55 protein-coding genes (1 of these 55 only partly in view) are annotated in these 57,453 nt (G+C 58.0%); 21 read left to right on the top strand and 34 right to left on the bottom strand.

Annotated elements, in window-relative coordinates:
• Positions 1-444: the 5' portion of a DNA/RNA nuclease SfsA gene (gene sfsA, locus LA304_RS02175; protein ID WP_224501488.1), read on the bottom strand. Its footprint begins 249 nt before the window's first position; the window shows 444 of its 693 coding nt (coding positions 1-444); the start codon lies at positions 442-444; its stop codon lies off the left edge, out of view.
• A gap of 48 nt (positions 445-492) precedes the next feature.
• Here sfsA and LA304_RS02170 point away from each other — a divergent pair, with 48 nt between their 5' ends.
• The 3 genes from LA304_RS02170 to LA304_RS17875 all read left to right on the top strand — a co-directional run bounded on the left by LA304_RS02170 (position 493) and on the right by LA304_RS17875 (position 2,871).
• The gene (locus LA304_RS02170; RefSeq protein WP_224501487.1) at positions 493-1,236 is read left to right on the top strand and encodes a competence/damage-inducible protein A; all 744 of its coding nucleotides are present in this window, start codon (positions 493-495) and stop codon (positions 1,234-1,236) included.
• Positions 1,223-1,954 carry a GNAT family N-acetyltransferase gene (locus LA304_RS02165; RefSeq protein ID WP_224501486.1) on the top strand — a complete coding sequence of 244 codons (732 nt, stop codon included), beginning with the start codon at positions 1,223-1,225 and terminating at the stop codon, positions 1,952-1,954. The genes LA304_RS02170 and LA304_RS02165 overlap by 14 nt, the downstream gene beginning before the upstream one ends.
• A gap of 155 nt (positions 1,955-2,109) precedes the next feature.
• On the top strand, positions 2,110-2,871 hold the full coding sequence (locus LA304_RS17875; RefSeq protein WP_224501485.1) for an OmpA family protein: 762 nt from the start codon (positions 2,110-2,112) through the stop codon (positions 2,869-2,871).
• Positions 2,872-2,904: 33 nt separating this feature from the next.
• On the opposite strand, the gene LA304_RS02155 is transcribed toward LA304_RS17875, so the two are convergent.
• From LA304_RS02155 to LA304_RS02135, 5 genes are all read right to left on the bottom strand, one after another.
• Positions 2,905-3,810, bottom strand: a complete 906-nt coding sequence (locus tag LA304_RS02155) for a LysR family transcriptional regulator (RefSeq protein WP_224501484.1) — start codon at positions 3,808-3,810, stop codon at positions 2,905-2,907.
• A 194-nt stretch (positions 3,811-4,004) separates the two neighbouring features.
• Positions 4,005-6,023, bottom strand: coding sequence for an NADPH-dependent 2,4-dienoyl-CoA reductase (locus LA304_RS02150; protein WP_224501483.1), 2,019 nt, complete (start codon positions 6,021-6,023; stop codon positions 4,005-4,007).
• Between the two features lie 80 nt (positions 6,024-6,103).
• Entirely contained in the window at positions 6,104-6,487 is a 384-nt protein-coding gene (locus LA304_RS02145; protein WP_224501482.1) for a hypothetical protein, read from the bottom strand.
• Between the two features lie 13 nt (positions 6,488-6,500).
• Positions 6,501-7,274 carry a DUF6478 family protein gene (locus LA304_RS02140; RefSeq protein ID WP_224501481.1) on the bottom strand — a complete coding sequence of 258 codons (774 nt, stop codon included), beginning with the start codon at positions 7,272-7,274 and terminating at the stop codon, positions 6,501-6,503.
• Positions 7,275-7,390: 116 nt separating this feature from the next.
• Positions 7,391-7,999, bottom strand: a complete 609-nt coding sequence (locus tag LA304_RS02135; protein WP_224501480.1) for a hypothetical protein — start codon at positions 7,997-7,999, stop codon at positions 7,391-7,393.
• Positions 8,000-8,204: 205 nt separating this feature from the next.
• Between LA304_RS02135 and LA304_RS02130 the strand changes: the two genes are divergently transcribed.
• From LA304_RS02130 to LA304_RS02115, 4 genes are all read left to right on the top strand, one after another.
• Entirely contained in the window at positions 8,205-9,110 is a 906-nt protein-coding gene (locus LA304_RS02130) for a CPBP family intramembrane glutamic endopeptidase (protein ID WP_224501479.1), read from the top strand.
• Between the two features lie 63 nt (positions 9,111-9,173).
• Positions 9,174-10,106, top strand: a complete 933-nt coding sequence (accD, locus tag LA304_RS02125; RefSeq protein ID WP_224501478.1) for an acetyl-CoA carboxylase, carboxyltransferase subunit beta — start codon at positions 9,174-9,176, stop codon at positions 10,104-10,106.
• The gene (locus LA304_RS02120; RefSeq protein WP_224501477.1) at positions 10,103-11,377 is read left to right on the top strand and encodes a bifunctional folylpolyglutamate synthase/dihydrofolate synthase; all 1,275 of its coding nucleotides are present in this window, start codon (positions 10,103-10,105) and stop codon (positions 11,375-11,377) included. Before accD ends, LA304_RS02120 begins: the two co-directional genes overlap by 4 nt.
• A gap of 90 nt (positions 11,378-11,467) precedes the next feature.
• Positions 11,468-12,496, top strand: a complete 1,029-nt coding sequence (locus LA304_RS02115) for an LLM class flavin-dependent oxidoreductase (RefSeq protein ID WP_224501476.1) — start codon at positions 11,468-11,470, stop codon at positions 12,494-12,496.
• 10 nt (positions 12,497-12,506) lie between these two features.
• Here LA304_RS02115 and zapE read toward each other — a convergent pair whose 3' ends face one another.
• Complete coding sequence (zapE, locus tag LA304_RS02110; RefSeq protein ID WP_224501475.1) at positions 12,507-13,586, bottom strand: cell division protein ZapE; 1,080 nt, start codon at positions 13,584-13,586, stop codon at positions 12,507-12,509.
• A 111-nt stretch (positions 13,587-13,697) separates the two neighbouring features.
• On the opposite strand from zapE, the gene LA304_RS02105 reads away from it, so the two are divergent.
• Positions 13,698-14,951 (top strand): MFS transporter, encoded by a 1,254-nt coding sequence (locus tag LA304_RS02105; protein ID WP_224501474.1) that lies wholly within the window; start codon positions 13,698-13,700, stop codon positions 14,949-14,951.
• On the opposite strand, the gene LA304_RS02100 is transcribed toward LA304_RS02105, so the two are convergent.
• From LA304_RS02100 to mbfA, 3 genes are read right to left on the bottom strand one after another with little or no spacing between them, the layout of a single operon-like run.
• Positions 14,948-15,568 (bottom strand): HAD family hydrolase, encoded by a 621-nt coding sequence (locus LA304_RS02100; protein ID WP_224501473.1) that lies wholly within the window; start codon positions 15,566-15,568, stop codon positions 14,948-14,950. The genes LA304_RS02105 and LA304_RS02100 overlap by 4 nt on opposite strands.
• A complete protein-coding gene (locus tag LA304_RS02095) occupies positions 15,565-16,023 on the bottom strand; it encodes a YaiI/YqxD family protein (RefSeq protein ID WP_224501472.1) in 459 nt (152 codons plus the stop codon). Before LA304_RS02095 ends, LA304_RS02100 begins: the two co-directional genes overlap by 4 nt.
• Positions 16,024-16,055: 32 nt before the next feature.
• Complete coding sequence (mbfA, locus tag LA304_RS02090; RefSeq protein ID WP_224501471.1) at positions 16,056-17,033, bottom strand: iron exporter MbfA; 978 nt, start codon at positions 17,031-17,033, stop codon at positions 16,056-16,058.
• Between the two features lie 256 nt (positions 17,034-17,289).
• On the opposite strand from mbfA, the gene LA304_RS02085 reads away from it, so the two are divergent.
• From LA304_RS02085 to LA304_RS02075, 3 genes are all read left to right on the top strand, one after another.
• Positions 17,290-17,913 (top strand): TetR/AcrR family transcriptional regulator, encoded by a 624-nt coding sequence (locus LA304_RS02085; protein ID WP_224501470.1) that lies wholly within the window; start codon positions 17,290-17,292, stop codon positions 17,911-17,913.
• Complete coding sequence (locus LA304_RS02080; protein ID WP_224501469.1) at positions 17,910-18,191, top strand: I78 family peptidase inhibitor; 282 nt, start codon at positions 17,910-17,912, stop codon at positions 18,189-18,191. The genes LA304_RS02085 and LA304_RS02080 overlap by 4 nt, the downstream gene beginning before the upstream one ends.
• Before the next feature lie 268 nt (positions 18,192-18,459).
• A complete protein-coding gene (locus LA304_RS02075) occupies positions 18,460-18,819 on the top strand; it encodes a DUF2794 domain-containing protein (protein ID WP_224501468.1) in 360 nt (119 codons plus the stop codon).
• 5 nt (positions 18,820-18,824) lie between these two features.
• Here LA304_RS02075 and LA304_RS02070 read toward each other — a convergent pair whose 3' ends face one another.
• From LA304_RS02070 to LA304_RS02060, 3 genes are all read right to left on the bottom strand, one after another.
• Positions 18,825-19,637, bottom strand: a complete 813-nt coding sequence (locus LA304_RS02070) for a C40 family peptidase (RefSeq protein ID WP_224501467.1) — start codon at positions 19,635-19,637, stop codon at positions 18,825-18,827.
• Positions 19,634-21,016 (bottom strand): leucyl aminopeptidase family protein, encoded by a 1,383-nt coding sequence (locus LA304_RS02065; RefSeq protein WP_224501466.1) that lies wholly within the window; start codon positions 21,014-21,016, stop codon positions 19,634-19,636. The genes LA304_RS02070 and LA304_RS02065 overlap by 4 nt, the downstream gene beginning before the upstream one ends.
• Positions 21,017-21,121: 105 nt before the next feature.
• Positions 21,122-21,511 carry a hypothetical protein gene (locus LA304_RS02060; RefSeq protein WP_224501465.1) on the bottom strand — a complete coding sequence of 130 codons (390 nt, stop codon included), beginning with the start codon at positions 21,509-21,511 and terminating at the stop codon, positions 21,122-21,124.
• A 150-nt stretch (positions 21,512-21,661) separates the two neighbouring features.
• On the opposite strand from LA304_RS02060, the gene LA304_RS02055 reads away from it, so the two are divergent.
• The gene (locus LA304_RS02055; protein WP_224501464.1) at positions 21,662-22,309 is read left to right on the top strand and encodes a carbonic anhydrase; all 648 of its coding nucleotides are present in this window, start codon (positions 21,662-21,664) and stop codon (positions 22,307-22,309) included.
• A gap of 2 nt (positions 22,310-22,311) precedes the next feature.
• On the opposite strand, the gene LA304_RS02050 is transcribed toward LA304_RS02055, so the two are convergent.
• The 10 genes from LA304_RS02050 to LA304_RS02005 all read right to left on the bottom strand — a co-directional run bounded on the left by LA304_RS02050 (position 22,312) and on the right by LA304_RS02005 (position 34,658).
• Positions 22,312-22,584 carry a hypothetical protein gene (locus tag LA304_RS02050; RefSeq protein ID WP_224501463.1) on the bottom strand — a complete coding sequence of 91 codons (273 nt, stop codon included), beginning with the start codon at positions 22,582-22,584 and terminating at the stop codon, positions 22,312-22,314.
• Positions 22,585-22,826: 242 nt separating this feature from the next.
• A complete protein-coding gene (locus LA304_RS02045) occupies positions 22,827-24,470 on the bottom strand; it encodes a DUF4139 domain-containing protein (RefSeq protein WP_224501462.1) in 1,644 nt (547 codons plus the stop codon).
• 164 nt (positions 24,471-24,634) lie between these two features.
• Positions 24,635-25,657 (bottom strand): aspartate-semialdehyde dehydrogenase, encoded by a 1,023-nt coding sequence (locus tag LA304_RS02040; RefSeq protein WP_224501461.1) that lies wholly within the window; start codon positions 25,655-25,657, stop codon positions 24,635-24,637.
• A 72-nt stretch (positions 25,658-25,729) separates the two neighbouring features.
• Entirely contained in the window at positions 25,730-26,869 is a 1,140-nt protein-coding gene (locus LA304_RS02035) for a capsular polysaccharide export protein, LipB/KpsS family (protein WP_224501460.1), read from the bottom strand.
• A gap of 51 nt (positions 26,870-26,920) precedes the next feature.
• Entirely contained in the window at positions 26,921-28,093 is a 1,173-nt protein-coding gene (locus LA304_RS02030) for an MFS transporter (RefSeq protein ID WP_224501459.1), read from the bottom strand.
• 63 nt (positions 28,094-28,156) lie between these two features.
• Entirely contained in the window at positions 28,157-29,770 is a 1,614-nt protein-coding gene (locus LA304_RS02025; RefSeq protein ID WP_224501458.1) for a polysaccharide biosynthesis protein, read from the bottom strand.
• A 343-nt stretch (positions 29,771-30,113) separates the two neighbouring features.
• Positions 30,114-30,725, bottom strand: a complete 612-nt coding sequence (locus tag LA304_RS02020) for a sugar transferase (RefSeq protein ID WP_224501457.1) — start codon at positions 30,723-30,725, stop codon at positions 30,114-30,116.
• Entirely contained in the window at positions 30,722-31,621 is a 900-nt protein-coding gene (locus LA304_RS17930) for an NAD-dependent epimerase/dehydratase family protein (RefSeq protein WP_224501456.1), read from the bottom strand. Before LA304_RS17930 ends, LA304_RS02020 begins: the two co-directional genes overlap by 4 nt.
• Before the next feature lie 110 nt (positions 31,622-31,731).
• Positions 31,732-33,645, bottom strand: a complete 1,914-nt coding sequence (locus tag LA304_RS02010) for an elongation factor G (protein WP_224501455.1) — start codon at positions 33,643-33,645, stop codon at positions 31,732-31,734.
• Between the two features lie 113 nt (positions 33,646-33,758).
• Positions 33,759-34,658 carry a LysR family transcriptional regulator gene (locus tag LA304_RS02005; protein ID WP_224501454.1) on the bottom strand — a complete coding sequence of 300 codons (900 nt, stop codon included), beginning with the start codon at positions 34,656-34,658 and terminating at the stop codon, positions 33,759-33,761.
• On the opposite strand from LA304_RS02005, the gene LA304_RS02000 reads away from it, so the two are divergent.
• The 4 genes from LA304_RS02000 to LA304_RS01985 all read left to right on the top strand — a co-directional run bounded on the left by LA304_RS02000 (position 34,576) and on the right by LA304_RS01985 (position 37,728).
• On the top strand, positions 34,576-35,436 hold the full coding sequence (locus LA304_RS02000; protein ID WP_318010674.1) for an NADPH-dependent F420 reductase: 861 nt from the start codon (positions 34,576-34,578) through the stop codon (positions 35,434-35,436). The two genes, LA304_RS02005 and LA304_RS02000, sit on opposite strands and share 83 nt — an antisense overlap.
• A 21-nt stretch (positions 35,437-35,457) precedes the next feature.
• Positions 35,458-35,862 (top strand): DoxX family protein, encoded by a 405-nt coding sequence (locus LA304_RS01995; RefSeq protein WP_224501452.1) that lies wholly within the window; start codon positions 35,458-35,460, stop codon positions 35,860-35,862.
• A gap of 74 nt (positions 35,863-35,936) precedes the next feature.
• A complete protein-coding gene (gene ygiD / locus LA304_RS01990; RefSeq protein WP_224501451.1) occupies positions 35,937-36,755 on the top strand; it encodes a 4,5-DOPA-extradiol-dioxygenase in 819 nt (272 codons plus the stop codon).
• A gap of 10 nt (positions 36,756-36,765) precedes the next feature.
• A complete protein-coding gene (locus tag LA304_RS01985) occupies positions 36,766-37,728 on the top strand; it encodes a glutathione S-transferase family protein (RefSeq protein WP_224501450.1) in 963 nt (320 codons plus the stop codon).
• Here the strand turns inward: LA304_RS01985 and LA304_RS01980 are convergent.
• The 6 genes from LA304_RS01980 to LA304_RS01955 form a co-directional block, all read right to left on the bottom strand.
• Complete coding sequence (locus LA304_RS01980; protein ID WP_224501449.1) at positions 37,720-38,616, bottom strand: transglutaminase family protein; 897 nt, start codon at positions 38,614-38,616, stop codon at positions 37,720-37,722. The two genes, LA304_RS01985 and LA304_RS01980, sit on opposite strands and share 9 nt — an antisense overlap.
• A 3-nt stretch (positions 38,617-38,619) precedes the next feature.
• Positions 38,620-41,031, bottom strand: coding sequence for a circularly permuted type 2 ATP-grasp protein (locus tag LA304_RS01975; protein WP_224501448.1), 2,412 nt, complete (start codon positions 41,029-41,031; stop codon positions 38,620-38,622).
• 41 nt (positions 41,032-41,072) lie between these two features.
• Complete coding sequence (locus tag LA304_RS01970; protein WP_224501447.1) at positions 41,073-44,516, bottom strand: transglutaminase family protein; 3,444 nt, start codon at positions 44,514-44,516, stop codon at positions 41,073-41,075.
• Between the two features lie 146 nt (positions 44,517-44,662).
• The gene (locus LA304_RS01965) at positions 44,663-46,399 is read right to left on the bottom strand and encodes a sensor histidine kinase (protein ID WP_224501446.1); all 1,737 of its coding nucleotides are present in this window, start codon (positions 46,397-46,399) and stop codon (positions 44,663-44,665) included.
• A gap of 12 nt (positions 46,400-46,411) precedes the next feature.
• Positions 46,412-46,993 (bottom strand): RNA polymerase sigma factor, encoded by a 582-nt coding sequence (locus LA304_RS01960; protein WP_224501445.1) that lies wholly within the window; start codon positions 46,991-46,993, stop codon positions 46,412-46,414.
• Positions 46,990-47,133, bottom strand: a complete 144-nt coding sequence (locus LA304_RS01955) for a NepR family anti-sigma factor (protein ID WP_224501444.1) — start codon at positions 47,131-47,133, stop codon at positions 46,990-46,992. Before LA304_RS01955 ends, LA304_RS01960 begins: the two co-directional genes overlap by 4 nt.
• A gap of 103 nt (positions 47,134-47,236) precedes the next feature.
• Between LA304_RS01955 and LA304_RS01950 the strand changes: the two genes are divergently transcribed.
• Positions 47,237-48,043, top strand: a complete 807-nt coding sequence (locus tag LA304_RS01950; RefSeq protein ID WP_224501443.1) for a response regulator — start codon at positions 47,237-47,239, stop codon at positions 48,041-48,043.
• A gap of 70 nt (positions 48,044-48,113) precedes the next feature.
• On the opposite strand, the gene LA304_RS01945 is transcribed toward LA304_RS01950, so the two are convergent.
• Together LA304_RS01945 and LA304_RS01940 are read right to left on the bottom strand one after the other, a co-directional pair.
• On the bottom strand, positions 48,114-48,611 hold the full coding sequence (locus LA304_RS01945; protein ID WP_224501442.1) for a Dps family protein: 498 nt from the start codon (positions 48,609-48,611) through the stop codon (positions 48,114-48,116).
• Between the two features lie 52 nt (positions 48,612-48,663).
• A complete protein-coding gene (locus LA304_RS01940) occupies positions 48,664-48,837 on the bottom strand; it encodes a DUF1328 domain-containing protein (RefSeq protein ID WP_224501441.1) in 174 nt (57 codons plus the stop codon).
• 155 nt (positions 48,838-48,992) lie between these two features.
• Here LA304_RS01940 and LA304_RS01935 point away from each other — a divergent pair, with 155 nt between their 5' ends.
• The 4 genes from LA304_RS01935 to LA304_RS01920 all read left to right on the top strand — a co-directional run bounded on the left by LA304_RS01935 (position 48,993) and on the right by LA304_RS01920 (position 54,080).
• Positions 48,993-49,313, top strand: a complete 321-nt coding sequence (locus tag LA304_RS01935) for a DUF883 family protein (protein WP_224501440.1) — start codon at positions 48,993-48,995, stop codon at positions 49,311-49,313.
• Between the two features lie 2 nt (positions 49,314-49,315).
• The gene (locus tag LA304_RS01930) at positions 49,316-49,642 is read left to right on the top strand and encodes a phage holin family protein (RefSeq protein ID WP_224501439.1); all 327 of its coding nucleotides are present in this window, start codon (positions 49,316-49,318) and stop codon (positions 49,640-49,642) included.
• Between the two features lie 171 nt (positions 49,643-49,813).
• The gene (locus LA304_RS01925; protein ID WP_224501438.1) at positions 49,814-50,971 is read left to right on the top strand and encodes an efflux RND transporter periplasmic adaptor subunit; all 1,158 of its coding nucleotides are present in this window, start codon (positions 49,814-49,816) and stop codon (positions 50,969-50,971) included.
• A 4-nt stretch (positions 50,972-50,975) separates the two neighbouring features.
• Positions 50,976-54,080 carry an efflux RND transporter permease subunit gene (locus tag LA304_RS01920; RefSeq protein WP_224501437.1) on the top strand — a complete coding sequence of 1,035 codons (3,105 nt, stop codon included), beginning with the start codon at positions 50,976-50,978 and terminating at the stop codon, positions 54,078-54,080.
• 62 nt (positions 54,081-54,142) lie between these two features.
• Here the strand turns inward: LA304_RS01920 and cynS are convergent, their stop codons facing one another.
• From cynS to LA304_RS01905, 3 genes are all read right to left on the bottom strand, one after another.
• Complete coding sequence (gene cynS, locus LA304_RS01915) at positions 54,143-54,610, bottom strand: cyanase (RefSeq protein ID WP_224501436.1); 468 nt, start codon at positions 54,608-54,610, stop codon at positions 54,143-54,145.
• A 17-nt stretch (positions 54,611-54,627) separates the two neighbouring features.
• Positions 54,628-56,349, bottom strand: coding sequence for a bifunctional protein-serine/threonine kinase/phosphatase (locus LA304_RS01910; RefSeq protein ID WP_224501435.1), 1,722 nt, complete (start codon positions 56,347-56,349; stop codon positions 54,628-54,630).
• A 61-nt stretch (positions 56,350-56,410) separates the two neighbouring features.
• Positions 56,411-57,250, bottom strand: a complete 840-nt coding sequence (locus tag LA304_RS01905; RefSeq protein ID WP_224501434.1) for a formate/nitrite transporter family protein — start codon at positions 57,248-57,250, stop codon at positions 56,411-56,413.
• Positions 57,251-57,453: the final 203 nt, after the last annotated feature.

The raw sequence follows: 57,453 nt of genomic DNA, 5'->3' as shown, positions 1-57,453 counted from the left end.
GGAGTCCGGAAACTCCGCCAGCCCAGACTCGCGCGAGAGCGTCACGGACTTCACCTCGACCCAGATGTTCCGACCGCCCTGAACCACCAGAAAATCCGCCCGAGAATTGTTCCCGTATTTCACCTCGGAGCGAACATCCCCATCCAAGCCAGGAACATGGCCCGCGAGCAATGCCTCTTTGACAACCCTGTTCGCAATGCCGGTATCAACAACGACCATCGCGTGAGGCAATTCCACAAGGCGAAGGCCGAATTTCAGCTTCTTTTTTGGGTCATCGTTCGGCTCGACCCAAACCCGGGTGCCTTCCTCCGCCAGCCCGAGCATGGAGCCGGGATTGGGGCAATGCGCCGTCACCTCCCGCCCGTCTTCGAGACGAATGTCAGCGAGAAAGCGTTTATAACGCCGAATGAGGGTCGCGGCGAGCAGTTCAGTTTGAAAGCGCATGCACCGAGGACTATACCGATGGGTAGAAGCGCTCAAGGAGCATCAGCCATGCCAAACACAGACAATCCCACCGCCGCCATCCTCATCATCGGGGACGAGATCCTGTCCGGTCGCACCCGCGACGCGAACATGCACCATCTCGCCGGAGAACTGACACGGGTCGGGATTGATCTGAAAGAAGCCCGCATGATCGCCGATGATGCGACAGAGATCGTCGCCACAGTGAAAGAGTTGTCTGTCAAATACACGCATCTCTTCACGTCTGGCGGCATCGGGCCGACCCATGACGACATTACCGCCGACTGCATTGCGGAGGCGTTCGGGGTGTCGATCGGGGTGCGTGACGATGCAAAGGCCCTGCTCGCCGCCCATTACGAAGGGCGCGGCGTAGAATTCAATGAACCGCGGATGCGCATGGCCCGAATTCCTGACGGTGCGACCCTGATTGAGAACCCGATCTCGATTGCCCCCGGTTTTTCCATAGAAAACGTGCATGTTATGGCGGGCGTTCCGAACATCTTCAGCGCGATGGTCGCAGGCCTCTTGCCGCAACTGACCGGCGGCAAGCCGTTGCTCTCGCAGACCTATCGCATTGATCGTCCGGAAAGCACGGTGGCGGGGCCGCTCGGCGATTTGGCAGAGCGCTATCCGGACCTATCGATGGGCTCTTACCCGTTTACTCGCGATGGCGCGTTCGGCACGAACATCGTCATCCGGGGGCAAGACGGCGCCCAAATCGAGGCTGCTCTTCTGGAGCTCGCGGCGATTTTCCCGGCCAATGAAACCGCCTGACCGCGCCGAAATTTATCAAGCATTCGAAGCGACATGGCCTGCCGCGCGGCTCACCACGATCGGCCCGTTCAAATATCGCGATGGTGCAGGCGGAGGGAGTCGCGTGTCCTCCGCAACTCTCGACGGTGAGCTTGCGCAGGACGCGCTTGAAAGTATTGAAGCGCGTTTCGTGCAAGACGACAGACCTGCGCTCTTTCAGGTGCGCAGTGGTGAAGAAAGCTTTGACGCGCTTCTGGCGACAAAAGGCTATCGCCGGTTCGACCCGGTCGCCTGTCTTTGCGCCCCCGCGGATGTTTTTGCGACGTCGAATCGAGAAGACGGCTATCCCTCTTGGCCCCCCCTCGCGATCCAGAAGGAGATTTGGGCCGCCGGTGGTGTCGGGGACGAACGGCTCGCGGTGATGGATCGTGTGAGCGTTCCGAAGACCACTTTACTCGGCCGCCTGCATGAAGCTCCGGCAGGCACAGCCTTTCTTGCGCAGCATGGTGAGATTGCGGCACTGCATGCGCTGGAGATCGCCGAGCCCTTCCGACGCGCCGGCTTGGCGCGCGCGATGATGGCGATGGCGGCGGATTGGGCGCGCGCACACGGGGCAAAATATCTCGCTCTACAGGTCACGCGTTCCAACAGCCCTGCCCTGTCTCTTTATTCCGCGCTTGGCATGAACGAAGTCGCTCAGTACCACTATAGAACAAAAGCTCTTTCGGAGATCGCATGAGCCGCCTTCTAACGATCCTCGCCTTTATCTGCGCCAGCACGCCACTGCTTGCGTTGGATCTGCCAGCGTCTGCGGTGCAGAGCGGCGCGCGATCTATCGAAGGCGTTTCCCAATCCTTCCCCACCCGCGCATTCAGTCCCGAGGGAACCCAATCGGTGACCGCCAAAGGCGCTTTGAACCACGTGGCCTACCGCGTTGTGGGAACTTCACGCACCACGTTTCAGCTGATTGAACCGCTCTGGGCACAATTGGAAGCAGATGGTTTCAACATTCTGTTCACGTGCGCTGATACAAGCTGCGGAGGCTTTGACTTCCGCTATCTGCTTCCTGTCCTCCCCGAACCAGCGATGCACGTCGATCTTGGAAATTTCGAGTATCTGCTCGCTGAGGGAGATGACAGCACGCTCAAAATGATTTTGACAAGTAGGTCGCCAAGCGCGGGCTTCATTCAGATAACGACGCTCACGCCCGTCAACACGCCTATGGACAACGAGAGAGTCGTGCCTGAGCAAAGCACGTCCACCATTCAAACCGGAGGGTACAGCGTCATTGAGAGGCTGGAGAGCAGAGGGCACGTTGTCCTCGATGATTTGCTTTTCGCGACCGGATCCTCCCGACTGGATGAAGAGAGATTTGTGTCACTAGGAGTTCTCGCTGAATATCTCGCCGTGCATCCCGAGAGGCAGATCATTCTCGTTGGCCACACGGATGCGATCGGGAGCCTTGCGGACAATCAAAACCTCTCTCGCGCACGTGCTGAGGCCGTGCGGGAAAATCTCATTCAAAAATACGGGGTAACTCCCGCTCAACTGAGCGCCGAGGGGATTGGGTTTCTCGCCCCGCTCGCTTCCAACGCGACTGATGAGGGGCGCAAGAAAAACAGAAGGGTCGAAGCGGTTCTCGCCTCGACCCCTTAACCAAATTCCTTCACGTCTCGCGACCCGAAGAAATCACCACTTATCCGGCCCCTTTTCCGCGAACGAGTCCACGAGAAAATCAATGAAAGCGCGCACCTTGGGCTGGGTAAACCGGCCCGGTGGATAGACTGCGTAAATGCCCTGCGTCTCAGGCGGCAGATCGGGAATTGCCTCTTCGATCAGTCCCTGCTCCATCGCATCCGCGTAAAGAAAAGACGGCAGATACGCGATCCCTAGACCCGAGATGCACGCGTTAAGCAGCGACTGACCGTCGTTCACCGTCAGCCACCCGGCTGTGCGCACCTGACGCTTTTCCCCTGAAGGGGCCGTCAGCTTCCAAACAGCACCATTTGACTGATTGGAGTAGTGCAGGAGTTTATGCTCGTTCAGGTCGTCAATCTTCTGCGGGCGCCCGAATTTCTGAAAGTAGGACGGAGATCCGACCATGCGCTTCGTCGTTTCCGTCAGCTTTCGGGCCCGAAGGGAACTGTCCTCAAGCTCACCGATCCGCACGGCCATGTCGAAGCCTTCAGAGATGAGCTCCACATAGCGATTGTTCAGAACCATGTTCACCTGAATATCCGGGAACTCAGACAGGAATTCCCCGAGGATTGGCGACAGGTGATTGACGCCGAAATCCGTAGCGACTGAAATACGCAAGAGACCAGACGGAGCGCTCTGCATTGAGGTCACGAGTGCATCTGCCTCGCCCGCGTCATTCAAAACTCGGCGCGCACGATCATAGTAAGCAAGACCAATTTCCGTTGGAGACACCCGTCGCGTCGTCCGGTTCAGCAGACGCGCGCCCAAACGCGCCTCAAGCGCGGAAACATGCTTGGACACTGCGGATTTCGAGATCCCCATCTTCTTCGCTGCATCCGTGAAACCACCTTGGTCCACAACCGTGGCGAAGGCCTCCATTTCGGTCAGTCGATCCATCAATAATTACCCACATTCGCGCTTCTTATGGGTCATTTATCTCCGAAAATTCAGGCAAGAATGGGGAGGTCGGGGGACAATAGCATGATCCCAAACGTGATCGTTTGGCCTATGGAAACATAAAAAATCCAGTCTCTCCGTTGAATTCGGACAAAATCATGTCCTGAACGCGGTCTATGTGTTGCAAAGGTGGCCTAAATGGTCGCCGCGACCCGTGCACCCTGATCAATCGCCCGTTTTGCGTCCAGTTCAGCAGCCACATCGGCACCACCGATGATCTGATAAGGTGTGCCTTGGACCTGCAAAGCGTCTGCGAGACTGCGTTCCGACAGCTGCCCTGCGCACATAACAATCGTATCTGCAGGGAGCAGCACTTCTTTTTCGGCTTTGGTAATACGGAGTCCCTCCGGCGTGATTTCATCGTAGGTCACACCCCCCATCATTTTCACGCCCTTCATTGCAAGCGCGGTTCGGTGGATCCATCCTGTCGTTTTGCCTAGACGTTTGCCCGGCTTCTCTGCCTTCCGCTGCAAAAGCGTCACTGACCGGGCTGGGGGCTCGGGGTGAGGGCCGTTGGGCGACAGACCGCCACGATCCTGTATCGGATCGGTGATCCCCCATTCCTCCTTCCACGCGGAGACATCGAGCGTGGGGCTGGCTTCTGTGACCAGATATTCGGAGATATCAAAGCCGATCCCGCCTGCCCCGATCACAACAACCCGCGGGCCTGCGATTTCTTTTCGGTTGAGAATATCGATGTAGGACACCACATGCGGGTGCGTGTCCTGTCCCCGAATGACCGGATCGCGCGGGACCACGCCGGTCGCGATGATAACTTCATCGAAGTCGGCCAGCATCTCTGCCGTGACGTTGACTCCGAGTCGGAGATCGACATCGTGAATGCCGATCTGGGTCTTGAACCAGTCCACCAAACCAAAGAATTCTTCTTTGCCCGGCACCTGCTTGGCCATGTTCAACTGCCCGCCAATCATGTCGGACTTGTCATAGAGCGTGACCTGATGCCCCCGTTGCTGCGCGACAATCGCGGCCATCGCACCAGCCGGGCCTGCCCCGACCACAGCGACACGCTTTGGCGACGTCGTGTCAACGTATGTTAGGTCCGTTTCGTGGCAAGCCTGCGGGTTGACCAAGCAAGACGTCAGCTTGCCTGAGAAGGTATGATCGAGACAGGCCTGATTGCAGGCGATGCAAGGCGCGATACGGTCTGCCTGCCCAGCCTGGGCCTTTGCTACGAAATCCGGGTCAGCAAGGAACGGACGCGCCATCGACACCATATCGGCACAGCCATCAGCCAGAACATCCTCCGCGACCTGCGGGTGGTTGATGCGGTTCGAGGTGATAACAGGGATCGAGACCTCGCCCATCATACGCTTTGTCACATCCACAAACGCCGCACGCGGCACCGAGGTCGCAATCGTCGGCACCCGAGCCTCGTGCCAGCCTATCCCCGTGTTTAGAATCGTCGCTCCGGCGGCTTCGATTTCTTTCGCGAGTTGAACGACCTCTTCCCACGTGGAGCCGTTCGGGATCAGGTCGATCATCGAGATGCGATAGATGATGACAAACTCGTCGCCCACCACAGCACGGACCCGCTTGACCACCTCAATGGGGAACCGCATCCGGTTTTCATAGCTCCCGCCCCAGCGGTCCTCGCGCCGGTTGGTGTGGGTGACGAGAAATTGGTTAATGAGATACCCCTCGGACCCCATAATCTCGACACCATCATACCCAGCGGCTTTCGCGCGCTCTGCCGCGGTCGCATAGTCCGCAATCTGTTTTTCAATGCCGTCCTCATCCAGAGCGGTGGGCTTGAACGGGGAAATCGGCGACTTAATGGCAGACGGAGCAACGCAATTCGGTCCGTAGGCGTAGCGCCCCGCGTTTAGAATTTGCATCGCGATGAGGCCACCTTCCGCGTGAACACGGTCTGTGACCCTGCGATGATTGGCAATATCCTCGTCTGTGTAGAGCCCCGCCGCCCCCGGAAACACCCCGCCCTCCGGATTGGGTGCCATGCCTCCGGTCACGATGAGCCCCACACCGCCACGAGCCCGCCTCGCATAAAACTCGGCGACAGCGGCCCAGTCTCCGCGCTCTTCGAGGCCCGTGTGCATCGACCCCATAAGGGTGCGATTGCGCAAGGTGACGAACCCGAGATCAAGCGGAGCCAGAAGATGAGGGTAGTTAGTCATAAAAATGTGCCTCCCGTTTGCGCGTCAAAATGCGCGCCCTGAAGGCCAAATGTCACCCGAAACGCAGCGTCAATCCGAGATCAATTTGCGCCAGTTTCGAGACAGTGACGGCGAAACGCCCGTTTGAGCAAATCAAGTTCATCCCGCAGGAGGTCGATTTCGGCCCTTAGGTCCTCTGCGAGCGCATCTCCAGCCATAATGCTCAGAGAGCTAAGGCGCGCGCCGCTCTTACGATCGGAAAACAGAAAGGTTTGGACACCGTCGTGAATGCTGTCGCTCGGCACGTCGAAGCGGAACAACCAAACATGGGGACGATCCGGGTCCTGGTTGAGTGAATGCCCTTCGACGGTTTCCCCGAAACAGGTCACATCAATTTCCGGCGCAGACGTTGCGCCATGCACGTGAAGCTCTCCTTCCCACACACCGGCATGCAATCGCGTCTTGATCAGCTTCACATCTTCCATCACGCGTCTCCGATCATAGCTCTGCCCGCAGGCGCCGCGACAACGTCGCATCCCGCAGGATAATCTGGTTCATTCCGGGGTCCTCGAAAATCAAATCGACCCAGAGCTTTTCAGTCCGTTTTTCATTCAAGTTAGAATAGGCCAGATCGAATTCGACCGCACCCTCGGCACCATCCACAGACATTTCGCGAACAATTTGTTCGAGGTTCGGACCGTGTTGAACGTTGAGCCGCGCAAAAACCTTGAGAGGTCTTTCCACATCCACCGAGTAGTCCAGCCGGACAAGGTGGCGCTTTGTGAGGCCCGTAAAAGATTCTGGCGGCATTTCGACTGACAGCGACAGAAAACTCCCGTCGAAACGGAAGATTTCAAGCCGCAGCCCAAAAGGCGCGAGGTCGCCTTCGGATCGGTTGCGAATTTGCCGGAATGTCAGTTCAGAGACTTCACAATCATGAAAAAACGTCGCCTCGGACCCGATCATGGTCTTCTTCGGCATCGCAGAGGCGCCTTTTTCAGGCAGCGGGCCACGCCAAAGCTCCGGACGATAGGCCCATTCCGTGTAAAGCGGTAGCTGCATCGCGTTCGACCCCATCAAAGGCAACGCTAAACGCCCATCCGCAACATAGAGAAAACGGTCGAGTTCCCAGCGAAGCACACGCGCCTGACCACGCAAGCGCCGCAACGCTGGCAAAGCCATGCGTTCCGCACTGTTTGCACGGCGTGCCCAGCGCGACGTCGCCAACTGATTGAAACGATGGCCAAGATATCGTCTGAGGCGAGTGCGCATCAGCGGGAAAACCCTTTTCTTCTTTCCGAACCGAAAAACCTTCTACAGCTGTTTCATCTCAACAATCGGCCAAAAAATCCAGAACGAGTTTTCCTTTTCTCTTCTGTTTTGCGCCTTTAGAGCGCTGCCGCTGGATTTCTCGCCTTCAGGTCGGAAATCACATCGTTCAAAAGGCGTTTTGCAGATGCATCCCCCATGGGCGTGTCTGCGAAGGGGGTAACTGTCACAGTTGCCAATCGCCCTTCCAGTTCAAAGAACCCACGCCAATAGGTGTCATCCAGACCCTCTTGGGTGGCTGCAGAGCGATCAACTGCGTGGAGAATAACTGCATCGTCTTTCACAGAGCTTTCCAGCACCGTCACGGTCTCCGCACGCCCCGAACGTGAGAGCGCCGCACGACCGGCAACGGTCGAAAAGACACGGGAGAGCTCATCCGCCTCAAAAACCGCCGTTTGATCAAGCGGATCTGACAGTGAGAGCGTTATGACAGCTGTTCGTCCCTTGAGCCGCGGATTATGCTGTCCATTCAACCCCGAACAATGCCCCATCAAGACAAAGCCGCTCCGAAGCGAGGCCGGGTCTACGCAAAACCCGCCCGGAGCCATAACATCAACAACTCCGCCTCCTAAAGACGCAGTTTTAATGCCGCCCGCTTCATTCGGCAGAGCCATCTGGCACGCGCTGAGAACAGCGCTGATCACGAATAGCGTGGATAGCCGCTTCATTTGTGTCCCTCCGGTACCGATTGGCGCTCTCACCTCGCAGTTGAGGCCTAAACGTGCGATCCGCCACGGTGGCGGGGGCATACAGGTGTTCCCGCTCTGTCTGCAAGCAAAGGACCAGCCGGATCGGCGGTTTCTCGCGCTTTCCGACAGTCGGCCCGCGTGATACGCAAAGGGCGAAACCATCTTCTACGAGGAAACGCACAGGTTGGCCGAACGAGTGCAGAACACACATCCCTATGCTCCGATCATCGCGTCTGCGATGCGTCGGCCTGAACTCTGGCGCGTTGGTGTCTCACTTTTGGTCGCATTGGGAATCGGCGCCCTTTTGACACCGCTGTTTTTTATTATTGTCGCTCAAATCGCCCCGAACCTGAATCCTTTGCAGTTTGGCCCGCGCGGCATCGCGATCGGCACCACACCGGGCGGTTTGTTCACTCTACTCGCGAGTTTCTTTCTCCTGCTGTTCGGGACCGTGCTGATGGCGCGCCGCCTGCACGATCGCAATCTGCGGGAATTGACAGGCGACAGTCGGGTCATGCGCGCACAGTTTCTCACCACTCTGAAATGGGTCGCCGCATTTACTTTTTTGAGCCTCCTTCTACCCTGGGAGGCCGAAGTTGATATGGTTCGGAACCTGTCGCTGCCTCTTTGGCTCATGTGGCTCCCGATCGCCCTTTTGGCGCTCCTGATCCAAGTTTTGGCCGAAGAACTCTTTTTTCGCGGTTACTTACAGAGCCAAATCGCGGCAAGTACCGGATCATATAGCCTCGGGCTGGTTGCCTCTTCCGTGCTATTCGGCCTCGCTCACCTGGACGGCGCCGCAGAGGGAATGGCAGGCCTCTTTCCGGTCCTCTGGGCAATGGGATTCGGCCTTCTTTCGGGCGATTTGACCATGCGTTCCGGGACAATAGGCCCCGCAATTGCACTTCATCTCGTCAACAACGCCTCCGCCATTCTCTTGGCTGCGCAATTGGATCGCATGTCGGGATTTGCGCTCTATGTGCAGACGTCTGACCCCTCGGCACTCTACTCTGACCCACTGGTTATCATCATGCAGTCGCTTCTTCTCTTCGTGAGTTGGCTCGTAGCGCGTCTTGCGATCAGGCGTTGATTGCAATTTCCGATCACTCCCCTTATCTGGAAGCGAAGTAACGTCACGTCCAAAGGTCCGCGCATGAACTGGATTTCCAACTACGTCCGTCCGAAGATCAACTCGCTCTTTTCCAAGCGCGATACGCCGGACAATTTGTGGACGAAATGCCCGGAGTGCGGCACCATGTTGTTCCACCGCGAATTGGCGGACAACCAGAACGTCTGCACCAACTGCGACCACCATATGCACATCACACCGCGTGAGCGTTTCTCCGCGTTGTTTGATGGCGGCATCTTTGTCGAGGTCGCAGTCCCGGAACCCATCGAAGACCCGCTGAAATTCCGCGATCAGAAGAAATATCCGGATCGCATGAAATCCGCACAGAAGAACACCGGCGAAAAAGAAGCCATGCTCGTGGCTGAAGGCGAGATCTCTCGCACTCCCGTCGTTTGTGCGGCACAGGACTTCTCCTTCATGGGCGGTTCCATGGGGATGTATGTCGGCAACGCTTTCATCGCGGGTGTTGAGCGTGCGATTGCGCTGAAACGCCCCTTCATCATGTTCTCCGCAGCCGGTGGCGCCCGTATGCAGGAGGGCATCCTGTCCTTGATGCAGATGCCGCGCACGACCGTCGCCATTGAGATGCTAAAAGAAGCAGGTCTTCCCTATATCGTGGTGCTCACCCACCCGACGACAGGTGGCGTGACTGCCTCCTACGCGATGCTGGGCGATGTGCAGATCTCCGAGCCGAACGCGCTCATCTGTTTTGCAGGTCCGCGCGTGATCGAGCAAACGATCCGCGAGAAGCTCCCAGAGGGCTTCCAGCGTGCTGAATACCTGCTTGATCACGGGATGCTCGACCGCGTCACTCACCGGAACAAGCTCAAGGAAGAGCTTGCGACGATTCTCCGTATGCTTGGCGGATTGCCTCCTGTGGTCGCAGGCGATCTGCCTCCGCCATCCGCTGAAGAGGCGCCTAAAGCCCTCGAGAAGCCCGAAGGCGACGCAAAGTGACGCCCCAAACGTCCGACGTCATCCTCGACCGGCTGATGTCACTGCACCCGAAGATCATTGATCTTGTCCTGGATCGTGTCTGGCGCCTTCTTGACGCGTTGGATCATCCGGAGCGAAAACTGCCGCCTGTGATCCATATCGCCGGAACAAACGGCAAAGGCTCGACCCAGGCGATGATCCGCGCAGGTCTCGAAGCCGGTGGCAAAACTGTGCATGCGTACACGTCGCCTCACCTCGCGCGCTTCCATGAACGTATCCGTCTCGCAGGAGAGCTGATCTCCGAAGCTGATCTGATGGAAGTTCTCGAAGAGTGCGAGCGCGCCAACGGCGGTGAACCGATCACCTACTTCGAGATCACGACGGTCGCGGGTCTCCTCGCGATGTCCCGCACGCCTGCGGATTACACGCTGCTGGAGGTTGGCCTCGGCGGACGCCTCGATGCGACCAACGTCATCGAAGATCCCGCTTTGACCATCATCACGCCGATCTCGGTGGACCACACGCAATTCCTCGGCGAAACGCTACGTGAGATTGCGTCTGAGAAAGCCGGCATCATCAAGCGTGGCGTCCCCTGCATTGTTGGCCCACAGCCGGACGAAGCCCTCGAAGTTATCGAAGCAACCGCAGCACGTCTTGGTGCGCCGCTCATGGTCTATGGACAGCACTGGCATGTCTGGGAAGAACGCGGCCGCCTGATCTATCAGGACGAGAACGGACTTCGTGATCTTCCTCTGCCCACGCTGCTCGGTCATCACCAAGTTCTGAACGCAGGCGCGGCCATTGCAGCCTTGCGTCAGCTTGGATTCGACGACGTGTCTTTTGAGGCTGCGCTCACCGATGCCTATTGGCCCGCCCGGATGCAACGCCTGAAAACCGGTCCGCTGATCGAAGCGGCGCCGAAGGCAGAACTCTGGCTCGACGGTGGCCACAACCCCGCCGCAGGTGATGCGCTGGCAGAGGCTCTCGACCGCCTGCCGAAGCGCCCGACTTACATGGTCTGCGGCATGCTCGGCACGAAAGACGTCGGCGGTTACCTCCAGCCGCTCGCACGTCACACCGAACGCCTCATCGCAGTGTCTATCCCGGATGCCCCCGCAACGCTTTCTTCTGACGAGACAGCTACAATAGCGCGCGCAGAAGGGTTTGACGCGACCGAAGCAGACAGTGTCATGGCGGCTGTGAAATCCATTGTGGAGCACACGCCGGACGCCCGCATCCTGATCTGTGGCTCACTCTACCTTGCAGGAAACATCCTTCAGACCAACGGCTGATGGCGTTTCCTGAACAGAGTCTGTGCGCGCGCGCGTCTTTGATATGGATGTCTGCGCGCGTATCTCTGTCCGTAACACAGGAGATACCACATGACTTTGGAATTCGGCGTAGACACGTTTGGCGACGTCACATGGGACGAGAATGGGAATGATCTGCCGCACGGTCAGGTCATCCGAAACGTCATCGCTGAGGGCGTCCTGTCCGACAAAGTCGGTCTGGATGTCTTCGGCCTCGGCGAACACCACCGCCCCGACTTCGCGGTCTCCGCGATTGAGCCGGTGCTCGCAGCAATTGCGGCGCAGACCTCACGCATCAAACTCACCTCGGCCGTGACAGTGCTGTCTTCCGACGATCCGATCCGCGTCTTCCAACGCTTCTCGACGATTCAGGCAATCTCGAACGGTCGTGCGGAAATTACGCTCGGGCGCGGTTCCTTTACTGAATCCTTCCCGCTGTTCGGTTTTGACCTGTCCGATTACGAAATGCTCTTCGAAGAGAAATTCGATCTCTTCAAGCGCCTTGCGACCGAAGAAAAGGTAAGCTGGCAAGGCCGTCACCGCACCGCCCTGAAGCAGCAGGTCGTCTATCCGCGTCCAGAAAAGCCCATTCCGGTCTGGATTGGGGTCGGCGGCACGCCGGAGTCCGTGGTCCGCGCAGCGACGAACGACATTTCGATGGCACTCGCCATCATTGGCGGCAATCCGGCCCGCTTCAAACCCTATGCAGACCTCTATCGGGATGTCCGGAAAAAGATGGGCGCCCCGATGCTCCCGCTTGGCGCGCACTCTCCGGGACACATCGCCAAAACTGATAAGGAAGCGCGCGATCGGTATTTTGAAGGCTACCGGATCATGCATGCACGTATCGGCCGCACCCGTGGCTGGCCCCCGCTGACCCGCGACGCCTTCGATCATGAGGTGGAACAGGGCGCGCTCTACGTCGGTTCGCCGGACACCGTGGCGCAAAAAATCGCGGCAACCGTGTCCGTGCTCGGGCTTGATCGGTTTGACCTGAAATACTCCGCAGGTCCTGTGAGCCATGATGCCATCATGGACACGATCAAGCTCTTCGGTGAGGAAGTCGCTCCGCGCGTTCGGGAAATTCTGGCGATAGGCTAAGCGATTAGCCTTACGCCTCTTCGCCCCAATCCTTGTCTTGCATTTCGCGCAGACGTGAAGCGGTGCGTTCAAACTCGAACGCGCCGGCGCCCTCGATATAGAGGCGCTCCGGCTCGTCAACGGCGGTGCAAACGGTGCGCACCTTCGCCTCATAGAGCGCGTCGATGAGCGTCACAAAACGCTTCGCTTCATTAAAGTTCCCGCGCGTCAGGCGTGGGATATCTTCAAGGATGAGCAATTTCACAGCGTCGGCAATCACGAGATAGTCGCCCGGCCCGAACATCTGCCCGCACAGATCCCAGAAGGTCGCGCGCGCGATCCCGTTATGGAAACGGGGCAAAACCACGTCACGACCTTTGACCTTGAGCGTCAGGCTCTCTGTGGCATTTCCCGTAAGATCGCCCCAAATATCATTGATTGTCGCACGCACATCTGCGGTAACAGGATGAAAATAGACCGGCGTTCCGGTCAAACGCCCTTGCCGATAATCAACCGGTGAATGCAGGTGGTGAACGTCGAGGCGTTCCTTGATCAATTCAATAAATGGCAGGAAAAGCTGCCGGTTCAGACCGTCCTTATAGAGATCGTCCGGCACGCGGTTTGACGTGGTGACAATCGCAACGCCCTTCGCGAACAGACCTTCGAACAAACGCCCGACGATCATCGCATCGGCGATGTCCGTGATCTGCATTTCATCAAAGCACAAAAGCCTGATTTCGCTGGCGATACCTTCGACAACAGGGGCGATTGCATCAGAGACGCCGGATTTCCGCGCCGCCTCGATGCCTGCCTGCACCTCTTGCATGAAGGCGTGGAAATGGACGCGGCGGGCGGGAACGGGCGAATGTTCATAGAACAGGTCCATCAACATGGATTTACCACGGCCGACGCCACCCCAGAGATATAGGCCACGAACAGGTTCAGGCTTTTTCCTGCCCCCGATGAGGGACAAAAGCCCCTTCTTTGCTGGCATCTGTGCGAGATCGGCGCGAACACGCTCCAGCAATGGCAATACGGCCACCTGCGCCGGGTCCGGACGCAAGGTTCCCTCAGCCACGCGGGCATCGTAAATTTCCATCAGAGTCGTCATGGGATGTGCTTACCTGCCGCAGTTGCATAAGGAAAGATGATGTAGGCCATCTCCATCATTCAATTGACGCACGACGCTGTTTTCGGGGATGTTTGGCGAAAGGAGACACTTATGTCCGACACGCGCACGCCCCTCATCACCCCGGTTCTCATCGCGGGCTGTATCGTCATTCTCGTAAGCTTTGCGATCCGTGCGTCGTTCGGCGTGTTTCAGATCCCGATTGCGGAAGAATTCAATTGGCCGCGTGCCGAATTCTCGCTCGCCATTGCGATCCAGAACCTGTTTTGGGGGATTGGCCAGCCAATTTTCGGCGCGATCGCGGAGCGCATCGGGGATCGCAAAGCGATTATCATTGGCGCTTTTACATACGCAGCGGGCCTCGTACTTTCGTCCTTCGCCGTCTCCCCCGTCGCACACCAGTTCTATGAAACGCTGGTCGGGTTCGGGGTCGCTGGCACCGGATTTGGCGTGATCCTCGCCGTTGTCGGGCGCGCGTCTTCGGATGAGAACCGCTCCATGTCGCTCGCGATTGCCACTGCAGCAGGATCCGCCGGTCAGGTCTTTGGCGCGCCGATGGCAGAATGGATGCTGAGTTTCATGTCCTGGCAGACCGTCTTTATCGTCTTCGCGGCTGCCGTCCTCGCGACGCTCCTGACACTTCCGATGATGCGGAGCCCAGAAGCCGCGAGCAAAGCGGAGCTTGAAGAAAGCTTTGGCTCCATTCTCGGCAAAGCCTTTCGCGATCCGTCCTATGCACTGATCTTCCTCGGCTTTTTCTCATGCGGCTATCAGCTCGCCTTTATCACCGCGCATTTTCCCGCGCTCGTGACGGAAATGTGCGGCGCGATTGATCCGACGGGCACTTTGGCAAGCCTCGGGGTTACCTCGACTTCGGCCCTAGGCGCCGTCTCGATCTCACTGATTGGCCTCGCCAACATTGGCGGCACGCTTCTCGCGGGGTATCTTGGCAAGCGGTACTCAAAAAAATACCTTCTGTCAGGTATTTACCTCGGCCGAACCATTGCAGCCGCGATCTTCATCGCCCTTCCGATCACACCGACGTCCGTGCTCATCTTCTCGGTGTCCATGGGCGCGCTCTGGCTCGCGACTGTGCCGCTGACCTCCGGCTTGGTCGCACACATCTATGGCCTGCGCTATATGGGTACGCTCTATGGGATCGTCTTTTTCTCCCACCAGCTCGGCGCGTTCCTTGGCGTGTGGCTCGGCGGTCGTCTCTATGACCTCTACGGCGACTATACACTGGTCTGGTGGATCGGTGTCGGCGTCGGGGCGTTCTCTGCAATCGTGCATTTGCCCGTGAAGGAAATTCCCCTCGGCAAACGCGTCGAGAAAGCGCTCGCTTAAGCCGCCTCTTCCGCGCTCAAAAGACCTTCGGCGACCAAACGGTTCGCCCAGCCTTCGGGACCTTCAAACACGTGCGTTTGCCAGCCCCGTGACTGCGCCATCGCGACATTTTCGTGTCGATCATCAGTGAAAAGCAGGTTCTCGGGAGAAATTTTGCAGTCCGCTTCCAGCATCTCGTAAATCAGGGAATGCGGCTTCACGCAGCCCATGTGGCCGGAAATGTAGCGGCGGTCGAACTCGGTCAGGAATGGATATTGGGTCTCGGCAAAGGCGAAGCTCTCAATCCCGAAATTTGACAGGGCAAAGACAGGAACCCCACGTGACCGGAGCGCGCGCAGGAGACGGACAGAGTGCGGGATTTCGGGCGTCGCCATTTTGATCCAGTCGAAATACCACATCCGGATTTCCTCGCGGAACTCGGGATAGCTGTCTGCCGCACCCAGAACCGTCTCACGGAAACTGTGCCCCTGATCCACAAGGTCATTCATCTGATGCAGATCGACGGCATCAAACATCTCTTTGCGGCGAGCTTCACCGATCACGGCGTCATAATGGCGCTCTGGCTGCCATTCGATCAATACGTTTCCGATGTCGAAAATTACGGCTTCTACGGTCATTGACTGTCTCTTTTGGCCGCCTGCACGGCCCGCTCCAATGCATCGAGAAAGCGGGAACGATCCGCTTTCGAGAAAGGTCTACCCCCGCCTTGGCGGAAAGGGTCCGCCGCGCGCAGATCATACATCAGGTCCCGCGTCGCGAGTGCGTTGCCGATGTTTGAAGGCGTGAAGGCCTCGCCATCGTGCTTTAGCGTTCGTGCACCGGCCTCCACGGCCTTTGCCGCCAACGGAATATCGCCCGTCACGACCACATCGCCACGACCGGCACGTTCAGCAATCCACATGTCCGCGACATCGGGTCCATCCGGCACGAATATCATTTCAACATAAGGATTTTGTGACGGCCGGAGCCCCCCGTTGCAGACGAATAGACACTGGATTTTGTGCCGCGTCGCGACCTTTTCGGCCTCGGCTTTCACCGGACAGGCGTCTGCATCAACATATATTCTGGTCACGAAACCGGTCTTCTCTCAGGGCTGCGACGGGTTTACCCGCCGCCGATCAACACCCCAGCAGCGAACACCAAGGCGCCCCCGAACACAACCTGAAAGGCCGCGCGCATGAAGGGCGTGTTCATGTATTTCTTCTGAATCCACGCGATGGCCCAGAGCTCCACGAAGACGACAACCATCGCAATGATCGTAGCCGTCCAGAAATGCGGGATCAGGTAGGGCAAGGCATGGCCCAACCCGCCAACGGTCGTCATGACACCGGAAGCTACGCCACGCTTGACCGGAGACCCCCGTCCCGACAACTCCCCGTCGTCCGACGCAGCCTCCGTAAAGCCCATGGAAATACCTGCCCCGACAGACGCCGCCAGACCAACGAGAAACGTCGTATGCGTGTTCTGTGTCGCAAAGGCCGTCGCAAAGATCGGCGCGAGTGTGGAGACCGACCCATCCATGAGACCGGCAAGACCCGGCTGAACCCATGTCAGCACAAATTGACGATGTGCGGACTGATCTTCCTCTGAGCGCGTATCCTCATCGAGGTGCTTGGCCTCCAGATCACCTGCCATTTTGTCGTGGCCTGCCTCTGCCGCCGCGAGACGACCGAGCAGGGCGCGCGTATCTGCATCCTGCGTGCGTTCAGCGGCCTTGCGATAGAACCGCTCCGCGCCTTGCTCCATCGCCTGCGCCTCCTCACGGATACGTTCGAGGCCGAGATTTTCAATGAGCCAAACTGGGTTACGCGCGTAGTAGCCGGAAACATGTTCACGACGGATGAGCGGGATAACATCACCGAACCGCTTTTGGTGCAGTTTGATCAGCGCTTCACGATGCCCGTCTTCCTCCACCGCCATCTCGTCAAAGACCCGCGCGCTGCTCGGAAATTCTTCCCGCAAATACCCCGCATACTGGCGATAAATTCGCGCATCGTCCTCTTCTGAGGAGATCGCCAGAGCCAATACTTCTTGCTCTGAAAGATCAGAAAACCGTTTGCGCGAGGTGAAGCCGGGGAACATCATAAGGCCTTTCAATTTAGAATGGTTCTAAAATATGCAGAACCAACTTTGGCGACAACTGTTAAATCGTCGCAGTGAGATAGCAACCGTTTACGCACACTTGCACATCTAAACTATTCAGTTTAGATTCTGCGTGCCGCTCTGTCGTGCGGCACCTTCGACACATCCCTGTCGAACACTGGGGCGGGCCGTCGTGCCTGCCTTTTTCTTTTCAGCCCTTGATCATCATTCTAAGACTCGACAGATCGGAGGAACCATGACGCAGACCAAACCAGCTATCAAAAAAGGTCGAAAATTCGATCAGGTTCTTGAAGGCGCGCGCACGGTATTTCTCCGCGACGGGTTTGAGGGCGCGTCCGTCGACGATATCGCGCGGGCGGCGCAGGTCTCGAAAGCGACCCTCTACAGCTACTTTCCGGACAAGCGCGTTCTCTTCATAGAAATCGCAACGCAAGAGAGCCGGCGGCAAGCTGACTCCTTTCAGGAACGGATGGATGAGAGTCTGCCAGCCGAAGTCGTGCTCCCTTCTGCCGGACGCAGGATACTCGACTTCGTGCTCTCGGACTTCGGCCGTGCCGTCTATCGCATTGCCATTGCAGAGAGCGAACGATTTCCCGAACTCGGGGAAAAGTTCTACGCCAGCGGTCCGGGCTTGGTAAAAGCCCGCCTCTCCCAATATCTCGCCACCTGCGTCGCACGGGGAGAACTCAGCATTCCGGATACGGAGCTTGCGGCAGAACAGTTCGCTGACCTGTGCAAAGTGCGCAACCCTCTGCTCTTTGCGCTCGGCCTCATCACCGAAACATCTGAAAAAGAGCGCAGCCACATCGTCGATAGTGCCGTCGAAATGTTTATCGCCCGCTACGGAGTTCGAAAATGAAGAGATTTCATCTGATCGCTTCGACTTTTCTCGGCCTCGCAGCCTGTCAAGGAGAAGCCGAGACAGCCCCCGCCGCGGAAACTTCGGAGGTGTCCTGCGGAGTCGACGTCATTGCGCCGCTCATCGGCGAGCCAGTGGCAGCGCTTGAGGGGATTGAGCTCCCGACCCCACATAGGATCATCCGTCCCGGAATGGCCGTCACGATGGACCATAATCCCGCGCGGCTGAACATTCTCCTGAACGAGGCTGGAGACATTCTCGGTGCGAGCTGCGGTTAGAATTTTAGGATCGGGCCGTCCTCCCTACTTCCTTGGCGAAAATGGCAAGGAGAGCGGGATCCCCGGCGCCGCGAACAAGGTGGGGGCTGTTAACCGCGACACCGGGTAAAGCGTTCTCGCTCTGGACACACGTCTTGGAGTTCGAAACCGGCCAAATGAGGGGGCCAAAGAGAAAATGCGGGGATTTATTTGTGGCAAAAGTGTGGCAAAGCTCAACCTGTGTTTGTGACACCTTGATTTGTGACGTGATTGGCTCCACCTTTAATTCATGAACGCACAGCCCCCTACCCCATTTCCGGGCCCTACGCCGCATTCCGCGTCTCAACCAGACAAGGTTGCGTTCGATCGCCATGAGCTCGGCACGATCTTGGGCCTTTATGGACGCATGGTTGCCGCCGGAGAGTGGCGCGACTATGGGATGTCTTTCCTGAGAGATGTCGCCGTCTTCTCCGTGTTTCGCCGGACGGCGGAGCACCCGATCTATCGCATTGAAAAGCGCCCGAAACTCCGCGGAAAACAGGGCATGTATGCCGTGATCGGTATGGACGGGCAAATCCTGAAACGCGGCTCCGATTTACGGATGGTGCTCCGCATTCTCGAGCGCAAGCTCATTCGCCCAATCGACTAGAAACCTTAGAGCCTCTTATGCGCGGTGAGCCGACCGTCGCCCTGCGCCTCGATCCGCGCGATGGCCTTTTCAATCGGCTCATACGCGACAGCCATATGGTGCGCGTTTGCGTGGATCAGAACATCTGAATCGACGCAAAGCGCGATGTGCCCTCTCCAGAACAATAGATCGCCTCTCTGATACCCGCCTTCCGCCGGTGCGCCGAGCGACATCTGAAGATCGCTGTCTCCGGGGCAATCAATCGCACAGGTCAAGAGAGCAGCCTGCACCAACCCCGAGCAATCGATCCCGAAGGCCGAGTTCCCGCCCCACAAATAGGGCGCCCCGAAAAGCATCTGTGCGATGGTCACAGGATCGGAAAAGGGACGTTCAATCAAACGAACATGCGCCTTGGGCACGTAGTATCCGCCCTCAACCTCGAGAAACTTCTTTCGCTCTGCCACGACGCGCAAGCGCGACCCGAAGGATAGGGATGTTACCGCCTCAGCCTTAAAATCATCGACGGGATAGAGATGCGTCGCCCGTGCAGACACGAGGTGCGTCGGCGCGAGATACGGGTCGAGGTCCGATTCTTCAACGTACCCAACATAGCCGTCCCGCTTTGCCACACCGAACGCCCATCCGTCACGCAATTCCAGGACGTCGAATTGCTCTCCCCAAAGGAGCTGGCGATCCCGCGGACCATCTGGTGACGCACGGAGATCAGCAACGGGAAGCGATACGCGAAACGGCGTCGGCGTAAGTTCGATCTGACCCGCTGTCGCAAAACCTGCGAGCGCTACACGGGCATTTGCTGGCGTCAATCGACGGTCAGTCATAGTTTCAACAGATCTGGAAGAGCCGCAAGGATCGCGCGCGCGCCCTGCCCTACACCGCCCTTCGTGCGCGCAGGTGCCGCGGCGCGGTTCCAGCCGTAGATATCGAAGTGCATGTAGCGCGGGGTCTCGGTCACAAAGCGGCGCAAGAAGAGCGCTGCCGTAATCGCCCCCGCCATACCGCCCGCAGGCGCATTGTCGAGATCAGCCACCCCCGGTTCGATCATCGACTCATAGGGTTCCCAATACGGCAACTGCCAGAGCGGATCGGCCACAGACCGGCTGGCATCAGAAATGGCTGCGGCATCTTCCTGCACGGTCGAGAAGAACGGCGCGAGATCAGCGCCAACTGCAACGCGGGCCGCACCCGTAAGTGTGGCCATAGAAATCAGCAGGTCCGGCGGCGTTTCATCGGCGAGCGCCAATGCATCGGCGAGGACAAGGCGACCTTCGGCGTCTGTATTGTTGATTTCAACCGTGAGGCCCTTCCGCGAAGGCAAAATATCCTGCGGACGGAATGCAGCGCCACCAACAGCATTCTCGACAGCGGGGACAAGAACACGCAACTGCAGCGGCAGGTTCAGCGCCATGATCATCATGGCGAGCCCGAGCACCGTCGCAGCCCCGCCCATATCCTTTTTCATGAGCCCCATAGACGCACCCGGCTTGATGTTCAGGCCGCCTGTGTCGAAACAGACGCCTTTCCCGACGAGCGTCAGCCGAGGACCTTCCTGCCCCCACCGCATGTCAATCAAACGCGGCGCACGTGGCGACGCCCGCCCAACGGCATGGATCATCGGGAAATTGGCCGAAATAAGATCAGCGCCGACGGTGACATCGATCTCGGCCCCGAAAGACTGAGCGAGGTCGCGTGCAGCGGCCTCCAACTCTGCAGGTCCCATATCATTGGCAGGCGTGTTGATAAGATCGCGCGTCAGAGCCTCGCCTGCGGCAATTGCCTCCAGACGCGCGGCATCGATACCTTCTGGCGCCACAAGTTCCGCCTCGGGAGCCGATGCTTTTGCATAGGCATCAAACACATATCCGGCAAGCAACCACCCGAGGAGCTGTTCGTCTAGCGCCTCACCAGATAGCTCCGACACGAGATGATAAAGCCCTTTGGGAAGCTTCACACGGATACCGCCAAGTGCAAACCGTCCGCGCGCCCGCGCTTTTTCATCTCCGAGCCCCGCGATTGCACCGGCAATACCGCCATCGCCCGGAAGCACGCATACGGCACCAGCACCTGCCGTAAACCCTTGAGAGCGCACCCAAGCGGCCTGTGCGGGTGGCAGCCCTTCCAAACAAGCCTCAAGCGTGTCAGGCGTGACGAGAAACAACGGAACAGAATTCTCTGCGACCGAGGCAAAAGAGAGCGACATAGTGGAAACCTTTCGTGGCGTGCGGGGTCAGACTATCGCATCCCCTGCCGCCTGCAAGCCAGTTCACGCACCCGCCCCATCACGGTTCGGTTTCTCCGCAAACAGTCACAACGACGCCCCTTGATGATCCCAAATCGCGAGAAGAGAGTTCTCACCAATCCTCACCAATCGCGACACGCAAGCGGCGAGCGCGACATAATCGCCTGACTGGGCCAGTTCATTCACAGCCCCCGCGACACGAGCGAGCGTCACCATCCCGATCTGATCCGAGATCGCAATCATGGACCGCGCCGATTTCTGAACCTGAGGGAAATCCCCTTTCTTATGGGCATTGCCCACCTTCGCCAACCGCACCGCCAACTCTTCCATCGCTTTGGAAATCACATCGTCTGCTCCTGATCGACCCAACTCCGCATAAAGTTGATCCAACCGCTCACGATCGAATGTCACGGCCGCATCCGGCCGCAATTTCACCACCACCATCTTATCACCCACTTATTATGCGCCCCACGCGCACAGACACTTTGCGACCAACGTCTCAAGAAAAGGTTTCACGCAGCAGGGTTTTCCTCTCGAAATTCACGAAAACTGTCACTACATTCTCGTTGATTGACTGACGAGATCCGCAACGGAGAGTTTCGCGCCATGAAATACGCACGCCCACTTCCCAGCTATATGGTCCAACGCTACCATGGCTGGAAAGCAACGACCTTTTCCGAGAACAAATCTTGGTACAAACGCCTCGCAACCGAAGGGCAGCGTCCGCGCGCCTTTATCATCTCATGCTGCGATTCACGCGTTCATGTGACCTCGATTTTCGGCGCTGATCAGGGCGAGTTCTTCATCCACCGCAACATCGCGAACCTGGTCCCGCCGTTCACCGACGATGGCGACCACCACGGCACGTCTGCTGCGATCGAGTATGCAGTCACCGCACTCAAAGTCGCCCATATCGTCGTCCTCGGGCACTCCAGCTGTGGCGGCGTTCAGGGCTGCTACGACATGTGCTCCGGCCACGCGCCTGAGCTTGAACAGAAATCGTCCTTCGTCGGTCGCTGGATGGACATCCTGCGCCCGGGCTATGAGCGTGTGCTCGAAGTTCCTGAAGCCGACCGTAAAGCGGCGCTTGAAAAAGAGTCCATCCTGATCTCGCTTGAGAACCTGATGACCTTCCCGTTCGTCCAGGAAGCCGTCAACAGCGGCAACCTCACGCTCCACGGTCTCTGGACCGATATCGGCGATGGCGACCTGCTTCAGTATGAGCCTGACACGAAAGAGTTCGTGCCGGTCTAAGGTTAGGCCCGACCGGCGACGACCAATAGGTCAGCAGACAACAGGTAAGGCGCGGGGTGACAGTCCCCTGCGCCTTTTTCATGCCTGAAGAAATGCGCGGACTCGGAGCGCACGAAGAGAGGTTTGCTCATCTGGGTCACGACACGTCGGGTCGTCTCCACAGGGCAATGGATGTGATCATCAAAGCCTTCTGGGAAAAACACCACACCACCGCTTTCTTGCAGGCTCAATGCAACTGCCCGCCCTTCACGCGCTTTTTCGGCATAGTCAGTCATGGCCCTATCCTTTCTCTCGCTTTAATTTCGAGGGGATGGAAAGGGCCTCTTGATCACTCTGACCCTGCATCCGGGACCATTCGACCACAGTCTCAAACGCATGAGAAACGGCACATAAGAACAATTTGAGGCAGTCTCGAAGTTGCCGCGAGACTGCCTCAAATTTACTTTCTATTTCCAGACGTTAAAAGAGAATGGGCCGACCATTAAGAATAGTTAAAAGACGCTTCAACCTGTCACGATCAATCGAGCACATAGTCCTCCGGCCAGCGAAGTTTCTCCGAGAGCTTGATCGTCTTCATCTCCGCAGGCGCGAGGTCAAACCGCCATGCGAGCACCCCACGGCGATCCTCATACCCCTGCTCATCCGGCATCGGCGTGGCCGTCCATTCGATTTTCAGGTCTTCCTGCTCAGTGACCGAAACGCGATCCAGTACTTCGATGGGCCACGTTTTGAAGGTGAGGTTTTCGACCTCGATCCGCCACGCGCTCTCCTCTTCGTTCGATTTGGAGACGATGCCGCGGTCGCCCTCGTTGCGGCTCTCGAGGATGCGCGACACCTGAATCCCGTCAATCGGGCCAAACGCCATATCAAGCTCACCGCCATCGACGAGCGCATCAAGCATGGTGGTCCCGAGGGTCACGCCATCACGAATGAGACGCACCTCACCTGGGACCAAAAGCTCTCCGCTCTCATTGGTGAAAGAGGCGATCAGGTATCCTGTATCTTCATAAAGCGGCACCGCACGGACGACGATCTCCGGCTCAAATTCCACTGAGCTCAATGCAAATTCTGTTTGGGAGCGCTCTGAAAGGAGGCGTTCAATGACGCCGACGTCGTAGGTCTGACTTAGCCCCGCAAGCTGGACGGTTGCGCGATCTTCAATGACAACCGGCGACTCCATGACAGGTTCCGCATAGCCGCGCGAGTCGCTTTCAAGACTCATCGCACTTCGCAAATTCGGATGCGGCTCGTAAAGACGGCGAACCCGTTCATAGATGTTGCTCGGGGCCGCACGGCGGCGTGGGTCATCTGTTGCTGCGGTCAGCGCCACGTCGAACCATGGCTCACCCGTCTCCTGAACGGCCACAATGGTGCGGCGCAGAGCAAGCGTCTCCGCCTCCGTATCGAGAACCGCCTGATAGCGCGGCTCCCAATAGGCGTCGTCGGTCATGTAGGACACACTCACCTCCACATCCGCAGGCGCGGACACGGTCACGGGAACAGTGATGTGCAGGCGCTCCACATCCGTTGGGACCAAGCTCTCAAGGTCAAGGCGGGCCTTTGCGACCTCTTCACGGAGTTCGGTCAAATCGCGATCCGCAACGAAGGCCCGCTCTTTTGCGTCCTGAATCGCGAGGCGCGCGGCGAGGGATTCTTCGCGGATCATGCGGGCGATGCCTGCCATGTTCACAGGGTCCTGCGTCTCCGCATTCCCCAACTTTTGCAGGTAGGCGAGTGTATCTTCGGCCGCCGTTGCCTCCAGCTGGATTGCGGAAAGATCTGCCTCTTTCGCGCGAAGCTGGTCTTCCAGTGCCTCCAAGCGTTCCTTGGCGGCCTGAGCGGTCTCTGACGCGTAGAGCTCTGCTTCAGTCAGGGTCTTTTCTTCATAGGACAGAGACCCCACCGCGCGCCCATCAACCTCGACGATCAGGGACACAAACTCGGTCTCCGTGATTGAGGGAATATCCGCCATCGTGATCGTGTGCTCACCCGCAGGGAGGCTCACAGTCACCTTACGGTGGATCATCGCCCCGTTGGGATAGAGGGTGACGTCCTTCACGACGCTATGAACGTCGAACTGATCAGCGAAGGCGGAGGGTGAAAAAAGAGCGGCGCAAAGTGCCGTGGACGCTAAAAGGCGACTTTGAATGAGCGAGAACATGATTTCCTCCAATGGCTTGAGGCAAGGGTCTTAGAACTCTTCGCTCAACGCAAGACATATCCCCGCGAGCGGACCGTGCCATGCACGGGGGAGCGAAACCCCGCCGAAACAGAAAAGGGCGCCCGAAAGCGCCCTTTGGAATTCTTTACCTATGTCAGGGCGAATTAGCCCTTCTTGAGAACCCGACGACCGAGCAGTTCAGCGATCTGCACCGCGTTCAGCGCCGCGCCTTTGCGCAGGTTGTCGGACACGCACCACAGGTTCAGACCGTTTTCAACGGTGACGTCCTGACGGATGCGGGACACGAAGGTCGCGAAGTCGCCGACGCACTCGACCGGAGTGACGTAGCCGCCCGGCTCACGTTTATCGACCACGAGGATACCCGGCGCGGTGCGCAGGATTTCACGGGCTTCATCCTCGTCGAGGAAGTCCTCGGTTTCGATGTTGATGCTCTCGGAGTGACCAACGAAGACGGGCACACGCACACAGGTCGCGGTGACTTTGATCGACGGGTCAACGATTTTCTTCGTCTCGGCGATCATTTTCCACTCTTCTTTGGTGTCGCCGCTGTCCATGAACACATCGATGTGCGGGATCACGTTGAAGGCGATCTGTTTCGGGTAGACCTTCGGTTCAACTTCCTGACCCGGGACATACATGCCCTTGGTCTGGTCCCAAAGCTCGTCAATCGCCGCTTTACCTGAGCCGGACACGGACTGGTAGGTGGAGACGACAACGCGTTTGATCTTCGCACGGTCGTGGAGCGGCTTCAGAGCCACAACCATCTGTGCGGTAGAACAGTTCGGGTTCGCGATGATGTTTTTGTTGGAATACATCTCGATCGCGTCGGGGTTCACTTCCGGCACGATCAGCGGGATTTCCGGATCGTAGCGGTAGAGCGATGAGTTATCGATCACGACACAACCGGCAGCCGCTGCTTTCGGCGCGTATTTTTTCGTTGCCTCGGAGCCAACTGCGAAGAGAGCCATGTCCCAGCCCGCGAAATCGAACGTGTCGAGGTCCTGGGTGGTCAGGGTCTTGTCGCCAAAGCTCACTTCAGTGCCGAGAGACTTACGCGATGCCAGCACCGCAATCTCATCCACAGGGAACTCGCGCTCGGCGAGGATGTTCAGCATTTCGCGGCCCACATTGCCCGTGGCGCCAGCGACGACGACTTTATAGCCCATTTGGGTCTCCTCATCAGTCTAAGGGTGACTGGCGCGGAGCCTTACAAGAAAGGGGCTTTGGAGAAAAGAGGCTTAATGCCCCATCGCCGCACGGGCGGCACGAATGCACGACTTTGCGGCAAATTCATCGACTGAGACCCGCCCATCCGCGTCCACGGACACTTTTGGGAAATGGACCTCATCAAGATAATTCATGAAAGCGGCCCGCAGAGCCGGATCAAAGCCAAGCGATTCCCCCTCTTCCATGGTCTGATCCAGCGCATTTATCGCGCCGACAGGATGCACCAGACCCGGCAGCGCGAAAAACGCTTCCCCGAGCACGATGACCGGTTTGTCGTAGAAAAAGGCCTGCAAACCGACCGAAGAGTTGATCGTCAGCACGGCCTTGCTCGCACGGACCTGATCGAAGGTATCCGTTTCGTTGTCGATGATAATGCGGTTCCCCGACGTCTCGACGGCCCGCTCCAAAACCTCCGCGAGGGATGTCTTGGCCGACGGATGTTCCTTGATCCGGATATGCCACCCCTCGGGCAGCGAGGGGGCCGTGAGTGCGAGCATCTCGATCATATTTGGGACCGACCCCACCCAACCGGAAAACATTGTGATCTGGCTGTCGTTGGGGACCTGAAGCGGCACAAAGATAAAGTTCTCGCCCGCAAGCGCAGATCCCGATTTCTGCCCGACGTCCGCGCGGCGCGACGCCCGCGCCGTGAGGTTCGCGCCGAGCTCGCGCCAACCGTCGCCCTGTCGCTCGGAATTCCCATTGGCCCACGCCGTGTAAAACCTCGGGTCACGCGGCAAGGACCCGCACGCATTGACCCCTGTGTGGTCCAACTGCATGCGTCCCGGGAACGGCGCAAGTTCCGCATAGAGTGTCGGAACACCTGCATCCCGCGCGCCCTCCATGAAGACGCGTCGGGAGCCGGTCAAACCGTTCCAGCACATTGCAATTGCCTCTCGGTGACGCGAGAAATAGCGACGGGAGCCGTTGTATTGCAGGCGGATCAAGAGGCTCTTCAGAACGCGAGACACAGGGCCTTTGGGCTGTCTTTTGGCGACGGCGAGGGCTTCGGCTACACGAGCATCAGTCTCAGGGAAATCACGAAGCGACAGCGGAATGAACCAAAGAACGCGACCACCCCCATCGCATTCCGCAACAGAGGCCATGAAGCTGTCTTTGTTTTTCCGAAAGCCCTTGAGATAGGTGATCATCGGCCCGCCTTTCCGCTTCTTCCTAGATCAGCGCTCGGCACCGGACAAGCCTCAGCGCGGATCGCGTGCGAAAAGCAGATACACGCTGCCACCAACGACCAGTGAGAGGGCATAGTAGCCGAAGACCATCGAATAGCCGGATGACGCGGCCCCGCTCGCGAACAATCGCGCTGTGACCATCTGGGACAACCCGACGCCGCCAATCGAAAACAGATTGATGAGCGTCACCCCGCGCCCGACGAGTTCCGGAGGGATCACGCTCCGCCCGTGGTTCATGATCTGCGGATAATTCGAGGCGAAGAAGCCGACGAAAGCAAACAGGACGACAGAGCCCACGATGGACGTTTCGCCCAATCCCAACCACAGGCAGCATGCCGCAATGAAGGTGATTGCTGCACTTCCCCCGACGATCCACTTGTAGCTTCTGATGAGGCGGTCGATCGGCCCGAACGCAAGTGCACCGCCGATCATCGCGAACGCCATACACAAGGTCGCGGTGCCGATCTGCGCAGGGGAGGCCCCGAACACGTCCGTCAGATATGACCCAATCCAACTCCCCCGAAGTCCAGCCCCGGGCGCATAGGCGACCATCGCGATAAGAAAGATCGGATAAAGAGATTTCAGCCGGAGCAAATCACGCAACCCTTTTCCGGCCCCATCACTGGGTTTGAGCCGCGGAGGGTCGTTCACGAAGCGATAAAAAAGGAATGCTATGAACCCCGCCAAAATCGCCAGAACCCAGAGCGTGGCGCGCCACCCGATCAAGTTGAGCGAGAAGGTCAGCGGCACGGATGCCGCTACATTCCCTAGAGACCCAAGGCCGAGAATGAGGCCGACCAATGTGCCAAACCGCGCCGGCGGGGCGCTTCGCGCGACGATGTAAAGACCGGCCATCAAGACAGGCGAGCATCCGATCCCGATCAATCCCATTGCTACTGAGACGGCCGTCGGCCCCTGCGCGAAGGAAAATACGATTGCCCCGAGGCCCCCTCCGACGATGAGCAGCACACTCGCAGTGGCTTTCGGCGACCAGTGGTCCAATAGCCAACCCACAGGGATTTGCATGGCCGCGAAGGCGAGGAACCAGACGCCCAGAGCCGAGGATATCTGTTCGGGACCGAGTCCGATGTCTGTTTTCAAAACAGGAGCAAACACCGCAAGGCATGCGCGGTAGAATTGGCTAAGCCCATAGGCAAGCACGAAAATCGGAAACCCCTTTATCATTCCGACGCTCCCCCCAGAACTCTCACGGACGACATTCCGTGCGTCTATACAGGGAACTTGTCTCTACAGGCAGCGTTTTTCTCGCACAGGCACGTCGTGAGAAATTCCGAGACGCCGCGTTTGGGAGCACCCGCGCGCATACCCCAAGGCGACCGACCTCACGCGGTCTTCATCTGAAGCGTCAATCGCATGCTGCAGTTCTCTGAGCAAACCTGCCACCTCGAATTGGCTTAGACAGGCTTCTTGTGCGCGGAAGATCTTCGGGTGATGGGTCGAGAATAGATTGTCGGGATCCCAAAAGAGCTCTTCGTGAAGCTTTTCCCCGGGCCGCAAACCGATGAAGGCGATTTCGACATCTCCCTCGCCAGAGATCGGATCTCGAACAGCCAGTCCCGAAAGCTGGATCAGCTTCTTCGCGATCGCGAGAATGCTCTGCGGCTCTCCCATATCAAGAACGAAAACATCTCCCCCCTCTGCAAATGCCCCCGCGAGAAGCACGAGGCGCGAGGCTTCTTGTACGGTCATAAAGTAGCGGCTGGCATCGGGATGCGTGACAGTGACAGGCCCACCGGCGTCGATCTGTGAGACGAACAGAGGCAACATTGATCCCGAGGACCCGAGCACATTTCCGAAGCGGACCATAGAAAATTTCGTTCGGTCGTTCCTTGTCTGCATGTCCTGCAAGATCAGTTCCGAAATGCGCTTGGTCGCGCCCATGAGCCCCTTGGGGCGCACAGCTTTGTCACTCGACACCAACACAAACTGCGAGACACCAGTCTCGACAGCGACCTCGGCGAGGCGTTTCGTTCCAAAAATGTTATTTCGCACGCCCTCAACCACATTTCCCTCCACCATCGGCACGTGCTTGTAGGCGGCGGCGTGCAAAATGATCTCGACGCGTTGAGACCTGATCACATGCTGTAGTCTGGCCCGGTCTGTGATCGTCCCGAGATATGGCTCGATATCGACACCGAATTCTTCCGCTCGGCGCTTTAGCGCCATATCGATGGAATACAGATTGAACTCGCTCATATCGAATAGCACGATCTTTGCCGGTCTGAAGTTCAGCAGTTGCTGACACAACTCCGACCCGATCGACCCGCCTGCGCCAGTGACCATGATCACGCGGCCCGTGTAATTCGCCCCGACTTCGGGGAGGTTCAGATCGACATTCTGACGGTCCAAAAGGTCTCGCGCATCAACGCCCCGCAGGCGCGGCCCCGCACCCGACACGAGGAGATCAATCGAGTTCGGCAAAAACTCAACCTTAACGCCCGCAGTCTCGCAAAGATCACGCACCCTGGCACGGCGGCTTTGCGCAGCGTCCGGCAAAGCAATGACAAGTGTCTCGATGTGATGTTTCCTGATCTTTGAGACCATGGCTTCCGGGGACCAAACCGGCACTCCGCCAATCTCCATCCCTTGTAGAGATCGGTTGTCATCGAAGAATCCGGCAACTTGTGCAGATGTCGTTCTACTCAGCGTGCTGGCAGCACGAACACCCGCAGTTCCTGCCCCGAAAATCGCCACTTTGCGACGCTTGCAAAGTTGATGACGGGTCCCGCTCAAAACCTTGACGGCAAGCGCACGCGAGCCAGTCAAACCAGCAAAAGCAAACACACCAACACCGATCCCCATTTCGACTGCGCGAGAGCCCCCGCCAAGCCATGTCGTCACAAAACAGATCGACGCGATCACTGCACTCGAGTGCAAAATAGTTAATACATCAGAAGCACTTAGAATGACCAACTTGATCCGATGAAGACGGAATAATGTGACAGAAACAGCGCCCGCAACCAAAGTAGCCGCGTAGGCCCAAAACTGTTCAGGAGGCCATACGTCTGCTGGAACGCCATGAAGAAAAATCGTTGTAAGCGTCAGAGACAGCACCAATACAGCACAGTCGGAACTCATAAGAATGAGTCTGACAACTGCGGGCGGCAGCGTGGTTAAACCTGCGATGAGAACCTTCTTATACACCTGATCTGCCGACTTTCCCACGCGGGATCGAATCCCGTATCTAACGATGCGCAAAGATTACGCCGAGCGTCCTTGCCAAGATTTTAACATCCAGCAAAAGAGACCTGTTTCTTTGATAAATCAGGTCGAGGCGCGCCTTTCGTGGCACGCAGCGCCGGACATAGACTTCATCGGTTTCCTCAGAGGATGCACAAGGAGCGAGCAGACTTGCTTCATGTTTGTGAAAATAAAGGCTCGCGAGGCCGGTGACGCCCGGACGGCTTTGCAGGACGGTCCGGTAAATCTCGGGACAACGCGCCACGTAGAGACGAAGGGGCGGGCGAGGCCCAACAAAGGACATGTCGCCACTCAGGATATTCCAAAGCTGTGGCAGTTCATCCAGCCGCGTTCGTCTCAGGAAAGCCCCCGTTCGCGTAATCCGGGCGGCCTTGTCTCCGCCAGACACACCACTGTCATTCTTCACGATCTGCATCGTGCGGAATTTAATGAGCCGAAAGCCCTGTTCTGGCGCCTTCATCCTCTCTGAAACGTAGAAGACAGGTCGCCCGTCGATAAGGAGGACCGCAAGGAACACGCCTGAGATAATCGGAGCGAGAATGACCATCAGGCCCAATGCCCAAACGAGGTCAAATATTCGTTTCGAGAACGTCATTGCATCGCCCTCAGTGAGCGCCACTCCGAAACGAGGTCTGATGCGTGAGAGGCTCCGCTGACCTCGGGGCAAAGAGAGCCAAGAAGCTTACAGTCTAAAGTGATGTTCTGATGCCCCTCGCTCGCGCATTGTCGCGCAACCCACTGAATATCTGCCGCTTTCAAGAGCTGGTCCATCGACACGGGAGTGCATCCACCGACATTCAAACGCTCGGGCAGACGACTAGCGCAATCACTCAAGGCACATAATATGTCGTAGAGGCTATGCGCTCCCACATATGACCTTCGTGGCCCAGCTCCGTCCGGGAAAACATCCAAGACGATCTGCTCCCGCGTCTCGGGACATAGACGTCCGAGCAGACTGTCCGCGCCCGCGACATTGCCAATCCTCAGCGCGCATATCTCCAGTCCGGTTTGCGCGCGATATCGGGAGCAAAGGCGTTCAACCTCTCGCTTTGCGGCGCCATAGGCGTTGATCGGCTGGGCGGGATCGGTTTCGCGAAAGGGACGGGCGATCGCCGCACCGTATATGGCAGAGGACGACGCAACGAGGACACGCGAGATGCCAGCCGACTGAGCGGCCGTCAGGGACGCGGATGTGAGCGCAACGTGCTCCTGCAGCTCACGGGAAAAGATCGCCTGACCTGCCGCCCCTGTGAACACGCAGAGTGTTTGGAAGCCAAACCGCGCATGCGCATCAATGAATGGTGAGGGGTCGGAGAAGTCGCTCCAGAGAAACCGAGATGCGCCGACATCTACGCCGTGCCGATATTGCCATGCAAACCTGCGCAAAGGGTCCGGACGCCGCCTTTCAACTGCCTGTAGCAAGCGACCGATACGGCCCGAGGCCCCGAGAAAAGCAATTGGGCGGTGCAATTTGGTGTGTCCGTCGTTCATTCCCCCATCAGGCTAACGTGTCTTCCTTAAGTAAACCTCACCACATCTCAAAACAGCGCCGCCGCAGGTTTCCCAACGGCGGCGGCACACTTTCAAAAATGACTTTCGGATCAGGCTGGCATCAACTTGGCGAGGTCTTCAAACGTTTCCTCGTAGTGGTCGAGTTCGGTCTGGAACCACGCCGTGCCGCGTGTCGCAGAGCCAAGCGCGAGGAAAAGTTCGGCCTCGGCATTCGACGGCAGGAGCGCGTTAAAGACATCCCAACCGGGTGCATCCGGATGCGCATCAAAGCCGAGGACTTGGCCCTTCAAGCCAGACACAAGCGGCATCAAACCACCGGAGTAGATGCTCGGGACATGGATCGCGATCCGGTCGATCGGTTGCAAAACAACCGGTTTACATCCGGCCAACGCCTCACGAACTGCGGATTTTGCGGCCATGCGGAACGCGAAATCGGAGCTGTCAACGGCGTGGTGTTTGCCATCAGTCAGGGTCACTTGGACGTCGACCACCTGCAGTCCGTTTGGACCAGATTCCAATGCCTCACGCACACCGGCCTCGACCGCAGACATGTAGTTCCGCGGAACGGCGCCGCCCTTGACGGTCTCCGCGAACACAAAGCCGGAGCCGCGCGGCAGAGGCGCAACTTCGATCACCACATCTGCGAACTGCCCTGCACCACCGGACTGTTTGCGGTGACGGTAATGGGTGCCTCCCGCTTTCGAGATGGTTTCACGCAGGGCAGGAGGAATGACTTCGGTCGCGACATTGATCCCGAAAACGTCGGAGAGTTTTTCAAGGACACGGCGCTGATGAAGCACACCCTGGGTGGCGAGCACAGTTTTCCCGCTCAACCCGTCTTGTCCAACGGACAGACCCGGATCGATATCCGCGAGTTTGCCCAGCGCAGTCGAAAGACGGGCTTCGTCACGATCGCTTTCGGGGGCAATCAGCACACGGTTTTTCGGTTTATGTGCGCTGGCCCAATCGGGAGTGTCGAGCGCGCCATTTGCGCCGTAAACCGGTGCGCGCAGTGCAAGGTGCTCTGTTTTGACGGTCAAACCGACGTCGCCCGGTTTGAGTTCAGTGACAGCCGTTTTGGTATCGATATCGACAATCGAGCCGATGGTTTCGCCCATCACGACAGAGCCGGGCTGAACGGGCTGGCCGACGGCGCGGATGAGAACGGTTTTGCCGAGGTGCTTGATCTGATCGCCAAAAATACCGACGGCGACAGGAGTGTCCTCCAATCTTTCAGAGAGCGCCTCTACGCCAGGCACCTCGTGACGCAGGCTCTTCATCAGGCGGGTGAGGCCGAAGCCATGGGACGCGGAGCCGAGGAATGCGGGAATCAGGTCGTGATGCTGCAGGACGCGAGTCGCCACGTCGTAGAGCTCTTCGGTGAGCGGTTTCTGATCCTCAATGAGTTCTTCCAGGAGGTGATCGTCATAATCGGAAAGCTGTTCGAGCAGTTCGGCGCGGGCCTCCTCCTCACGGGCGCGCGCGCTGTCCGGCATTTCAACGAGGGACGAGCGCTCACCCTCATGGAAGGCCCATGCGCGCTCGGAAATCAGATCGACAACGCCGGTGATCTCGTCGCCCTCGCGGATCGGGATTTCGCGGAGGACAATGCCGTGGGCCGAATAGGTCTGAAGCGCGGCCGCGATTTCCGCGGTGCGACCTTGGGCAGCGTCCATTTTGTTTAGGAAAATCATGGTCGGTAGACCGGATGCCTCGAGAAGTCGGAGATACGGCGCGGCCAAGACTGCAGCGTCGGGATCAGCAGGGACACAGAGCACGGCAGCGTCGCTCGCGGCCAAGGCGGTTCCCACTTGTGCGAGGGCATCACTGCCTCCTGCGCATTCGAGGAAGGCCCAATCCTGATCGAGATAATTAAATAGGGTAACCGCGGTCTCACCGAACATATTCAGGCTGCGGGCGCGTCCCGCATCCAGCCCGGCAAGAGCCGCGGCCAATGACGATTTGCCGGATTGTGAAGGTCCTAGGATGGTGACAGTTTTCATGACGGCAGTCTCCCGATTTGTGTCATGCGTCCCGCTCCAGCGGGCGCGATCCGGGTTTCACGCTATCGTCTCATGGTGCGCCCTGACCTTGGCTCAGGTCAAGTTTCGCATATTTATCCGCCGCTCTCGGCCTGCCGGTAGTCTTTCACAGCGAAGTCGATCAGGGCACGGACCTTACGCGGCAAAGTGCGGCCTTCGAGATAGACCACGCTCACAGGGTGATCCGAATAGGCGTAATCCGGCATAAGTTCGACGAGGCGGCCCTCCTCAACATCCTCAGCGGCAATGAAGGTCGGACAGTAGGCGATGCCCTCTCCCCTTAGCGCCAAATCACGCGCCACCCTCGCACTGTTCACCATAAAGCTCGACGGGACATCCACGACGATATCCGTGCCTTCGGAGGGGAAAACCCAGCGCGACGGATTTCTCCGGTTCGTATCCACCAAACACCGATGAGAGAGCAAATCCTCGGGTTTCTCGGGCCTACCGTGCTCTGCGAGATACTCTGGCGACGCGACGACGATCGTGCGGATGCCGCCGATCTTGCGGGATTTTAGCGCCGAGACGCTCGGGGTGCCGATCCGGAAGGCCAAATCAATCCCCTCACTTGCCAAATCTACATAGGCGTCATTGAGGCGCAGATCGATCGTGAGGTCGGGGTGCGGTTTCGCGAAGCGGCTCAGTAGGTCCTTAACGTAAACTTCCCCGAACGTCACCGGCGCGGAGATGCGCAGCGTGCCGGAATAGCCACGCGTGTCCTCAGTGACTGCGCCCAGCATGTCGTCCATCTCATCCAAGAGCGCAGGCGCCCGCGCGAGCAACTCTTCGCCGGACGAGGTGAGGCCGACTTTGCGCGTGGTGCGCTGAAGGAGACGAACTCCGAGACGCTCTTCGAGTTCTGCAACGTATTTCGACGTGAGCCGGTTCGAGATGCCGAGCCTGTCTGCCGCCGCCGTGAACGAGCCGGTCTCAGCCGTCGCCACGAAGGCGCGCAATCCATCAACTAAATCCATGATCCACCATTGCGAACAAATTGGAGAAGGTTATTCCATACCTTCGCCATTTTATTCCGCAGCCGCAAGAGGCATCTTCAGGTCATCGAAAGAAACAAAGCGTCAGCAACGGCGACCACGCTGGGACGCACCGAAACAAAGGACCAACACTATGAACATCGCAATCATCGGCTCTGGCAACATCGGCTCCGGCCTCGCATCTGCAATCGGCAAAACCTCTCACGGGGTTGTCCTCTCTGACGAGAAAGGCGGCGCAGAAGCGGCAGCCAAACTCAAAGAAGCTGGCGTCACTGTCCAAGCTGCAGACGTCGCAACGGCCATCAAACAAGCCGAAGTCGTCATCCTTGCAACCCCTTACAACGCAAGCCTCGAAGTTGCCAAAAACAACGACTTCAAAGGCAAGATCGTTGTAGACCTCTCCAACCCTGTGACCGAAGACTTCTCCGCTCTGCAAGTTGGCCACACGACCTCCGCAGCAGAAGAAATTGCCAAACTGGTCGACGCACCTGTGGTAAAAGCATTCAATACGGTCTTCGCGCAGCTCTACGCAGGCGACCTGACCCTCGACGGCCGCAAGATCCAGACGTTTGTCGCCTCTGACGACGCAGATGCAAAAGCACGTGTGATCGCTCTCGCAAACGACACCGGCTTTGACGCCCGCGACGCTGGTGGCCTCGGCAACGCCCGTTACCTCGAACCGCTTGGCTACATGAACATCAGCTTCGGCTACATGCTCGGCCAAGGCACCAACATCGCGCCTGCTTGGATTGCAGCGTAACCTTTAGATCGGAGACAAGATATGATCGACCTGAAAACTGCACCGTATGCCGCCCTCCTCCTTCGTGTAACCACGGGCGTCCTGTTCCTCTTTCACGGCCTGGTGAAGCTCTTTGTCTTCACCCCTGCCGGGACCGCAGGGTTCTTTGAGAGCATTGGTCTTCCGGGCGCTCTCGGCTACCTGACCATGATCGCAGAGATTGGCGGCGGTATCGCCCTCATCCTCGGCATTGCGACCCGCCTCGTGTCCGCCGCGCTCGTCTTCCCGCTCGTCGGCGCAGCAATCTTCGCTCACTGGGGCGCAGGCTTTAACTGGTCTAACGCTGGCGGTGGCTGGGAATATCCGGCAATGTGGGCACTGGTGCAGGCCTCTCTGGTACTGCTGGGCGACGGGCCTTACGCGCTCTACCCGCTCAAACGCAAATAAGATGCAAAGGCCACGCCAAACTGGCGTGGCCCTTCCACCCAACTCTATGCCTCCGTCCTTGAAAGGAGACCGACATGAGCATTGTTCAACAGCTCCAACGGCTCAAAGACAGCCTCAAATCCTCTGATCGCCTGCCGGTCGTCTTTCTAGGACACGGCAGCCCGATGAACGCCATCGAAGACAACAGCTATTCCCGTAGCTGGAAACGTCTCGGAGAAGCTCTGCCCCAACCGCAAGCTATCCTCGTCGTTTCCGCGCACTGGATGACCCGCGGTTCGACCCTCGTCGATGTCTCGAAAATGCCGAAAACGATCCACGACTTTTACGGCTTTCCCCAGGAGCTCTTCGCGGAGCAATACCCCGCACCGGGCGCACCGGATGTCGCGAAAGAGGTCGTGAGCCTCCTCGCAAGCCACCACGCAGAAGGTGACGACACTTGGGGTCTCGACCACGGCGCTTGGTCCGTTCTGAAATTCCTTTACCCGAATGCAGACGTACCGGTGTTCCAGCTGTCGATCGACATGACAAAAGACCTCGGCCACCACCTCGAAATCGGTCAGGCCCTTCAGGACCTCCGCAACCGTGGCGTTCTGATCCTCGGCTCCGGCAACATCGTTCACAACCTGCGCACCATGCGTTTTGGCGGACGCCCGTATGACTGGGCCGAAGAATTCGACACCCTCGTCGCGGATCGTCTGCAGGCGCGTGATCATAAAACGATCACAGACCGAGCCGGTCTGGGAAATCTGCTTAAAATGGCGCACCCGTCGGTCGACCACTACCTGCCTGCGCTCACAATCGCTGGCGCCTCCTTGCCAGAAGACGAGCTGATGTTCATGAATGACACGATTGACATCGCCTCTGTCTCGATGCGCAGCTTTATCTATTACTGAGGACGTAACTATGCTTGTTGACGGAAAATGGGCCAAAAGCTGGGACCCGGTTCAAAAAGCCGACAAAAAAGGCCGTTTCGTTCGGCAGGTTTCAAGCTTCCGTAACTGGATCACTCCGGACGGCTCGGCTGGGCCGACCGGAGAAGCAGGCTTCAAAGCCGAAGCCGGACGCTACCGCCTCTACGTCGCTCTCATCTGCCCTTGGGCCTCGCGCACGCTCATCGCACGCAAGCTCAAAGGCCTCGAAGACATCATCCCTGTGACCGTCGTCAATCCGACGCTAACAGATCAGGGCTGGGCCTTCGGTGGATATGACGGTGCCGATGCGGACCCGCTCTTTGGCTCCGAGTATATGCACGAACTTTACACGCGAGCTGACCCGCACGTGTCCGGTCGTGCGACGGTGCCGGTTCTGTGGGATATGAAAACCAATACGCTCGTGAACAACGAGAGCGCCGACATCGTGCGCATGTTCGACACGGCGTTTGACGAGATCGTCCCACCGACACCGCGTCTCTATCCAGACGATCTTGCGTCTGAAATCGACGCCCTGAACCCGGTGATCTACGACAACCTGAACAACGGCGTTTACAAAGCCGGATTCGCGTCGTCGCAGGAAGCCTATGATGAGGCCGTCCAAGGCGTCTTCGAAACGCTCGATATGTTGGAAGAGCGCCTCACCGGCGATTACCTCTTCGGCGACCGGATTACAGAAACGGACATCCGGACTTTCGTCACGCTCATCCGCTTTGACGCTGCCTATCACGGCATCTTCAAATGTAACCTGAAACAGATCGCTGATTACCCGCGTCTGTCTGCTTACATGGAGCGCATCTTCCGCCTCCCAGGCGTCGCAGAAACCGTGAACATGGATCACATCACGCGCGGATATTACTCGATCAAGTCGCTGAACCCGACCCGCATCCGTCCGGTCGGCCCAGCTCACATCGATGAGCTTCTGGCCTCAGTCTGAGGCGACTGCGTCCTCATGGGGGATCACATCGACGGCTTGGGTCGTGGTGTGCTCTCCCGAAGACCGCATCGCGCCGCGCACCGGCGCAACATCTCCATAATCGCGACCATAACCGATCGTGATATAGTCCCCACCGGCGAACTGGTCGTTGGTGGGGTCAAACTCCACCCAGCCCATTTGATTGCCGGCCCACGCCCGCACCCACGCGTGCATCGCATCGGCCCCTTCGAGACGCGGCTGCCCCGGCGGCGCAAAGGTGCGGAGAAAGCCCGACGCATAGGCGGCAGGAATGCCGATCCCGCGCAGAGCAGAGATCATGATATGCGCAAAATCCTGACAGACGCCGTGACGTTTCTCAAACGCATCCTGTAGCGGCGTATCCACATCCGTGGCCTCCGCGTCGAACTTCATGTCCTTATGAAGCGCCCGCCCGACGGCCTCAATCGCCCCGAGCACCGTCACACCATCCGTCAGGCACTCTTTCGCGTAGGCTGTAATTTCGTCGAACGTCGAAACCCGCGGTGAGGCGCAGCGGAAATGGTGCGGCGCTTCCGGATCAAGGGACTGAAGCCCCGCCAACTCCTGCGGCAACTGCTCCAAAGGCGGCGAAAAGTCGAAAAGTGGCGCGGGTTCAAAGCGTTCGACCTGAGCCGTTACTTTGAGCGACAGTTCCGAAATCGGCGAATGCCACGCGACCATACTCGTCTCATTTCCGAAAAAGTCCCGCCCGTCGCGACGCTCTTCCGGCAAAGGCATAATCTCGAGTAGCCGCTGCCGCACGGTTTGAACGCCAGGGACATTCGCGGGCAGAAGACGCAGGATCGTTCGCGCCCGATCCGATGGGCTCGCGTAACTGTAGGTGATGGTCAATCCGAGATCATAGAGCATGCGTCACCTCAGGTAGACCGTCGTCAGAAGGTCCGAAATCCGGCCCAGATCAGAACGGATCGAAAGAATGCGCTCGCTTGTGAGCTCCTCCGGCGTCGCACAGGCCAATTCGGTCTCAAGCGGCAGGATTGCCTTCATCACGTCCGACGGCCGGCCGTCACGCTCCGCATCCGGCAAAGCCGCGCCATGAATTCCCAACTGACGGATCAAGAACAACAGCCCACGCGGGTTGTCCGCATCCAGCGCAAGAAGGTCGACAACCGCATTGCGGCTCGTCTCAACACGATACCGCCGTTGGTGAGTGATGATTGAGTCCCCAACCTCCACCGCGAGGTCGAGCGACCCCTCCGGCGCATCCGGATCGGCAAATTCCGCAAGGACCGCCGCAACGGCATCGGCACGCTCAAGCGCACGCCCAAAGCTCAGAAAACGCCATCCCGCCGAGCGATACATATTTTCGTGCACGAGACCGCTGATCCCCGCCATCTTCCGGATCAACACGGACATCGCACGCGCGCAGTCATCTCCTGGCTGCACCGTCTCCTGCATCCGTTTCGCGGTCTTCAGCAAATCTTTCAGCGCCAGCATCCCGTCGGTCGAAAACCGGTCCCGCACCTTGGACGCACAGGCCAGCGTAGCTTGAATTCGCTGGATCAACGTGGTCGGAAAGGTTTCGTTCAAATCAAAGCCGAACCCTTCCATGTAAGCGTAGAGTGTCTTGAGGCGCACATCGTTGCGATTATCCGTCGCGGCGAGACGCAAGTGATAGGCTCTGATCAGACGCACCGCATCTTCGGTGCGCTCAACATAGCGCCCGAGCCAATAAAGGTTATCTGCCGCGCGTGCGGGCAAAGTGCCCGGACTGGTCCGTCGATAATTATCCGGCTCGTCCGTCCGCGAAACCACTTTCGGGAGCGGTTTGTCGGCGACGATCCAGACGTCAGCAACGGAACCACCGCTTTGCATCGCGAGCGCTGTCGCATCGTTGGACCGACCAATCCGCGCATAACCGCCCTTCATGAACTGCCAACCCGTTGCGGTGCGAGCCGCGAACACGCGAACGGTCATCGGACGCGGAACGACCTGACCACCGTCTTCGGTATCTTCCCAAGCGGGCGTCGTCGAAAGCGTCACAGCCTCCTGTCCCACGAGACGATCACCTTCGCGTTCGAGCCAGTCGGAAATGCTTTCCTTGGCGTCGCCCATAAACTTCCCGCCAAGCGCTGTGCTTGAATCAAGGTCAAACGGCAGGTTCACAGCATCCGCGGGTCCGATCAGCATATTCTCGACATTCTCACGTACATAGGCGCGTTCGGCCTCTCCGCCGCACCACCATGTCGCGATGTTCGGGATCATCAGAGGCCCGCCGGTCAGAACCTCGGCCACGCGCGGCAGGAACGCCATCATCGCTCGAGATTCCAGAATGCCGGAGCCGAATGCGTTCGCTAGCCCCAACTCTCCCGACCTCACCGCATCCATCAGGCCCGGCGCACCAATGTGCGAGTTTTCGTCGAATTCCAGAGGATCGCCGAAAGTCGCATCAATACGGCGCCACAACATCCCCAAAGGCTGCAACCCTTCGATGGTGCGCACCATCGCCTCACCGTTTTCGACAACAATGTCCTCCCCTTCGAGGAGCATCATCCCGAGGTAGCGGGCGATATATGTGTGTTCGTAATAGGTGTCGTTCGAGGGGCCCGGTGTCAGGATCGCACTGACTTTGGGACGTTTGTAGGACGGGGACGCCAAATCCTCCATCGCATCGCGGAACGTCCCGAAAAAGCCCGCAAGCTTGTGGATGTGTGCGCGCGGAAAGCGTTCCGGAAAGATGCGCCCTGTCGCCATCCGGTTTTCAAGCGCGAAACCAGCACCCGACGGGGCCTGTGTCCGATCCCCGACAACGAACCAGGTGCCATCCGGAGAACGCCCGATCTCGAAGGCCAGAAAGTGCAGATAATGCCCGCCGCGCGGAGGCACCCCGACCATTGGCCGCAGCCACTGCTCCGAGCGTGCGATCAACTCCGCAGGCAGATGTCCATCTGCGACAAGTCTCGCAGGGCCATAGAGATCGGCCATGACCTGTTCCAACAAATTCGCGCGCTGGGTGAGACCCGCGCAAATTTGGTCCCACTCCTGCTCGTGGAGGATCACAGGAATATGGCTCAGCGGCCAATCCCGTTCTGCGAGCGGATCGTTGGAATATTGGCGATAAAACACGCCCGCATCCCGAAGATACTGATCCCCGCGCTCAAACCTCGCCCGAATATCATCCGACGACAAACGCAAAAAGCGCGCAACAAACCGACGCCATACGGGACGCATATGTCCCGCTGGATCAAACAGCTCGTCAGCAACCCCCGGAAGGCGTTGATAACGAGCGAGAATATCCATGGCCTCTGGCTGCGCTTGAGACATCGGTGGCTGCGGTCCTTGGCTTGCGCATGATGCGCACTGATTTAAACGAGCCCGATGGGACGTCTCAGGTCAAGCGTCAAAGGAAACTCGGGATGCGGCACCTCTGTGGCGGCCGTGTAGGCCCCAGGGCTATGACCGTTTGGCTCAAACCGCGCCAGTCGCCGCGCTTCCGCTTCGTTTCCATTGACTGGGAACGTGTCGTAGTTCCGCCCCCCGGGATGCGCAACATGATAAGTGCAGCCGGCAATCGCGCGACCCGTCCAATCGTCGTAGATGTCGAAATGCAACGGCGCATTGACGGGTAGAACGGGGTGCAAAGCTTCTGGCGGCTGCCATGCTTTGAACCTGACTCCTGCGACAGACACACCCGAAGCTTGGGTCTTTGCCAGCGGCACAGGACGGCGGTTGCACATGATCCGATAACGATCCTGATGTAGCGTCGTCATCTTCACCTGCAGACGCTCGACCGAGCTATCTGTGTAGCGAACCGTGCCACCAATCGCGCCGGTCTCGCCGAGCACATGCCACGGCTCCAACGCCTGACGCACCTCGAGGTGCACACCCTCTGCTTCGATCTGACCACAGAACGGGAACCGGAATTCGGCCTGAGCCTTGAACCACTCCGGATCCATCTCGAACCCGTGGTGTTTGAGGTCCGCGAGCAGCGACAGTAGGTCTTCCCAGAGGTAATGAGGCAGCATAAAGCGGTCGTGCAGCACCGTGCCCCAGCGCACCGGCTTGCCTTCGACCGGCGCGTTCCAACACCGCGCGATGATGGCGCGGAGGAGAAGCTGTTGGGCGAGGCTCATGCGCGGGTCGGGCGGCATCTCGAAACCACGGAATTCCACGAGGCCGAGACGCCCTGTCGGACCATCCGGCGAGAAGAGTTTGTCGATACAAATCTCTGCGCGGTGCGTGTTGCCTGTCACGTCGGTCAGCATATTCCGCAACAAACGGTCCACGAGCCAAGCCGGCGGCACACTGCCTTCAGTCGGCGGCTTGATCTGAGAAAGTGCAATCTCAAGCTCATAGAGCGTATCGTGCCGCGCTTCGTCGATCCGTGGCGCCTGGGACGTCGGCCCGATGAAAAGACCTGAGAACAGATAGGACAGCGACGGGTGGCGTTGCCAGATCAGGATCAGCGACTTGAGCAGGTCAGGACGGCGCAAGAACGGAGAATCTGACGGAGTCGCGCCACCCACAACGACGTGGTTGCCGCCGCCGGTGCCGGTGTGTCGACCGTCGATCATAAACTTGTCCGCCCCGAGACGCGATTGACGCGCCTCTTCATAAATCGCTTCGGTCGTCGCAACACAGTCGTCCCAGCTGTGCGAGGGGTGAATGTTCACTTCGATCACACCAGGGTCGGGGGCGACGCGGATCACGTTCAAACGCGGGTCTTCAGGTGGCGAATAGCCCTCTACGTGGATTGGAAGACCTAGCTCGGCAGCGGTTTCTTCCGCCGCAGTCAAAAGCTCAAGATAATCTTCGAGCGCCTCACAGGGTGGCATAAAGAGACACAGGCGACCATCGCGCGGCTCAATCGCGATGGCTGTTCGCACCTCACTTTTGGAGGGATCAATCCCCTGCCCGATAAGGACCTGTCGCTCTGTCTCATCGCGCTGCCCCTCGGATACCGGCTGAGTATGCTCTTTTGATACTTCTGGCAGAATGTCTGCTTTTTCTTTTGCCTCTTTTGCTTCTGCCGCAGCCTCCTCCGCAGCAAGGCGTGCGATTTCCTCTTCGATTTTCTTGCGGCGCTCAGAAATTTCCGCGTGGAAATCAGGCAAAGGCGCATGGTCGATCATCGGATCGGCCGGATAGGAATAGGGGAAGGACGCAGGCGGAATATGTGGCAGGGCGCCCAACGGAAGACGGAAACCAACCGGGCTATCCCCGGGGACGAGGAATAGATGACCGCGACGGGTTTTCCAAACCTCAGAAAGCCAGCGCGACCCGGCTTTTGACTGCCAGCGCTGGATGGGCAGGACATACCCCGACGGCTCCGTAAGCCCGCGTTCGAACACGCGGGCATAACGTGCACGATCTTCAGGGTTTTTGAGCTTCGAATTCTCCGGCGAAACATTGTCCGGCAAGAGCGCCTCTTTCAGAATCCACTCACCGGGATCCTCATAGGCGGGCTGTGCGCAAATCGGATCGACGCCGAGGTTCTCGGCAAATTTCGTCATGAACGCACCAGCATCCTCGGCGTTGGCAGGAGCAGGCGTGTCTTCCTTGGCAATCAGGTCCGGATTTCTCCAAACAGGTTTCCCGTCATGGCGCCAATAGAGAGAGAAAGTCCACCGCGGAAGACTCTCCCCAGGATACCATTTGCCTTGACCGTAATGCAGGAAGCCGCCGGGCGCGAAGCGATCACGAAGGCGACGGATCAGATCATCGGCCAGTGCACGTTTTTGCGGACCGACGGCAGCGGTGTTCCATTCGTCACTCTCGAAATCATCGATGGACACAAATGTCGGCTCACCGCCCATCGTCAGGCGCACATCCCCCTCAGTTAGAGCCTCATCAACCTTCTTGCCCAACGCGTTAAGGCGGTCCCAAGACTCTTCAGAGAACGGCTTTGTGATCCGCGGATGCTCTGCGACGCGTTTGATCTGCATATCAAAGTCAAAGGTCACTTGCGGCGTGCCGACCGACGAATAGCCGCCGGAAATCGGAGCCGCGTTTTGATAATGCGGCGTGGCCGCGAGAGGGATGTGGCTCTCCCCAGTGAGCAGACCCGAAGTCGGGTCGAGCCCAATCCAACCCGCGCCCGGGAGGAAGACCTCACACCATGCGTGCAAGTCGGTGAAATCATGATCCGTGCCCGACGGACCATCGAGCGCCTCAAGATCAGGCTTCAACTGGATAAGATAGCCGGAGACGAACCGTGCCGCGAAGCCAAGATGGCGGAGCACCTGAACGAGCAACCAAGAGCTATCACGGCAAGAGCCGGATTTCAGCTGCAGGGTCTCATCCGGCGTCTGAACACCCGGCTCCATGCGGATGGTGTAGTCCACGAAATCCGAGATCTTGGAGTTCAATCCGACGAGAAAATCGACCGTCCGCGTCTCTGTAAAATCAATCTGGCCCACGAACTGAGCGAGGAGCGGCCCCTCGGGTTCCGGCGTACGGTAGATCGACAGGTCTTCCTTGATCTCTTCGGGATACTCGAAAGGCCAATGTTCGGCGCTCTCTTCGACGAAGAAGTCGAAGGGGTTGTAGACCGTCATATCGGCGACGAGGTCGACCTCAATCTTGAACTCCCGGACTGGCTCAGGGAACACAAAGCGCGCCTGCCAATTGCCATAGGGGTCCTGCTGGTGATTTACGAAGTGCCCCTCTGGCGTGACCTTTAGGGAATGTGAAATGACGCGTGTGCGCGAGTGCGGTGCGGGCCGTAGACGGACAATCTGTGGGCCTAGTTCAATATTACGGTCGTATTTGTAATGGGTGACGTGATGGATAGATGCGTAAATCGCCATTGGCCGGTTACCGCCCTGAGTTCTTCATTTCCATTCAAGCCTATAAAGGCCGCGTGTGCGCTTCACGCGAAATCGCGCTCAGACCAATCTTACGGCTTAAATTCGCATTCGGCACGGTGATTTTTTCAGCACGCGCGCCGAATGAATTAGAGACCGGCGGCTTCGTCGAATTCGGCAATCGGGAAATGCACTCGGAGCTTATACCACCCGTCCGCCTCATCGACTTCGATGCGGCCGCCGAGTTGGGACACAAAGCCGCCAATGAACCGGCTCCCCATCCCCGTGCCCTCACTCACCTCTTCATTCACCAATCGCTCGCCAACGGTATTGGCGATCTCGAGCACAGCCAGACCTTCGTCCTCTTCGCGCAGCGAAATTTTGAGACGCGCGATGCCCTCGGCGGAGTAGCCGATATACTTGATCGCATTGGTCAACCCCTCGGAAACGATCAGGGAGAGCGGCACCGCCTGATCCGGGAACAGGAAGAAAGTTTCATAGTCTTCCTCAACCTGGAAACTCATTTCTTGCGTTCTGCTGGCAGCGATCACGTTCTGCACAATGGCGCGGGTCAGATCGCGGGCGGCGACGCCGCTTTGCTCAGAGGTCTGCGACAGACTCTGGTGCACTGTCGCAAGACTCATCACCCGCCCCTGAATATCCTTCAATGCGGCCTTCGCGTCCTCGGACTTTGCCTTTCTCAAGCGAAGCCCGAGCATGGACGAAATGAGTTGAAGGTTGTTTTTGACTCGGTGGTGCACCTCTTTGAGCAGCACAGCTTTCTCACGCACCATGTCTTCGAGCTCGGCCTCGTCATGAAGCACGCTTTCAGTCAGCCGGTTCCAGGTTTCTTCCATATCCAGTAGCTCTGCTGGCGTATGGCGATCGAGGGAGGATTCTCCGACAGTTCGGGACCGCATGAACACAAGCATCCGCGCGCGCAGATGGCGAATGGGCCGGATCACAAGACGTTCCACGGCAAAGTAGGCCACGAGGAGCGAGCCGCCCCACATGATGACGGGGAAGAGCAAAGGGGCCGCGAATGATTTGAGAATCGCAATCCATTTAGCGGTCGGCGGCGTCCAGATCGCCAGAGCATAAATTGCCCCGGGGATCATACTCACGACGGAGAAGACTTCGTCATCTTTCGCGCGCGAGCGACCACGGAAGACCTGCTCACCGTCAGACGCGAGCATCTCCAGAGGTCGATACAGCGGCAGCCGATCTTCGATCCCATCCATTCCGAGATCCGACGCCAGAATGTCCCCGTCAGCATTGAAGATCACGATTTCGTTCGGATGATCCGACGCCTCGTCTTCCAGAAGGCGAGACAGAAACAGGTCCTGCCGGAAGGTGATCGAAGAATGACCATCGTAATTGCCATTCCGGAGAACGGGAACTGAAAGCAAGATTTCAGGACTGTCAATCGTCGGGGCCGCCGGAGACCTCGTCAAAAGCCGCGCGCGAATGCGCGGCGCGTCACGCATTTGCTGGTAGCTATCGAGTGCGGAAATATCGACATCTGCGCCATTCGATGTGCAATTCAGATGTCCCTCGGCATCCACGAAACCCGCGAACGTGAACACCTGTGCCTCGGCGAGATACCCCTGCAGCGTGCGCTCGCAATAGCTCTGAGAGATGCTCAGAGTGGGCGCCATTGTCCCGATCACCTGCGCAGCGCCGACTGCGCGCTGCAACAGGTCCTCTTGCTCTGCAGCAATGGAGGAGGTCCTCGAAATAAGGTTGGCTTCGTCTCGCCGATTTGCCTCGCGCGCCAATTCGACGTTTTGAAGCATCGCGATCAAACCGATCGGCAACAGGGCGATCGCCAGCATGGAAGCAATCTTTGCCCCGAGGCCGCGCATTTGGTATCTCTGGTTCGGCATTCAGGATGACGTTTAGCTGGAAAAACGTTGAGGCGGTGTCATTTCAAACACAACGGCCATCGTCGCGCGGTCTGTCATTTCCATCGTCTCGTCATCTTTCAGATCCAGCATTTCGCAGAGCGTGTTTCGTCCGCGATTGACGCGGCTTTTGATGGTGCCCACGGCGACGCCACAGGTGATAGCTGCTTCTTCATAGGTAAAGCCGGAAGCCCCGACAAGGATGAGAGCTTCACGCTGCTCATCGGGCAATTGCGCGAATGCTTTCTCAAAATCCTTCATAGCGAGTCGACCGTCATGCGCAGGCTTTTCTGACAGCGTTGCCGCCATCGCACCATCGACATCGGCCACCTCGCGCTTCGCTTTGCGACGATTGGAATAGAAGGTGTTGCGCAGGATCGTGAAGAGCCACGCACGCATGTTGGTGCCAGCTTCGAACTTTTCGATGTTCTGCCATGCTTTCATAATGGCGTCTTGAACGAGATCGTCGGCTGCGGCGGAATTTCGCGTCAAACTCATTGCGAACGCGCGCATCGGGCGCAAGTGTTCGACGATTTCCTCGCGCGGGTCACGCGGTGCTGTTTCCGGTTCACTCATTGGCTGGTCTCCTGGGCACGCAACTGCTCCAGAAGTTCTTTGAACCGGTCGGGCACATCTTCTTCGACGACCTTTTGATAGACACGCCGCAAATTTTCATCAATCTGCTGCTCGCGCTTCGCCTTTTCGTTATCTTTCATTGAGGCACCCTTCGCCCAATCCTGTTAATTTCACTTTTCTTGGAACCAAACGCCAAGATGCTGCGTTTGGTTCCAAGAAAATTCAAAAAAGTGGACACCACATATGTCAGACGATCATTCGACCATGCTTTCCGTCAAGGTTGCTTCGCTTCTCCCCTACCTGCGTCGCTACGCCCGCGCCCTCACAGGGAACCAGCAAAGCGGCGATATGTATGCCGCAGCGACCCTTGAGGCGCTTCTGAGTGACCGTGGCGTTTTTGAAATGGGCCAATCCGAAAAATGCTCTCTTTTCCGTGCCTTCCACGTGATTTGGTCCAGTGCAGGTGCCCCGGTAGGCGAGAGTGAAACCGGATTGGCCGAGCGTGCTCAACAGCATCTGGCACGCCTGACGCCGAATACACGCGAAGTGCTTCTGCTCAACACCATCGAAGAATTCTCTGTTGCTGAAATCGGGTTCATCATCGACGAGACCCCAGAAGAAGTTGAGAAACTTCTCAATATCGCAACGAAAGAGATGGTTGATAGCGTCTCTGGCCGCATCATGATCATTGAGGACGAAACCATCATCGCGCTCGACCTGCAGGACATCGTGGCAGAGATGGGTCATCAGATCACCGGTGTTGCACGCATCGCATCTGATGCTGTCGAACTCGCAAAGAAAGATCAGCCGGACCTCATTCTGTCCGACATTCAGCTCGCAGACGGTTCCTCCGGTATCGATGCTGTGAACGACATCCTGAAAACGACCGGAGACATGCCGGTGATCTTCATCACTGCGTTCCCGGAACGCCTTCTCACCGGTGAGCGTCCGGAACCGGCCTTCGTCATCACGAAGCCCTACACCGAGCAACAGGTGCGCTCTGCTGTGAGCCAGGCCATGTTCTTCGCAAGCTCCGAAGCCGTCGCCTAACCGTTCCACATGAGACAAAAAACGCCCGCCGAGTTTTCGGCGGGCGTTTTTTCTGGGTAGATCAGAAATCTTAGCTCTGGATCATCGAGCGCAACATCCAAGACGCTTTCTGGTGAAAGGCAGCACGTGTGGTTGCAAGGTCTGCCGACACCGGATCATTCGCCTCTTCCGAGATCTTGGTCAGAGCGACGAGCCGACGCGCGATCCGGTCGTGATCTGTCGCGAGCTCTTCAATCATCTCTGCCGCTGACGGTTTGTTCGACGGTTCGCCGATCGCCTTGCTTTCAACAACATCTTTAAACGCATTCGGGGCGAGATGGCCCAGCGCACGGATACGTTCGGCGAGCGTGTCTGTCGCAGCGAACAGGTCCTGATACTGCTCTTCGGTCAACGTATGGAGCGAATGAAACAACGGACCCGTCACGTTCCAGTGGTAGACGTGCGTTTTGATTAAGAGGCTGTAGGTGTCGGACAACACCTTCTCCAGACCGGAGGCTACGTTCTGGACGCTTTCGTCCGCGACAGAATGCGGCTCTGTATCGGACAGCATTTTGAGAGCATGTGCCATGAGATTTCTCCTTCTATTTCATTCCAATATGAGTTGCTCGAGCGCTCGGTGATTAGACCGGCGGCTTGCCACGAACTGCACGAGCGACGACCGCAACAACGAACAAAATCAGGAACAGGAAGAACAGGATTTGAGCGACGCCCGCAGATGCGGAGGCGATCCCGCCAAAGCCGAAAACAGCCGCAATCAAAGCGACAACGAAGAATGTAAGAGCCCAACCAAGCATGGTAATCTCCTTTCAAAATTGGGGTGCGCCATCATCGACGCGTTCACCAAGAAAACGTGCGCGCTCCACGTCTGGTTCCAAAAACAAGTTCGAAATAATTTGGAACAATCCCTCTCTGAGCCCGTTGAATCGGTAACAGACAAAGGAGATTTCTAATGGCACAAGCTGCTAAAAAGACTGAGCCGACCCTCGATGACCTGCGTAAGGAAATGGATGTTTTGAAGGCAGACATCCACGCCCTGACCCAAACGCTCAAAGGCGTTGGCGAGGCCAAGGGAAGCGAGATTTCCGACAACATGCGCAACAAAGTGCACCAACTTCAGGCGCGAGCGACTGAGGGTGCCGAGAAAGCGGCTGAGAAAGCCGAAGACACATATCACAAGACCGAAGACAAAGTCCGCGAGAACCCCGCTGCGGCCATGGGTATCGCTGCGGCTGCAGGTTTTGTTGTTGGGCTTCTCGCGAACCGGAAATAACGATGGGCATTCCTCTTGCAGAGAAAGCGCAAGATCTCGCACGACGGACCACTCTTGGTCTGGCTGGCGGGTTGCTGTTGATCATCGGATTGGGGTTCCTCACCCTCGCGGCGTGGATTTTGCTCGTTGACCTACAGGGCACTGCAAACGCAGCCTTGATCATCGGGTGTGTCTACACAGGTGCGGCATTGCTGACTTTGGCCGCCACGCGCGTGAAACGACAACCGGCCCCGCCGCCGGAGCAACCGAGCCCGATGGGCCTCGTTTCTCAGGCGTTTCTAGAAGGGCTTGGCGCCGGATACTCCGCGCGAGGGCATGTCCGCAAATAAAGTAAATTTGCCCGACTGGGGGTATGATAGCCGTGGTGCCCCCGCATCACGGCTTTTTCTACACAGTCCAGTTGCGAAAATCGCCCAGACTGAAGTGCGGCACATGCGCGTTCAACCTCAAAGGTCTCAACGCACGGCCTCTCTGAAACGCACAGGGACAAAGGACACGACATGCGCAAAATGATTGCACTCGCGGCACTGCTCGCCGCCACCGCAGGACAACCCGTTTTTTCTCAGGGCTTTCCCGGAATGAACTCAGGTCCCACCGAAGTCGGTGTGATGGAGGTCAGTGTCGCCGATGTGCCCTTCACAATTACGCTGCCCGGTCGTGCAGTGGCCTATGAGGAAACGGAAATCCGTCCCCGCGTCGAAGGGTTGATCGAAGAGATCGTTTATACGCCCGGGCGACCGGTTTCGAGTGGTGACGTCCTGTTCCGCCTCGATTCCGAGACTTACGAGGCAGCCCTCGCCTCCGCCGAGGCCGCGCGCGACAGCGCAGAGGCCGGCCTCAGCACCGCGCAGGCGAGCTATGATCGTTACGCCAAACTCGAAGGTGTCGGGGCTTCGACGTCCGAACTCGAAGCCGCCCGCGCCACGCTTGCACAAGCGAAAGCAGAGGTGAAAAGCGCGGAAGCCTCCCTCCAGACCGCTCAACTTAATCTGGCGCGTGTCGACATCACCAGCCCGATCACCGGCATTCCCGACGTTGCGCAATTCTCGGTTGGCTCTCTTGTCACCGCGAACCAGAGCGACACCCTCACCACCGTTACCCGCCTCGACCCAATCTATGTCGATGTTTCCGAAAGTTCTGCGCGCCGTATGCGGATTCGAGAGCTTTTCTCCGACGGCAGCCTGTCACCGGGTGAGGAATTGGATGTCGAACTCACGCTCGAAAATGGCGACGTTTCGGTGGAAAAGGGGACGCTGGTCACGCCAGGTGTGACTGTCTCCACCACCACAGGCACCATTGATCTGCGCTTCGAATTCCCCAATCCCGACCGCATGATCCTGCCCGGCCAATTCCTCCGCGTGGACATCACGCTCGGAACGACCCAAGCCATCCTCGTTCCGCAACGCGCCACGACCCGTCAGTCAGACGGCACGTTGACAGCCTTTGTCGCGCAGGACGGCAAGGCAGAGCAAGTTACGCTGACCTACAGCGGCAGCTACCAGAACGCATGGATCGTAACCGATGGGATTGAGGCAGGTGATCAGGTCATTCTCGAAGGCCTCTCGAACCTCCGAGACGGTGCAGAGATCACGACGGTTCCGGTGATCATCAATGCCGAAGGCGTTGTCGAAGACGCCGAGACCGCGGAAAGCGAATAAGACCATGGTGCGCTTTTTCATCCACCGCCCCGTCTTCGCTTGGGTGCTGGCCATCGTCACGGCACTCGCCGGAGCCTTCGCCTTCACACAACTTCCCGTCTCCCAATATCCGGACATCGCCCCAACGACTGTCCGCATCTCCGCGAGCTATTCGGGCGCGACTGCCGACGCGGTCGAAAACTCTGTGACGTCTGTCATGGAAGACGCCCTTACCGGCCTCGATGGCGTGCTCTACATGCAGAGCACTTCGCGCGAGAGTTCGTCGTCTATCTCGCTCGTGTTTGGCGAAAGCGTCGATCCGGTCGACGCGCAAAACGAGGTCCAATCAAAAATCTCACAGGTCGAAAGCCAGCTGCCGGACACCGTACAATCCTCCGGCGTGCGCGTGTCGCGTTCGACGTCTTCGATCCTGATGATCGGCGCGATTGTGTCTACCGACGGGAGCTATTCGACGGTTGAACTCGGCAACATCATGGAAAATCAGGTGTCCGGTCCGGTACAGCGGACCGAGGGTGTCGGCGGCATCAATAGCTTTGGTTCCGGCTACGCTATGCGAATCTGGCTCGATCCTCTTCGCCTCGCGCAATACAACCTGACGCCCGCCGATGTGACAAGTGCGGTGCAGGCCCAAAACAGCACGGTGTCCGTCGGGACCTTGGGCGCGCAACCCGTTGTGACCGGACAACAGTTCACCGCCACGATCACGGCCCAGAGCCAGCTCACCTCCGTGGCCGAATTCGAGAATATACTCCTCACAACCGAGGAAGACGGCAGCACCGTTCTCTTGGGCGATGTAGCTGATATCGAGATTGGGCAAGAGTCATATGGCTCAGACGCCCGTTTCAACGGCGAGAATGCCTCCGGCTTTGGCGTCAACCTCGCGACGGGCGCAAACGCGGTCGATACGGCCCAAGCGGTGCGTGCAACGCTCTCGGAACTCGAAGCCTCCCTGCCCGAAGGCGTCGAGTTCGCCTACGCCTATGACACCTCCCCGTTCGTCGAACTCTCAATCGAAAAGGTCTATCACACCCTGATCGAAGCGGTTGCGCTCGTGTTCCTCGTGATCCTCGTGTTCCTGCAAAAATGGCGTGCGACGATCATTCCAATCATCGCCGTTCCCGTCGTGCTCGCGGGCACCTTCGCAGTGCTCGCGGTCCTCGGCTATTCGATCAACACCCTGACCATGTTCGCAATGGTGCTCGCCATCGGTCTCTTGGTCGATGATGCAATTGTGGTGGTGGAGAACGTAGAACGCACGATTGAGGACGAGGGCCTCGCACCGCTGCCTGCCACCGAGAAAAGTATGAGCGAGATCACCGGCGCACTGGTCGGGATCGCCCTCGTTCTGTCTGCGGTTTTCCTGCCGATGGCCTTCTTCGGCGGTTCGACCGGCGTGATCTATCGTCAGTTCTCTGTCACGATCATTAGCGCGATGGCCCTCTCGGCATTGGTCGCCCTCATCCTCACGCCTGCCTTGTGCGCAACAATTCTGAAGCCCTCAAAGGAGAACGAAGGGATCGCCCCTGCGCGTTGGTTCAACCGGAATTTCGACCGCGCAAACAATGCCTACACATCAGGCGTGTCGCGGATTTTGAAGAAACCGGTTCTCATGCTCGGCGTCCTACTAGCACTCGTTCTCGGCGCTTGGGGCCTCTACTCAAAGCTGCCGTCGTCCTTCCTGCCGCAAGAGGACCAAGGCGTTCTTATGGTGATGGTGAACCTCTCCGAGGGCTCAACGACACCGCAGACCCAACAAGTCGTTGAGCAGGTCGAAAATTACCTTCTCAACGAGGAAAGCGACGCCGTTGAGACGACCTTCGCAACGCTCGGTTTCGGCTTCGGAGGGTCTGGTCAGAACACCGCGATGATCTTTGTGAAACTCAAAGACTTCGATGAGCGCGAAGATGATAACCTCTCCGCCTCCTCCATCGCAGGTCGCGCCACGGCGAAATTTGCGGGGCTGCGCGCTGGCTCGGTGATGTTCATGCAGCCGCCTGCCATTCAGGGCCTCGGCAATACGTCGGGCTTCTCAATGCAACTCGTGGACTACGCGAGCAATGGCGTTGAGGCCCTGCGCGCGGCGGCGGAAGAACTCGAAACGATTGCGGATGCGGACGGACGGTTCCAGAACATCAATGTGTCCGGCACCGAAAACGAAGCTGTCCTTAAACTTATCATTGACCAACAAAAGGCAGAGAGCTTTGGCGTCTCGGTGAGCGAAGTGAACTCCATCCTGTCGACAATCTTTGCCGGGCGATCCGTGAATGACTTCGACCTGAACGGCTCTTTGCGGCCCGTGATCGTGATGGCCGACGCGGCCTATCGGATGCAGCCCGAGGACATCGAAAGCTGGTATGCGCGCAATACGTCGGGCGAAATGGTTCCCTTCTCATCCTTCGTCACGACGGAATGGGTGTCGAATGCGCCGTCCCTGTCTCGGATGGATGCCATCAGCTCCATCGAGATTTCCGGGTCTCCCGCATCAGGCGTCAGTTCAGGCGAAGCCATGGACGCCATTCAGGAGCTCGCTGAAAGCCTCGACGGCGGCTACGGCGTCGCGTGGACGGGCCTGTCCTATCAGGAACGACAGTCCGGCAATCAGGCGCCGTATCTCTATGCCCTGTCTGTGCTCGTCGTCTTTCTCTGCCTCGCGGCCCTCTACGAAAGCTGGAGCATCCCGTTCTCCGTCATGCTTGCCGTGCCGGTCGGGGTCTTTGGCGCCCTGCTCTTTGCGTGGCTTTTTGATCAGTCGAATGACGTTTACTTCAAAGTCGGCATCCTGACGACCATCGGCCTCGCCGCGAAGAACGCGATCCTGATCGTCGAGTTCGCGAAAGACCTTGAAGAGAAAGGGCGCAAGACCGTCGATGCGGCGATTGAAGCAGCACGCCTTCGTCTTCGCCCGATCCTGATGACCTCGCTCGCATTCATGCTCGGCGTGCTTCCGCTCGCCACGGCAACGGGAGCGGGTGCGAAGGCACAGAACGCCATCGGCTTTGGCGTCTTGGGCGGGATGGCGACAGCGACATTTATCGGCATCTTCCTCGTCCCCGCATTCTATGTGCTCGTGCGCTATGTCGCAGACAAGAACGCGCGCAGAGCTTCTTAATACAAAAAGGCCCGGGGCATCATGCTCCGGGCCAATCCTGATCTAATGTATGCCAAAGGCACTTACCAAGCGTTGTACTGCAGGTATTTGCCGGACATTTTGACTTCGACGCGGTCGCCTTTCGGGTTCTCGATGCGCTCGACGGACATGTCGAAGTCGATTGCGGACATGATGCCGTCGCCGAATTTCTCGTGGATCAGCGCCTTGAGCGTCGGGCCGTAGACGCCGACGATTTCGTAGAAGCGATAGATGCATGGATCGGTCGGAACGGTATAATCAAACGTCTTCGTCGGGCTCTCGACCAGCACATCAACCGCCTCGGCAGGCAGACCGAGCGCAGCAACCAGAGCTTCGGCTTTGTCCTGTGGAAAGGCGTTCATGCTCATGCATGCGGAGTGGGTGAAGACGGGCGACATGCCGATGGTTTCGGCGATGCCTTCCCATGTCAGGCCTTGTTTCTTCTTCGCGATGAGGATGAGAGCAGTGACATCCTCTTTGGTCAGCAGTTCGTCGATCATGATATCTTTCATTGTGTCTCTCCTGTCAGTCAGTTCAGTAATTGAAGGGTCAGAGCGATCGAGAGCACTGCGAGTGCTGCCGAAACCCCCTGCCAAAAGCGCACCGGATTTTTTTCCATCAGTGGCACATGTCGCGCAGCTTGCCAGGTTTGTCCTGGTCGTTTCAGTTCTGCCACGAATTCGGATAGTGCATCGTATCGACGCCCCGCTTCCGGCTGCGTCGCGCGTTTGAGCGCCGCGTCCATCCACGCGGGCACCGGACTCTCGTCGTCCCGCGCTGGTCGGTATTTCAGCCGGAGAAGGTCACGACGGTTCTCAATGCGGGCGACCTCGGCCCCGTAGGGGAGCCGCCCTGTCAAAAGTTCATAGGCGATCACGCCGAGTGAATATTGATCGGAGCGCCATGTCACAAAGTCGCCAGAGAAATACTCCGGAGCCGTATATTGGAACGTGCCAGGCATAAGCCCGAGGACACCTGCAGTTGCCTCCTCGACACCCGCGACGGAGGTCGAGCCGAGGTCGATGATTTTTACTGTCCCGTCGTCGTCGATCATTATGTTCTCGGGGCGCAGATCCTGATGGAGCATTTCCTTGCGATGGAACGCGCGGAGGCCGACGACAATCTGGCTGATGATGTCTCGGACCTTGTCGAGATCCGGCTCCGGATGGTCATCCATCCACTGCCGGAGCGTCCGCCCCTCAACCCATTCGGTAACAACATAAAGCGCCGTGCGCGTCTCCGGCCCCTTTGCGGCGCGCAGCACATGAGAGGACGACAAACGTCGTGCGATCCACTCTTCTAAAACGAAACGATTGAGATAGGCGGCATCATCCGCCATTTCGACCGTCGGAATTTTGAGCGCGACTTTGCCGCCATCCAACCCCTCGGCCAGATAGACGTGCGACCGCGCCGTCGAATTGACGGGCCGCAGGATGCGAAATCCATCAATGACCTCACCCGCCTTTGGCAGCGCGGGAAGCGGGAGCTTCGCAAGGTCTAGTTCGAGGGCATCTTCTCCCTCGGGCAGCGTCTCCACCTGCGCGAGCATGACTGTGAGATTGTCATCCGACCCTTTGTCAAAAGCGATCTGGCCGAGCCGCTTGGCAGCCGCATCGAGATCAGGCTCTTCGAGCGCAGCCTTGACGTCCTCGGCATCAATGACCTCATGGACACCATCGGTCGTCAGAACGAAAACCTCACCTTCCGTGAGCGAAACGCGCCGGTAATCGACCATCACCTGCGCATCGAGGCCCATGCCACGCGCGAGATAGCTCTCCTCGTTCGAGAGAACTGTCCTGTGATCAACAGTCAGTGGTTCGAGAGAGCCATCAATCAAACGGCTGACACGGCTGTCGCCGAGGTGAAATATGTGCCCGTCGCGCCCTTTGAGGATCAAAGCCGAGAGGGTGCAAATCTTTCCGACATTCATGTCGCCGAGCGACACGTTCTGCCCATAGAGCCACGCATTCATCGCAGAGATAACAGTCGTGGCTGCGGTCCGCGCGGTCCAAGCGTCGGACGTTGCGTAGTAATCTGTCAGGAGAGCCTGAACACTCGCTTCCGAGGCTTCTAGGCTAATCTCACTGGAGGAAATTCCGTCTGCGACTGCGAGCGTGATCCCTTTCAGAGAGAGTTCACTCCCCTCCGGAATACGTGCGCCACAGCAATCCTGGTTTTCAGGTTTCCGGCCCGCGTCCGAGTAGCGGCCGATTGAGACTGTCAGTGTCAACGGGGCTACATCCTTCGGCATCGCTTGGCCTCCCTAGAGAAGACAGGCCCCGCAAAAGCGGGGCCTGATCGGGGAAATCCGATTATTCAGCCGGCATCGCGTCAGCTGCGACAGTGGCGTTACGCTTCGGCGACTCTTTGAAGTGCGTTGCGTAGATCATGCCGCCGACGAAGGTCAGACCACCAACGAGGTTACCCAAAACAACAGGGATCTCGTTGTAGATGAAGTAGTCAGCCCAGGTGAACTCACCACCCAGCATGATGCCCGACGGGAAGAGGAACATGTTCACGATGGAGTGCTCGAAGCCGAGATAGAAGAACACAAGGATCGGCATCCACATGGCCATGATTTTCCCGGAGACGGAGTTGGACATCATTGCAGCCACAACACCGGTGGACACCATCCAGTTGCAGAGAACTGCACGGGTGAACACGGTCAGGAGGCCTGCGCCGCCAGCAGCAGCGTAACCGAGCGTACGGGCTTCACCGATGGAACCGATCTTCTGACCAACCGCATTTGGTTCTTGAGAGAAACCAGTGGTGAACACGATCGCCATCAGGATTGCAGTGGTCATTGCACCTGCGAAGTTGCCGCAGAATACGAGACCCCAGTTGCGGAAAACGCCTTTCCAGGTGCAGCCCGGACGTTTCGCGATCACTGCGAGCGGCGCGAGGGTGAAAACACCGGTGAGGAGGTCGAAGCCCAAAAGATAGAGGGTGCAGAACCCGACGGGGAAGAGCAGCGAAGCAACGAGGAAGTTGCCGGTGTTCACTGCGATGGTCACCGCGAAAGCAGCAGCAAGTGCGAGAATTGCACCGGCCATGTAAGCACGGATCAGAGTGTCTTTGGTCGCCATGAAGATTTTGGATTCACCCGCATCGACCATTTTGGCGGCGAATTCCTTTGGTTGTACATAAGCCATTGAACTGTCCCTGTTTTTGACTTTTCCACGATTGATCTCCCCTCTGCCGCCAGACAAAGGAAAGCCGTTTGCGTTACATTTTTCTGCAACGCATTTTTCCCAGTTTTTTTCCGGGTTTTAGGTATTACAGGCCGATCAGCACGGCCTGCCCGTCGATTTTGACGGGGAAAGTTTGGGTTTTTCCTTCGTCGGCGCCTTGAGCG

The sequence above is a fragment of the Celeribacter litoreus genome, assembly GCF_020165855.1.
GTDB lineage: Bacteria > Pseudomonadota > Alphaproteobacteria > Rhodobacterales > Rhodobacteraceae > Celeribacter > Celeribacter litoreus.
This window is presented reverse-complemented; position numbering and strand designations above follow the sequence as displayed.

Coding starts and splice junctions, on each gene's coding strand:
- LA304_RS01910 (WP_224501435.1), bottom strand. CDS start 56,349: ATGCCGAAGGATGTAGCCCCGTTGACACTGACAGTCTCAATCGGCCGC.
- LA304_RS02020 (WP_224501457.1), bottom strand. CDS start 30,725: ATGACGTTCTCGAAACGAATATTTGACCTCGTTTGGGCATTGGGCCTG.
- LA304_RS17930 (WP_224501456.1), bottom strand. CDS start 31,621: ATGAACGACGGACACACCAAATTGCACCGCCCAATTGCTTTTCTCGGG.
- LA304_RS01905 (WP_224501434.1), bottom strand. CDS start 57,250: ATGGCTTATGTACAACCAAAGGAATTCGCCGCCAAAATGGTCGATGCG.
- LA304_RS02100 (WP_224501473.1), bottom strand. CDS start 15,568: ATGACCGTAGAAGCCGTAATTTTCGACATCGGAAACGTATTGATCGAA.
- LA304_RS02055 (WP_224501464.1), top strand. CDS start 21,662: ATGAAATACGCACGCCCACTTCCCAGCTATATGGTCCAACGCTACCAT.
- LA304_RS02070 (WP_224501467.1), bottom strand. CDS start 19,637: ATGACTGACCGTCGATTGACGCCAGCAAATGCCCGTGTAGCGCTCGCA.
- LA304_RS02140 (WP_224501481.1), bottom strand. CDS start 7,274: ATGCGCACTCGCCTCAGACGATATCTTGGCCATCGTTTCAATCAGTTG.
- LA304_RS02005 (WP_224501454.1), bottom strand. CDS start 34,658: ATGGATTTAGTTGATGGATTGCGCGCCTTCGTGGCGACGGCTGAGACC.
- LA304_RS02105 (WP_224501474.1), top strand. CDS start 13,698: ATGTCCGACACGCGCACGCCCCTCATCACCCCGGTTCTCATCGCGGGC.
- LA304_RS01965 (WP_224501446.1), bottom strand. CDS start 46,399: ATGCCGAACCAGAGATACCAAATGCGCGGCCTCGGGGCAAAGATTGCT.
- LA304_RS01970 (WP_224501447.1), bottom strand. CDS start 44,516: ATGGCGATTTACGCATCTATCCATCACGTCACCCATTACAAATACGAC.
- accD (WP_224501478.1), top strand. CDS start 9,174: ATGAACTGGATTTCCAACTACGTCCGTCCGAAGATCAACTCGCTCTTT.
- LA304_RS02040 (WP_224501461.1), bottom strand. CDS start 25,657: ATGGGCTATAAAGTCGTCGTCGCTGGCGCCACGGGCAATGTGGGCCGC.
- LA304_RS02075 (WP_224501468.1), top strand. CDS start 18,460: ATGAACGCACAGCCCCCTACCCCATTTCCGGGCCCTACGCCGCATTCC.
- LA304_RS02115 (WP_224501476.1), top strand. CDS start 11,468: ATGACTTTGGAATTCGGCGTAGACACGTTTGGCGACGTCACATGGGAC.
- LA304_RS01975 (WP_224501448.1), bottom strand. CDS start 41,031: ATGTCTCAAGCGCAGCCAGAGGCCATGGATATTCTCGCTCGTTATCAA.
- LA304_RS02155 (WP_224501484.1), bottom strand. CDS start 3,810: ATGGATCGACTGACCGAAATGGAGGCCTTCGCCACGGTTGTGGACCAA.
- LA304_RS01950 (WP_224501443.1), top strand. CDS start 47,237: ATGTCAGACGATCATTCGACCATGCTTTCCGTCAAGGTTGCTTCGCTT.
- LA304_RS02145 (WP_224501482.1), bottom strand. CDS start 6,487: ATGGAAGATGTGAAGCTGATCAAGACGCGATTGCATGCCGGTGTGTGG.
- LA304_RS02045 (WP_224501462.1), bottom strand. CDS start 24,470: ATGTTCTCGCTCATTCAAAGTCGCCTTTTAGCGTCCACGGCACTTTGC.
- LA304_RS02170 (WP_224501487.1), top strand. CDS start 493: ATGCCAAACACAGACAATCCCACCGCCGCCATCCTCATCATCGGGGAC.
- LA304_RS01995 (WP_224501452.1), top strand. CDS start 35,458: ATGATCGACCTGAAAACTGCACCGTATGCCGCCCTCCTCCTTCGTGTA.
- LA304_RS01935 (WP_224501440.1), top strand. CDS start 48,993: ATGGCACAAGCTGCTAAAAAGACTGAGCCGACCCTCGATGACCTGCGT.
- LA304_RS02065 (WP_224501466.1), bottom strand. CDS start 21,016: ATGTCGCTCTCTTTTGCCTCGGTCGCAGAGAATTCTGTTCCGTTGTTT.
- zapE (WP_224501475.1), bottom strand. CDS start 13,586: ATGACGACTCTGATGGAAATTTACGATGCCCGCGTGGCTGAGGGAACC.
- mbfA (WP_224501471.1), bottom strand. CDS start 17,033: ATGTTCCCCGGCTTCACCTCGCGCAAACGGTTTTCTGATCTTTCAGAG.
- LA304_RS01920 (WP_224501437.1), top strand. CDS start 50,976: ATGGTGCGCTTTTTCATCCACCGCCCCGTCTTCGCTTGGGTGCTGGCC.
- LA304_RS01980 (WP_224501449.1), bottom strand. CDS start 38,616: ATGCTCTATGATCTCGGATTGACCATCACCTACAGTTACGCGAGCCCA.
- LA304_RS02080 (WP_224501469.1), top strand. CDS start 17,910: ATGAAGAGATTTCATCTGATCGCTTCGACTTTTCTCGGCCTCGCAGCC.
- LA304_RS02030 (WP_224501459.1), bottom strand. CDS start 28,093: ATGATAAAGGGGTTTCCGATTTTCGTGCTTGCCTATGGGCTTAGCCAA.
- LA304_RS02050 (WP_224501463.1), bottom strand. CDS start 22,584: ATGACTGACTATGCCGAAAAAGCGCGTGAAGGGCGGGCAGTTGCATTG.
- LA304_RS01985 (WP_224501450.1), top strand. CDS start 36,766: ATGCTTGTTGACGGAAAATGGGCCAAAAGCTGGGACCCGGTTCAAAAA.
- LA304_RS02010 (WP_224501455.1), bottom strand. CDS start 33,645: ATGAAAACTGTCACCATCCTAGGACCTTCACAATCCGGCAAATCGTCA.
- LA304_RS02000 (WP_318010674.1), top strand. CDS start 34,576: ATGCCGAGCCTGTCTGCCGCCGCCGTGAACGAGCCGGTCTCAGCCGTC.
- LA304_RS01925 (WP_224501438.1), top strand. CDS start 49,814: ATGCGCAAAATGATTGCACTCGCGGCACTGCTCGCCGCCACCGCAGGA.
- LA304_RS01945 (WP_224501442.1), bottom strand. CDS start 48,611: ATGGCACATGCTCTCAAAATGCTGTCCGATACAGAGCCGCATTCTGTC.
- LA304_RS01930 (WP_224501439.1), top strand. CDS start 49,316: ATGGGCATTCCTCTTGCAGAGAAAGCGCAAGATCTCGCACGACGGACC.
- LA304_RS01960 (WP_224501445.1), bottom strand. CDS start 46,993: ATGAGTGAACCGGAAACAGCACCGCGTGACCCGCGCGAGGAAATCGTC.
- ygiD (WP_224501451.1), top strand. CDS start 35,937: ATGAGCATTGTTCAACAGCTCCAACGGCTCAAAGACAGCCTCAAATCC.
- LA304_RS02085 (WP_224501470.1), top strand. CDS start 17,290: ATGACGCAGACCAAACCAGCTATCAAAAAAGGTCGAAAATTCGATCAG.
- LA304_RS02135 (WP_224501480.1), bottom strand. CDS start 7,999: ATGAAGCGGCTATCCACGCTATTCGTGATCAGCGCTGTTCTCAGCGCG.
- cynS (WP_224501436.1), bottom strand. CDS start 54,610: ATGAAAGATATCATGATCGACGAACTGCTGACCAAAGAGGATGTCACT.
- LA304_RS01955 (WP_224501444.1), bottom strand. CDS start 47,133: ATGAAAGATAACGAAAAGGCGAAGCGCGAGCAGCAGATTGATGAAAAT.
- LA304_RS02165 (WP_224501486.1), top strand. CDS start 1,223: ATGAAACCGCCTGACCGCGCCGAAATTTATCAAGCATTCGAAGCGACA.
- LA304_RS01940 (WP_224501441.1), bottom strand. CDS start 48,837: ATGCTTGGTTGGGCTCTTACATTCTTCGTTGTCGCTTTGATTGCGGCT.
- LA304_RS02150 (WP_224501483.1), bottom strand. CDS start 6,023: ATGACTAACTACCCTCATCTTCTGGCTCCGCTTGATCTCGGGTTCGTC.
- LA304_RS02035 (WP_224501460.1), bottom strand. CDS start 26,869: ATGATCACCTATCTCAAGGGCTTTCGGAAAAACAAAGACAGCTTCATG.